This window comes from Psychroserpens sp. NJDZ02 (genome assembly GCF_004843725.1).
In the GTDB taxonomy this organism is placed as follows: domain Bacteria; phylum Bacteroidota; class Bacteroidia; order Flavobacteriales; family Flavobacteriaceae; genus Olleya.
Genome location: NZ_CP039451.1, coordinates 1,967,987 through 2,025,657, shown reverse-complemented (window position 1 = coordinate 2,025,657; position 57,671 = coordinate 1,967,987). Strand labels below are relative to the sequence as shown.

Genomic DNA, 57,671 nt, shown 5'->3' with positions numbered 1-57,671 from the left:
ATATTTATTATCAACAGTTATATCTCTTACAATTCCTTGCACAGCCACTGCAACACCATCATCATAAATTAAGCTAGAGTTAATATGTACTAGCTTTTTCTGGTTAGCTACCGTTGTTATATTGACATGAAAATCCGTAGAAGTCCCTTGTTTTTTCATGCCTTCAAACCATGATTGCACTTTATCTTGCTCCGTTATATCTAACATTTCAAGCAGATTAAAATCCACATTAACATCTTTAAAACCCAAAAGTTTTACAGCTGAATCATTCATTTTAAGAATATTCCCCCATAAATCTGTAATTACGTACGCATCAACAATGTTTTCAAAAACGCCTTGTAGTTGTGAGTCGGCATTTGTCAAAGAGGTTTCTAACTGTGTATTGGTTGCTTCTAATTTTTGATTTGCTTCATAAAGCTCTCTTGATTTATCTTCAAGAATTTTTTCTGCAGCCTTACGGGCTGTCCTCTCTCTTAGTAGCGCTCGTTGTAGTACCTCTATTTGATTTTGACTCATTAGTTTTTATGAATAACAAATCTAACTTCCGTTCCGTCTTCTTTTATTTTTTGCAATTCTATTGTAGCTGTTGCATTAAAATGCTCAAACGTCTTGTTCATTAACCCTAAACCAAAATGATGCATAGCCCTACTTGACTTATAAATAACGGTTAAATCGTTTTCGGATTTTTCCTCAACTACAAACGTAGGTAATTCTGCATCTGGATAAATTTTTCTGACCTCAACGTGTATATGGTTTTCAATGGATGAAATCATCTCAATTGGATCTTTATATGTTGCCAATAATCCAGGATAACTTTTTTCTATCACACTAAAAAAATGCTCGGCATAAACCAACAAAAGGTTATCTATAGATATACCTGTATTAGCACTTAAATGCTGAAGGAGTTGTAACATTTCAGAAAAACTATAAGTTCCTACAGCGGTATAAGCGCCTTCAGATTCTAAATCAGAGCTTAAAATAATGTTATCCACCATCTCTAATCCAAATTTTTCTTCTACTAACTCTAAAAATTCTGTAAAAACAATTCCTTTCATTCTTAAACTACAATTAACTCATTAATACTCCAATATGCTAATAATTTTTCAATTTTACTAACATAATCTTCATATTTTAATGGTTTAATAACATATCCTGCAACACCAATTTTATAACATTCTAATAAATCTTTTTGATTGTTAGACGTCGTTAGTATAATTGTAGGAATATATTTAAGAACAGGGTCCTTTTTTAGAATACCTAAAAACTCTATACCGTTAATTTTCGGCATATTTAAATCAAGTAAAATTATATCTGGTAAATTATCTTTATTTTCTAAAAGCTCTAATGCTTCTTCTCCGTTATTGGCTTCAATAATATGGTGATTTAATTGTAAAGCTGAAGTTGTTCTATTCAACTTCATTTTTTCAATCATATCATCTTCAATAAGAAGAATTTTAAGTGTTTTTGACATTCCGAGGGTGTTTTAATTTAATATATTACAAAACTAATACTAATCTCCGTTGTAAAATATAAATTTCGCTTATACCTGTTTTAGTAATGCTGAATAACCTTTAAGTGTCGACGAATGGAAATTGAGTATTTTAACTTTTATAATATGTTATCGATTTTATAGCGTTATTCCTCGCATGGCGCTTAACCTTATCTAACTCTAATAAAAAATTTAATGGATATTCATTTAAATCTTTTTTATTTAAATGAACTTCTAAAAAAGAAATAAACTCAAGTTGTTTTAAACTGGAATGCAACAATTTACAACTATTTAATTTTAAGTCTGATTTTAAGCTAGCTACATTAAGACAAGGACTAGCTTCGTGTTTTTGATTAAACACTTTTAATAGTGTTTGAACTTGAGGGATTATCATATTTTGAGGTATTTATTCTTCAAAAATAATTTTATCCCTAATCTATAGAAGTACTATTCTTTAATTACACAGTTACTAACGCTTAATCACTGTTTAGTATCGACTAACAACCTTTTACAGCTTTAAATCTAAGCGCATTTTTTTAGTCATTCCTTTTACAACCATATCATAAGAATGGTCAATTAACTCAGAAATAAGTTTTGGTGATAGCCCGTTTTTATAAATATACAACGTGTTCCAATGTTTTTTACTCATATGCCAACCAGGCTCGATACTCTCATGTGCTTCACGAAGTTTTATAGCATACTCAGGATCACATTTTAAGTTTATAGATGCTAACCCATTATCCCATTTCTCTAAAGGTACTAAAGCAAACATTTTACCTGAAATTTTAAACACTAACGTATTAGCATCAAAAGGAAAATCTTCTGTCGCTCTTGGTTTATTTAAACAGTAACCTCTAAGTTGTTCTATATCCATTATAAAACAAGATAAGATTTATTTTTGCTCAATTGATTTGGATTTAAAAGACGTTTTTTTTAGCCCTTTGTTAGCTCCTTTACTCTCCAAATTGATTAAAACTGGAATATCTAAACTAATTAAGGTCTCGTTGATGTATTGTAAAAACTTATTCATAATCTGGAGTTTAAATTATTGAAAATTAATGTATTAAAACAAAAATAGGTCTCAATAAAGATAAGTATAAAAAAGATCACAAACAGATTAAAAGCAAAAATTATCGACAAATTACTGTTATTTTAATTTCAACTTTTCATTAGATTTTAGTATCAAGGCACTATAATCTAATTTCCAGCCTATGGTTTCCACAATATTTTCTACCAGAAGCAAAGACTCCAACGCCTCCTTTCGGGCTACATTATACAAACCGCTTTCAGGCACCTTATCTCTAATGTGCTGTTTAGCTTCTTCGCTTAAATTAGTCAAATCGGTAGCTTCAAACCTATTAAAGTAGCCATCTTTTTTATCGTAATAATTAATATTAGTCTCTATGGATAAAATTTCTGGTTGAGGAAAATGACTAATAGTAACTATCTTCTTTTTATGATTAGATGTTAATTCTATTTTATCAAAATCGTATCCAACATAAGCCTTTGCGTTAATAACAACTAATGCTTTTTTCTTACTTGATACAAGTTTTAAAAACCGTTCTTTAACATCTTCATAATGGTATATCTCAGCAAAATCACCCTCTACAGTAATAAACTTGCATACCTTTTTTATCTTGTCTAATAATATAACGGATTGCGCAGTCACTTTCTTTTTAGATTGTAAGTGATTGTATAACGTATAAATACCTAACCCAACGATACCGCCTATAATTAATGTAAAAAATGTTTCCATCTATTTTTCTATTTTGTATAAAATGGGCTTACTTGGTGTTGCATCGTTTTCAATTGGCGCAATTTGAAGGTTTAAAATATACTTCCCATCATCAATTTTATTAGCAACATAAATAAACTCTGTAATAGTAGCCTCTTTTCTAATAACACCATCCACATCCCAAAAAGCCTTATGTGCTGCAAGCCTACCTTCATCTTTCTCTTTATCTACACTTGGCAAATCGATCAATAAATGTTTTACGCCAATTTTTCTAATAAAAACAGCGGCTTCTTCGGTTAAATAAGGCCAATTAGTATTAGAATATTGTCTAGATTTTTTTGCTTTAGTATTTGGCATTGTTCTAATAATCAATGCTTGTGGTTTACGCTGCTTTAAAAGATATTGCAATTGAGCTTTTGAGATCACTTGATCCTCACCAACTTGCTCTGGCGCCACAGAAACAACTTCTGCTAAAAAGAAAAACTGTTTTAAACATTTGTTGACACTATAAAACTGCTCTGTAATATGTCCAACACACTCTGTATGTGTCCCATGAGCATGTGGGTTAAACTGAATATTATTAAAATTAATTGAAGCACCTTCTTTTACACTTGCTGTCCAATCGTTAAGTTTAACAGGCTCTATTGTAGGCGCATCAACATACCATGCATTTACATTACTTTTTGACGCACGAAGTGGCATAGAAATATCTAAGGGCTGTGCTAAATTTACTGTGTATTTTTTAGTGTTTATTGTTATTGTAGAAATCATTAAAGCGGAACTTGTTTCAGTTACTTTTTAAGGTTAGTTATAAGTCTAAAATAAATAATACAAATTAATTCTAAGATACTGAAATTAATTCAGCATAAATAAATCGGAAGCAATCCCGTCACTAAGAAACTTACCAGATTTAGTTGTTTTTAAGTTGTCATCCTCAATATACAACATTTGTTTATCTATATACTGATTAGCTTGTTGCAACAAGTATTCCAAAAAGGGTTTCCCAAACTGTTTTTCTATTTTATTTAGAGACACTCCCCAAATAGTACGCAATCCCGTCATAACAAACTCATTATACTTGTCATTTAAGGTTAGAGTTTCAATCTCCAAAGGTTGTTCATTTTGGGTAATCTTATTAATGTAAATCGAATTGTTTTTTACATTCCACGCGCGTTCTTCTCCATTAAAACTATGCGCAGAAGGACCAATTCCCAAATAGGGTTTACCTAACCAATACGCACTATTATTTTTACTGTAAAAGCCTTTTTTACCAAAATTAGACAGCTCGTAATGGTCAAAACCCGCTAGATTAAGCGCTTCTATTAAAATATGAAATTGGTCATGCGCCAAATCGTCATCCACATTGTCAATAACTCCCTTTGCTATAAAACTAGCTAACGCTGTTTTAGGCTCGACCGTTAAAGCATAACTAGAAATATGTGGCACTCCAAAACTTAGTGCTGTTTGGATATTTTCTAACCATTCTGCATTTGTACTATTTGGAATCCCATAGATTAAATCTAAACTTATATTATCAAAATATTGTGTCGCAAACTGTAAACAACGTTTAGCTTCCTCTGCATTATGCGCACGATTCATGAGTTTTAAATCCTTTTCATGAAAGGACTGCACACCAATACTAAGCCTATTAATCCCTGTCTTTTTTAAGTCTTCAAATTTTGACTGATACAAGGATTGCACTTCAACTGCGCTCAGTGCGACATCAGCATCTATAATTAAGTCGTCAGGATTAGCCTCTAAAGTAATTTCAGGGTTATCTATGACTTTATAGTTTAAATAGACACTATCAATCAAATATTGCAATTCGTCTGCAGACAACACACTTGGTGTTCCTCCTCCAAAATAGATCGTCTCTACTGTTGTATTTTTAAACTCGTCTTTACGTAATTCCATTTCTTTCGCTAAAGCGAAAATAAGCTGATCTTTCTTTTTCATTGATGTCGAAAAATGAAAATCGCAATAATGACATGCTTGCTTGCAAAATGGTATATGTATGTATATTCCTGACATTTTTAATTATCGGTTATCCTTAAGTGATTACTTTTAAAATAGTTCTCTGACCAAACAGAAATGACAGAATTACTTTTTAACTCGTTTTTCATTCTGTTTAACAAAACTTGCCCAACCAGAATAACTCTTTCCTATCTCTACACGACCTTGATTATAAAAATGACACACAGCTGCTCCAAGTCCATCCATTGAATCTAGATTTTTTGGTAAGGTTTTAATTCCTAACATGCTTTGCAACATTTTTGCAACCTGTTCTTTACTCGCGTTTCCGCTTCCTGTAATGGCCATTTTAATTTTTTTGGGTGCATACTCAGTAATCGGAACTTCTCGCGACAACCCAGCCGCCATAGCCACACCTTGTGCCCGACCTAACTTAAGCATACTTTGTACATTTTTCCCAAAGAAGGGCGCTTCAATAGCAATCTCATCTGGATGATATGTTTCAATCAACTCAATGGTACGTTCAAAAATAAGTTTCAGTTTTAGATAATGATCATCATATTTTTTTAAGTCTAATTCATTCAACTGCAATAAACTCATTTTTTTATTGACCACCTTTATCAAACCAAACCCCATAATCGTTGTCCCCGGATCGATTCCTAATATAATTTGCTCTTTGCTCATTTAATTACAAGTATAACAACCACTTAACGACACTGACACACCTACAGTTACAGTTAACATATTTCCATTAAACGACCCGAAACCTTCTCTAATTGGATCAAAATCTTTTCCAAACCCATAAATATAGGACGCATCAAAAAAAGCCGAAACTGATCGACTAAGCCCATAATGAAATTCTAATCCCGCCATTCCGTTTAAAAACGAGGTTTTATTATTACCGTAATCTCCTAAAGGTTTAATCATAGAATAGCCTGGACCAGCATGAAAAACAACACCTGTATCAATTGGTAAAAAGCTAAAAAATCTAGTCCCATCGTATACGAACTGTAAATTAATACGGGTATAATTAGTTTTAAATTCTGGTGTATCATCTGCATTTGCAAAACGATTATAACCAAAATCTAATTTAGCACCCAATTGTGGTGTAAACATACGTTGAAGCCCTAAATTAATTGTCGGAAAGTTAATAGTACTGGCTTCAAAGGGAGCAACCACCCCTCCTTGCGACGGACTATTAATACCCAAAGAAACTAAGGCTTTCCATTTACTTGTTTCTAATTGTGCGCTAGCTGTACTTACTGCTAAAACAGTCATTAGAATAATACAATAGTGTTTGATAGTAGATAACATTGTGTAATAATTTAGTTTAATTTGCAAACGTCTAAATTGGCGCCTATATTATGCACAAAAGCTTGCCTGACAAAACTAAACAATTCTTTTTTGTACTTATTAAATTAAGTATAGTTGTTGGCGCTTTTTATTTTATTTATCACAAACTGCTTAATAACGATGGTTTAAATTTTAATGACTTTTGGCAATTTTTAAACGATAGCAATCTACTATCTATAAAAAATGTATTGATTTTAATTGGTCTATCTATATTCAACTGGTTTTTTGAAATCACAAAATGGCGCTATTTAGTTTCCAAAATTAAAACCCTTTCCTTTTCAGAAGCCCTAGCACAAAGTTTAGGATCACTAACAGCGTCCTTGTTTACACCAAATCGTATTGGCGAATATGGCGCTAAAGCTATTTACTACTCAAAACCATACAGAAAACGCATTTTATTTGTAAATCTAATTAGCAACATAATGCAAATGGGTATTACTGTAATATTGGGAAGTATAGGTTTTCTTTTCTATTACAACTCCTATAATATCAATATCAACTATATTAATATTTCAAGGACCGTTCTTATAATTATAATTCTTTTAGTCCTTTCCATCTTTGTTTTAAAGCAAACCAAACATAAAACCAAAGGCCTTTGTATAAAAAAAACACGTCCTTTTATAGCTGATTTAGGCCTTAATTATTTAATAATAGGTCTATCCCTATCATTATTGCGTTATGCTATTTTCTCGTTTCAGTTTTACTTTATCTTATCCCTTTTTAACGTACCATTGCATTATTGGGACGCGATGACTATCATAACAACATTATACTTTTTAGCTTCTATAATTCCAACCATTTCAATTCTTGATATTGTAATTAAAGGGAGTATCGCCATATATCTTTTTGGCTTGGCAGGCATTACAGAACTACCTGTTTTAAGCTGCGTGCTTTTGATGTGGTTGTTAAATTTTGCACTCCCTAGTATAATTGGAAGTTATTTTGTATTAAATTTTAATTTACCAAAAAACTAAAACTAATGGTTATTACTTTTGTTATCATTATTATACTGTATCTTTTTTTAATAGGAACTTTTATTCTTGGGTTTGACAAAGTAAAACCCTTTAGATTGCAAGATGTCACACCCAAAACTACATTTACAGTTATTATTCCATTTAGAAATGAAGCCGAAAATTTACCGCAATTATTGACCTCACTTTTAAAATTGAATTATCCTGAGCGTTTATTTGAGGTTATTTTAGTCGATGACGACTCTGAAGATGATTCAGTCGAAATAATAAAAAGGCTATTATCTAAAAACAAAACTAATACAGTTGACATCAAAATCATAACTAATCAAAGACATACCATTTCACCAAAAAAAGATGCCATTACTACTGCTATAAAGCAAGCCAAAAACCAATGGATCATTACTACAGATGCCGATTGTGTAGTACCAAATTATTGGTTAGACACTTTTGATAATTGTATCGAGACTACCAAGTCAGAAATGATTGCTGGACCTGTAGATTACGAAGAAAACTCTAGTCTTTTAAACGCTTTTCAAACGTTAGACTTTTTAAGCTTAATGGGCGCAACCATTAGTGCTTTTGGAATCAACAAACCTTTTTTATGTAATGGCGCAAATTTAGCTTACAAAAAAGACTTATTTACAACTTTAAAAGGCTTTGAAGGCAACACGAATATTGCTAGTGGCGACGATATTTTCTTAATGGAAAAAGCTCTGAAACACGATAAAAAAGCAGTTACATATTTAAAAAGCGAACATGCTATTGTAATTACTAAACCACAAAAAACACTAAAAACATTACTATCTCAACGCATACGCTGGGCTAGTAAAACTAGCAACTATAACAACACTTTTGCCAAACTTGTTGGAGTCTTAGTTTTAGTCGCAAACGCAAGTATTGTTATAGGATTTGTTTTAGTAATCTTTAAACTATTTGCACTTAAACCTTTTGCCTATCTATTTTTTATAAAAATTGCTGTTGACTTTTTATTACTTTATAAAACTAGTCAATTTTTCGACAAAGAAAGCACACTAAAACATTATACTTGGAGTTGTTTTATCTATCCTTTTTTCAGTGTTTATGTTGCATTTATCTCAATGTTTTCAATGTATAAATGGAAAGGCAGGTCCTTTAAGAAATAGTACAGTTTCTAAAAAAAATCTTACTTTAGCACTAAACCTACTTACTACGTTATGAAAAAACTACTTTTATTTTTAGCACTAACTATAACGACACTTAGTTTTGCCCAAACAACCTATACTGTAAACAATGAAACTTTAGTGCTTAACACTGAGGTTGAAGGAGATTTTGATTTACTTTGGAATACTTTTGATGGTAAATTCCGTTACTTTATTAAAAATAAAGAGGAACAGTTAACCGAATTAACCAACACAAAAGGAAGTAATAACAAGTATGACAACATGTATCAAACTACGCTAGAAACCCTTTGCAATACGGATGCCTCTAAAGTCAAACTAACTTTATATAGTTTAAAAAACTTTATCAACAAGTCTAACGCTGCAAGCGATCCTAATTACACGTTTAATAATAGTCAACCGAAATTAAAAACTAGGCTCGGCATTTTTGGAGGTCTAACAAACCATCCTTTTATAACGAATCCTAACAACAAAACAGTCCCACTATTTGGCGCAGAATTAGAGTTATTTCAAGACAACTTAATACCTAAACATGCTGGTTTTTTAAACATAAGAACAACAGGAGATACAGATGATTTTAATTATAGCGCGACCCAAATAGCCTTAGGATATCGCTTTAGATTTATCAATACCTCCAAATTTAATATTTATGCGCAAACAAAATTCGCAACCTTCACAGCCTCAAAAACAGCATATATTATTGAAGACAGTGTTGATCCAGGCACTTTTTACAAAGAAGAAAAATCATCAACCAGTTTTGATATCCCTTTAACTTTTGGTATTGGAGCCGATTTTAAAATTGGTAATGGCTTTATTACTTTTGTGTATGATAATTTATTTGCAGCGCTTCAAGACACAGCAGATAATTTCCCGTTAGATTTTGCTTTGGGCTATAAATTTAATTTATAAAACGATTGACTTCAATTGATAAACTTATTATTTAAAGATTTTTAGTTGGATTACTTTTACGCCAGATTAAGCTTTAAAGTTTAAATTGAAAACGTTTGTTATTCAGATTTAAATAACAATCAACATTAGTTAACCTTTAATATAATAGGTAATTTAAATTGCGTTTTAACTTGCTGACCTCGCTTTACTGCCGGAAATATTTTGGGTAAAGTATTCAAACTTTCGGTTATTGAAGCTTCTAAACTAGGAATCTCATGTGTCGTTATACTATCAATTTCTATAGCTTTAATTTGAAGTTCACCTTTTTCAGAAATCAAAAAAGACAACATAATAGTATCATTAACATCTTGGTTAACAATAATAGTTTCGGCTTGAAGCCTTTCCGAAATATGATTAGTTAGCGTTGTTTCAAAACAGTTTTTAATATCTTGCTTAACCTGTAGGTCATCGCAAACTAAAAAGCTAGGATAATTATCAACTTCGCTCCAATTAAATGTTTTTAGCTCTTCTTCAAAAATAGCTTCCGAGCTTGTTTTTTTCACGTCCAAGTACTGGCAAGACGCCATTACTAAAAAGAGTGAAAAAACAGCTATTTGTTTCATAAAATAAGTAATATAGCGGAAAAATACAACTTTTTTAGGTGACTAAAACTTGAATCTATTAATTCCTCTTAACTACAAACAAATTAGAATAGGTTGAATCGTCTTTCGTGATTTTTAAAACATAGACACCGTCCTCTAATTTATCAACGTTAATATTTTCATTTAAATCACCTTTAACAAAACGCTTGTTATATTGCTTTACTAAAACACCATTAGTCATATAAACAGCAAAATTATAATCGCCTTGAATCACTTCCTTAAATGCAATATTTAATGCACTAACTGCAGGATTTGGATATAAACTTATATTTTCTTTAGATAAAGAAGATATTGCTTCATCACAACATACAACCTCTTGTATTACTTTGCTTGTTTTAGCACCTAAAGTAATTGTTTTTAAAAGTGTTTTTCCACTTCTTAAAATAGTAAACCGAACTGTATCAAAAGGCTGATATGCTTTTACAGCATTCATTGCATCACCCCGGCGATTGACCTCTAAATCATCAATTGCCACTACAAGATCATAAGGCTGTAATTTATTGTCTGCTGCTGCAGTACCTTCAATTACTTTTAAAATAACAACCCCTTTGTCTGAATCACTCTCTTTATTACATGGACTTCCAAATTGTACACCTAAAAAAGCTGTTTCGTAAACAATCTTATCTATTGTACACGTGTTTTTGCAATCTTGGTTTATTTGCGCTTGTAACATTGTTGTAAAACATAATAACACAAAAACTAAAGGTAGAAATCTTTTCATACGAGCCTATTTTTTAATTAGAATTATCAAGATATAGTAATTTTAAAACAAATTTATAAAACCCATTAAAAAACTTTCATTTACAGACGAAATTTACTCTTTTTTAGACAAAGCGATCTATTTTTACATAAAACTCAAACTATTCGGCTTTATTTTGAAAGGCTTGACTTTTTAATTCAGAAAGCTTTACATTTAAAATTGGTATGTATTTACTATCAGGAAATCGCTTACTAAACGACTCTATCTCCTCTACTTTCGGCTCCAAATTATTATAAAACACCAACTTAGTATAAACCCTATAAAAATGAGGTACTTCAGAATCTGGATTTTCTTTTATTGCTTTAGTAAAAGCTTGAATAGCATCAGCATGTTTTTCTTGTAAATTATACAAAACGCCTAATTTTATATACGCTTCATCTAATGGGTTTTCTTGTAATTTAATAGATTCTGATATATGCTGTTCAGCTAACAGATAATTGTTATTTCCTTGATAGTTTAAACCTAATTGATAGTGGTTATAAGCATCTTTAGGGTCTTGCTCTAATGCCTTTTCTAAATACAGAATAGCTTTACTATAATTATAAACCTTACCGTAAGCTTGTCCTAGTTTTTGATAAACAAACTTTGTGGTTTCTCCTAACGCTACTAGCTTTAAAAACTGAGCTATCGCTTTATGATAATCTTCTTTCAGATAAAAACTTTGCCCACCAAGTGCTATTAATTTTTTATTGTTAGGATATGTTTTCAAACCCGTTTCGACATAATACGTAACTTTATCAAAGGACCTATTTTTTAAATTATATTTAGCTAACTCATATATCACTTTTTGGTTTGAGTCATCTAACTCAAAAACCTTAAGAAAATAATCTTGAGCACTTATGTACTGCTCTAAAGCGTTAGACACTACACCTAAATAATATTGATAATTAGGATTATCAGCATCTGTAATAGCCAACTCTAATAGCAGCACTTCAGCCTCTTGCAACTTACTGGGTTGTATTAGTAATTTACACAGTTCAAATTTTAATAGCGCATTGCTCCGATTACTGTTTAATGCTTTATTATAGTATGTTATTGCTTGATCATAATTTCCTAAAAACACATATGATTTTGCGATTTGCTGTGAATACGGTAACGCGTCTTCAAGCTGGTTATAATAACTAATAGCCTTAGCATAACTACCATAGTTGTATAAGCTATCTGCCACAGCCAAAACATTGGTTTGAGCCTTAGCATTAAAAAACAATAACAATAAACCTATAACAATAAACAGCCGCTTCATTTAATTAATTTTAAAAATAATTGGCAAAGCATAAGTAACGTTTACCGTTTTACCTTCGTGCATAGCTGGAGTAATTTTTGGCAAACTATTAATTACACGTATAGCTTCTGTTTCTAAATCAGGATGAGGCGCACGCGCTTTAACGTCATAAACCAAGCCATCCTTATCAATTCTGAACATGGCATTAATACGTTTTACGCCTTTCTCTAAGTCTAAGTCCTTGCCTAATTTTGTATTAAAATTAGTCGCAATATGTCTTGTTACTTGGTCTGAAAAACATTGTTTCTGTTCAGATTTATCCGTTATTGATAGGCAAGCTTCAAACATAGGAGACTGATCTAGTTTTGAAAAAGGCACGTCTAGTTCTGCGCTCCTCTTATCTTCTACATCAACATCTTCTATAATTGTCATAATTGGTTGTAAAACTTGATTATTATCTAAAATTTCTGATTCGGTATCCTGATTGGAACAAGAAGAATACACTAACATCCCCAAAACCATCGGGATTATTAATAAATACTTAATTAAATGCGTCTGATTTGATTTTGATTTTTGCAACATAATGATTCGTTTTTTGATTAATGATTGTTTGAAAAATGGATTGATAAAAGCACAGTTTTTGACACTAAAAACCTGCTGTAATAACTGTTGGTAATATTCTGTTTCACCAATTTTTACCGCATTGTGATCGGCAATATATTCATGTAGATTACTTATTCTGTTTTGATATAGATAGACTAATGGGTTACACCAAAAACCTATTTTTAAGATTTCAAACCAAAGTAAATCCAAGGTATGTTTATCATTAGCATGACTACGTTCATGCGCTAAAACATGTTGTATTTGGTCTACAGAAAGCGCCTCGCCTAAACACACGTAATTAAAAAAAGTAAAAGCAGAATCGGAATTTTTTAGATGAACAATGGTAAGGTCATCTTCTTTTGTTTTAGGATTAACCGCTATTATCCTAACTATTTTTATTAGCTTGATTAGAAAGAAGACTAGCATTACAACCGAAACCAAAATATATAAATTTGTAATAGTCATTACTGAAGTCGACCAAAACCCTTTAAAACTTTTAACTTTGGAAATTGCTTGACCTGTATTACCCACAAAAACTTCTGGCAAGGCAACTATGTAATTGGATGGAATAATATTATTAAATCCCTCTATTTTTACAAATGGTATAGCAAAAGACAATACAGACGTGACTAATAAATAAGCTCTGTTGTAGTTAAAAAATGTATCCTTTTTTAGAAACAGATCATAAACCATTAAAAATAGTAGTTGAAATAGCATCGTTTGAAAAACGTAGTACATCATAGCTTTTCTTTTTTATTGATTTCGTTTAAAACAGACTCCAACTCGTTTAAACTAATGTCATTTTTTTTGACAAAAAAGGATACCATACTTTTAAATGACCCCTGAAAATAATTATCCACAAGCTTATTAATAGACTGATTACTGTAATCTTGTTTTTTTAATAACGGAAAATACACATGCCCTTTTCCCTGCTTTTCATAATCCACAAAGCCTTTGGATTCTAAAATCCTTACAATGGTAGAGACTGTATTGTACGCTGGTTTTGGTTCAGGAAATTCTTCAATAATTTGCTTTACATTAGCTTTTTCTAACTGCCACAAAACTTGCATGATATCTTCTTCGGCTTTGGTAAGTGCTTTCATTTTTTATAACTAATTATTTAGTTGAACACTACAAATATAACTAATTATTTAGTTTAAACTAGTTTCTTAGTTTAAAATAGTACGCAACACTATTAGTCGAACCTTATATAAAAACAAACAGAGGTGTTTAATTTATATTCTTAGAGCTCATGTTTATGATTTTAGATTCAGTTACAGGTATATTATCTATTCCACCATACCTACCCTTAAGTCAGCTTGAATTTCGGCACTTATATATGACGGACGCTCTATCAAGGGGCAATTAAGTTATTAATTTTTTAAAAAAAATGTTTTGTATTACTTTGCACTATCATGAACTCTAATTGCAACAGAAGTATTTATAATAGGCCAGATTGAGACTCCATCGATTGGAGAAAATCTAATAATACTAATATAGATAAAAATTTAAGGGTCGTATTTAGTTTTTACTTAGAGCTAAGAACAGGTATCTTATTATGATCTATAGTCGCTATTACTACTTTCATAGAATCTTTAACCTACATTATTAAATACACAAAGCAGCATCGAGGGATGCTGCTTTGCTGTGTGTAAATGTAAGACTACTAATCAAACAAAGTTTGAGGGAATAAAAATTAACTTATATAAAGTTATACCACAAATATATAAAATACTACACTGTACTATTACGGTAAAAACCTCAGTCTAATTGTGGTTTTTACCACACGTTTAAGCGATACACTAACACTTAACGGTTTTTTTTTATAAAAGAAAATTTAAGTTTTAACATTTAACCTTAAATATAACCTTTCTCTTTAGCTAAATCAATCAAAGTAGCATCTTTACCGTCGTCTACAGCAAACAGTTCTTTAAGGTTTTTTTTACGCTTCTCTATTGCACTTAAGGTTATACCAAGGTGCCCCACTAAATCTTTTGTTCTAACACCTAAAGATAAAAAATATAGCATTTTATGATTTAAGTCATCCACTTCTATTGGATTAAAAATACTTCTTTTTATAATCTTGTTTATTGTACCTGTATAAAACGGCGGGTTATTTTGAATAACATCAAAAGCACTAGCCAATTCACTAGATGTCAAATCACTCTTTATCAAGAAGCCTTCCGGGTTAATCGTTTTAATTACACTATGTATCCTGTACACTTCATTAAACATGGTTAAAATTACCACTTTAGATTTTGGCTGCGATTGCTTAACATACTTAGCCAAATCCTCTCCAGATTTGTAAATACCATCTTTTGACTTCGGAATACTAATATCAAAAAAATAAATATCGTACGGTTTACCAATGTTTTTTGATTTTTGGATAGCATCTAAAGCAGAATCACAATCTGTAGCAATATCTATTTCTAAGGTCTGGTTTTCTTTTTTAGAAGCTAATAATGTATGCTGGTAACCTTCAATGATCATAGGGTGATCGTCTACCATTAATATTTTTAAAATCGTATTATCCATAGGTTAATTCTCTAATGCTGGCACTTTAATTATTATTTTGGTTCCTTTATTTATTATACTATCAATAATTAATTCCCCTTTAATTTCCTGTATTCTAGTCTCTATATTTTTCAATCCTATTCCTTTCTTCGCTTTTTGCAAATCAAAACCCTCTCCATTATCCACAACAGTCAGGATTAGAACATTATTTTTTAATTGAAATGAAATGTCAACCAATGTCGCTTTTGCATGCTTATAAGTATTTTGCATTGTTTCCTGCAAAATGCGATAAACATGTATTTTAGTTTTATTATTTAAGTTATCCCATTTAATATCCTCTTGAATGTACAACTTATAAGCAATCCCATAAGCTGTCATTTGAGCTTCTACCAAAGTTTTAATAATATTTAAATAACCTTCTTTTTGAATAAAATCTGAATTTAACTCATGTGACACCTTTCTTATTTCTTCCTCAATATTTTTAAGTTCTGTAATATAAACACTTCGTTGTTTAATAGCTTCTGTTGTTGAACTTAAATTTAAACCATCTAAACTTAAACGTACTCCAAAAAGCTTACCTAATATCCCGTCATGAATATCTTGCGAAATTCTATTTTTCTCAAGCCCCCTAGCCTCGTCAATTTTATCTTGCTGAGACAGCATAAGTGTGTAAATTTCTTCATTAGCTTCTTGTTGCTGCCTTTCTAACTGCAGTTCTTTATTTTTCTCCCTCTGAGATTTAATTATATACAGAAAAAATAAGACTATTAATAGACCAATAGAGGTTATAATTAACCAAAGTCGCTGCCTAGACATCTGTTCGTTCTCTTCTATTATTTCTGCAGTCTCTAACTCTATTCTGGCAAATTTATTCCTTATCGAACGCTCTGCTAAGATCAAACTATCATTAAGCTTTATGTGTTCCGTTAAATAATATCTAGAGGAATCCACATCAATACTCGCTTTTGTTACTAGTGTTTGAAGAATAACCTCATTTACATTCGCTTTTTTAGCAATTTTATATGACAAATTATTATAATACCTAGCAGAATCTTTTTTACCGATTGTGTTTAAATACTCCGCAAAATAAGCCCCTGAAGACATCATTGTTAATTGATCATTTAATTTTTTAGCAATTCTAATCGATTCCATAAACAACGGATTGATATCAGGATCAATCGGATTAATTAGGTATTTTGAATAAGCTAAATTGGCGGTGATAACAGAATACGATGAAGAGTCGTTACTCTTCAATCTTTCATCCTTAAGAATATCGGTAAATTTATCTTTAGCGTCAACATACAATCCTTTTCGTCTGTAAGTAGAAGCTATGTTACTTTTTGAGTATAATAAATTATAGTAGCCGTCTTTCATTTCTGATGCATTAACAATAGCAAGGTCGTGATACTCTAAAGCCTTATCATATAACTGTAACTGACCAGATATAGTTGCAATCAAATTATTAATAGACCAAAGCGTATGCAAATTATTGTCATTAGCTGGAAGAAGTTCTATTATCTTTTTTGCTTTTATAGCATTTATTTCTGCTCCAACAAAGTCTCTTTCAGATTCCTGAATGTTAGCCATATTTAGCAATAACTCTCCTTCTTTTTCATAATTATTAAGACTGCTAAAAATCTTTACAGCATTATAATAATAATGATAAGCACTATCTAATTGCACTTCTTCATCACTAATATAACCAAGAATATAATTAGCATCTGCCATAGCAGCAGAATCTTTTAGTCTTTTTGCTAAAATTAAATTTTCTTTATTAATAGATTTTAATGGTACGAAGTCATCCTCTAATAGATATAAGTATGACAATTTCTTATTACTATACAGTATTGTCGAATCTATATTATATTTTTTGGATAGTAAAACAGCATGTTTAGCATTAACAATCCTAATATCAATATCAAAATTATTATCATTAGATAAATTTCTATATTTCAATATAGAATCCAACTTGGAATTACTAATTTTCACCTGCCCATGAGCTAGAGAAAACGTGAAAAAGAATAAAAAAAGTCTAAACAAAACCCTATAAGTATTTAGTGACTCAAAATTATAATAAATAAACTACTAATAAGTAATAAAAACATATCAAATGAAAAAGCTTTCAATCTAAACTAAAAGCTTTTTCATAAGTACATTGAATAATTATACTATCCGTTAGTCGGCTTCTTCTTTCCTTTAATTTCTGTTAACACTAACAATTTAACTTCTGGAGTTTTCACTTCTTTATTGGTATTACCTTTATTTGGTATCGTTTTATTTAAAGCACTTACTCCTGTTAATAATACGATTGAACAAATGGCTACTAATGTAATTTTTAAGGTTTTCATAATATAGATTATTTATAGTTAATTATAGATTTATAATCGAAACTTAGTGAGAGCAAATTTAAGATAATAATACTAGAATGCTACAAAACAAACACTTACACTAAAAACTATCCAATAAACAATTAATTAGCTGTAGTATAAAGATAAAATTATAGGAAATTTTTAAAGCCCGATGGCACTTTCATTTCGAAAAGGAAATATACCAAATTACTCGGCATAAAGCAAATAAGACAGACCAAGTGTCTGTAAACAAAAAAGCATCCCAATTTTCTAAAAGAAAAAAGGAAAGCTTTCCATCGGTTCAAGCTATTAACTAGCCTTCTACCAGTTTGATGGACTACTACATCCATCAAAACAACACAACTAAATTTTATTGCGAAAAAAAGCTCCGATAAATCGGAGCTTTTAGCAATTTTTGCGGTCTGGACGGGATTCGAACCCGCGACCTTCGCCGTGACAGGGCGACATTCTAACCAGCTGAACTACCAGACCGTTGCGTTATTGCGAGTGCAAAGATAGTCTTCTTTATGGATGTACCAAACTTTTTTACACTTTTTTTTTATTTTTTTTAAATAAATTTTTCTCGAGCCACCATATAGCCCGTTAAAACAGCATCAAACGGCTGGTTAACATCTGCAGCAACATACTTGATCTTATACTGTAAACATTTCATTTTCAATTCTTCAAAATAATTAAACACTGCTTTTTCGTAATTTTCCTTGACCTGCTCCGCATATAAGTTGACAAAATCACCAGTTTCAATATCAATAAATCTTTTTGGCTTATTATTAAAATTAAAGTTCATTTCTTTCGCTTTATCATAAACATGAAACAAAACAACCTCATGTTTATTATGTTTTAAATGTCTTAATGCTTCAAATAATTTAACCTCATCTGTGGTCGTTTGAAACATATCGGTAAAAACAAAGATTAAAGAGCGCCTGTGAATCTTTTCTGCAATCTCGTGTAAATAGGCATAAGTTTCCGTTTGCTTGCTTACAGGCTTTGATTTGACTGCCTGTTCCAATTTATGGATCAACATCTGGTGGTGACGTTCACTTCCTTTTTCAGGCGCATAAAAATCATACTGATCACTATATATACTTAATCCTACTGCATCGCGTTGCTTTTTTAATATATGCATTAAGGAGGCAGAGGCTAAAGCCGAAAAAGCAACCTTATTTAAACTATCAATAGAAAAACTATCTTGTTGCGGATAGTGCATTGAGCTGCTGTTATCTAAAATAATATGACAACGCAAATTAGTTTCGTCATCATAACGCTTAGTATACAGCTTATCTGTTTTAGCAAACAGTTTCCAATCTATATGACGTGTACTTTCGCCTTGATTGTAAATTTTATGCTCTGCAAATTCTGCAGAGAAGCCATGAAACGGACTTTTATGCATACCGGATATAAAACCCTCAACCACTTGCTTAGCTAAGTGTTCGAGGTTTTTAAATCCGCCTGCTTTATTAAGTTCGTCTTGTAACTTCATTATTCCGCTATACCGTCAACAATACCATAAGCTAAACTTTCATCTGCACCCATCCAATGGTCACGATTAAAATCTTTCATTACTTTCTCATACGTTTGACCACAATTATCCGCTAAGATATGCGCACTTAACTCTTTAGTTTTCACAATTTCTTGAGCCGTAATCTCAATATCACTAGCCTGCCCACGTGCACCTCCACTTGGCTGGTGAATCATAACTCTTGCATGCGGTTGGATAAAACGTTTCCCTTTAGCTCCAACAGATAACAAAATAGACCCCATAGACGCAGCCAAACCTGTACAAACTGTAGACACATCACTTTTCAAACCTTTAATACAGTCATACATTGCAAATCCCGACGTCACATATCCACCTGGACTATTAATATACAATGTAATATCCTTAGTCTCTAAGCTATCTAGATACAGTAAGCGATCTATAACATGCTTTGCTGTTTTATCATCAACTGCTCCCCAAAGAAACACTTTACGTTCTTCTAACAATTTTGCATCAATAGCATCTTGTACTTTTATTGTTTTACTCATTTTCTGTTTTTTTTATTCGTTTAAACTTTATGTGTTTTCAAAATTACATCTAAAATACAGAACTTTCCATTAAATAGATGCGCCCATTTTATTCTAAAAAGCCATTTTGTAAATTTACCTTTAAAATAATTATTTCTAGTGTTGTCTAAAAATAAAAAAGGTTTGCCATTACAGCAAACCTTTTATCAATACTTTAATAAAATTGACCTATAATAAAGCGTCTAACGCTTCAGAATAAGCTGTTTTTGGTGCTACACCTACTTGACGTCCTACTACTTCACCATTTTGAAATACTAAAACCGTTGGGATGTTACGTACACCATATTTTGCTGCAAATTCTTGATTTGCGTCTACATCTACTTTACCTACGATAGCCTTACCTTCATACTCAGTACTTAACTCGTCAATGATTGGTCCAACCATACGACAAGGTCCACACCAAGCTGCCCAAAAGTCAACGACTACTGGCTTATCGCTTTTTAATACTGTTTCTTCGAAGTTTGCATCTGTGATTTCTAATGCCATAATATTATGTTTTTAATTGTGTTTTACTACGTGTTAATATGCAATATTAGTCAAAAATTATGCGAAAGCTTACAACCTAACAATTTGTTTTACCTATTGTAGCATTGGTTTGCTTTATCCCTTTTACAGGGAACAAACGCCAGAGACCTACTATTTTCAATATATTACAAAACAAAGTAAGTTGTTAGCGACTCGATTTTATTGATTAATCAAATAATGAATCTGTTGCTCCTGCAATTCATTCAGCAACTCATTGGTCACTTGTATTTTTTGCTTTCGACTAATCATGGTTAATTTAATTTTATCTCTATTATCGTACACCAAAAAGTTAAGCGCATGATTACCAGGATGCATTGCTATCAACTCCTTTAGATATCTAATTTTTTCAGCTTCAAGCTCTTTAATATTTAATTGAATCGAGATTTTTCTAACATTTTTCTCCATGACATCGTGCAATAACTGAAAGCTATTAAATTGCAATCTTGGATCACTCTTTTTACCGGTATCACGATTTACCCAACCTTCTCTAACAAAAGCCTTAACGTGTACAAATGTGTTTTGTAATAAAAATGGACGGTGTTTTAGATACTCTTCACCAAAAACCCTAAATTCAAACGTATCTGTATAATCTTCAATGGTAAACATTGCCCAACCTTTACCTTGCTTACTCACACGATGTTGCACATCTGTAACAACACCTCCAAAAGTAATTTCTTTATTAACATGAGCGCTTAAGTCATTAAAATCTGAAATGGTTCCATTACAAAACGATTTCATCTCTGTTCTAAAATCATCTAAAGGATGTCCTGAAATATAAACTCCAACCACCTCACGTTCTCGAGATAGTTTTTCCATGGTTCCCCAAGTTTCACATTCAGGAATCACAGGTTCTTCAATCTGCACATCACTATCACCACCAAACATACTGACTTGTGCCGAGTTTTCATTTTCTTGATGCTTTGCACCATATTTAATAGCCTTTTCTAAAAAGGTTAATTCGCTTCCATCTTTAAAAAAGTATTGCGCACGATGTGTATCACCCAACTCATCAAAACCACCTGCTAATGCTAAATTTTCAAATGCCTTTTTGTTAGCGGCACGTAAATCAATACGTTTTGACAAATCAAATATCGAAGTATATGGCCCATCTTCATCTCTATTATTAACAATAGTCATTACAGCGCCATGCCCAACTCCTTTTATGGCTCCCATACCAAAACGCACCGCATTGTCCTTGTTTACAGAAAACTTATAATAAGATTCATTTACATCTGGTCCAAGTACCGGTAGTTTCATGCGCTTACACTCGTCCATAAAAAAGGTCACCTGTTTAATGTCATTCATGTTATTGGACAATACCGCAGCCATATATTCGGCTGGATAATGCGCCTTTAGATACGCCGTTTGATAAGCAATCCACGCATAACACGTCGAGTGCGATTTGTTAAAGGCGTAACTAGCAAAGGCTTCCCAATCCTTCCAAATTTTCTCAAGCTTTTTAGCATCATGCCCTTTAGCACTGGCTTGCTCGATAAATTTTGGTTTCATTTTATCCAAAACCGCAATTTGCTTTTTACCCATCGCCTTACGCAGTACATCGGCTTCACCCTTTGTAAAATCTGCTAAAGACTGTGACAGTAGCATTACCTGCTCTTGGTATACTGTAATTCCGTAGGTTTCCTTTAAGTACTCTTCCATTGCTGGTAAATCGTACTCAATATCCTCGTCACCATGCTTTCTACGTACAAAACTTGGTATGTATTCCATTGGACCAGGTCTGTACAGTGCATTCATGGCAATTAAATCGTCAAAAACAGTAGGTTTAAGATCTTTTAAATGCTTCTGCATTCCAGGAGATTCATATTGAAATACACCAACTGTTTCTCCACGTTGAAACAACTCGTAAGTCTTTTCATCATCCAGAGGAAAACTATCTGGATCTAATAATATATCATGTTTAGCTTTAACTAATTTTACAGTGTCTTTAATAAGCGTTAGCGTTTTCAGACCCAAGAAATCCATCTTTAACAGTCCTGCATCCTCCACCACAGAGTTATCAAACTGTGTGACATACAAATCTGAATCTTTTGCCAAAGCCACTGGTACGAACTTAGTAATATCATCTGGCGTAATAATTACACCACAGGCATGTATCCCTGTGTTTCGAACAGAACCTTCTAATGATCGTGCAATATTTACGGTTTCGGCAGACAAATCATTTCCATCCGAAATATTTAAAAGCTCGTTAATTTTCTCTAAATCTTCAGCTCTAAACTTTTGCCCTAATTCTTTTTCGGTTAAACCGAAAATCTTACCCAACTTAGACATTGTAGGAATCAGTTTTGCAATCCTATCTGCATCAAACAAAGGTAAATCTAATACACGTGCCGTATCTCTAATCGAAGATTTTGCAGCCATAGTACCGTAGGTAATAATCTGCGCCACTTGACTACTTCCATACTTTTCGATAACGTAATCCATAACACGAGATCGGCCTTCGTCATCAAAATCAATATCAATATCGGGCATACTTACACGATCCGGATTCAGGAAACGCTCAAAAAGTAAGTTATACAATAAGGGATCAATATTGGTAATCCATAAACAATAGGCAACTACAGATCCTGCTGCCGATCCACGCCCTGGACCTACAGAAACGTCCATTTTTCTAGCTTCGCGTATAAAATCCTCTACAATCAAGAAATATCCAGGATACCCCGTTTTCTCAATAACGCTTAGCTCAAAATCCAATCGTTCAATAACAACATCGGACAACTCTTCTCCATATCGTTTTTTAGCACCCACATAAGTTAAATGCCTTAAAAGGGCATTCTCCCCACGTTTTCCTCCATCAACTTTATCCTCTTCACTTGCAAACTGTTCCGGAATATCAAACGCAGGCAATAATACATCCCTAGCCAATTGATACCCTTCAATCTTATCAACCACTTCTTGGATATTCGAAATGGATTCAGGCACATCCTTAAACAAACTTTTCATCTGATCTCCAGATTTAAAGTAGTATTCTTGGTTAGGCAATCCATAACGATACCCTCTACCACGACCAATTGGTGTGGCTTGTTTTTCACCTTCTTTTACACACAATAAAATATCATGCGCATTGGCATCACTCTGCTTAGCATAATAGGTATTGTTAGACGCTATTAACTTAACATCATGTTGTCTTGCTAATTTTATTAAAACAGGGTTAACACGGTTTTCATCTTCCTGATCGTGTCGCATCAGTTCTACATACAAATCATCACCAAATGTTTCTTTCCACCAAATTAACGCTTCTTCTGCCTGATTTTCTCCAACATTTAAAATCTTACTTGGAACCTCTCCATACAAGTTTCCTGTTAAACAAATCAAGTCTTCTTTATACTCCTCAATAAGTTTTTTATCTATCCTTGGTATATAATAAAACCCATTAACATAAGCATGAGACGATAATTTTGCAAGGTTGTGATATCCATTTTTGTTTTTTGCAATTAAAACAATTTGATACCCGTTGTCTTTTCTGGTTTTGTCCGTGTGATCCTCACAAACAAAAAACTCACAACCAATAATTGGCTTTATTTCTTTTGCAGTTGTTGTGGTTCCAGCAGCTGCGGCTTCTTCAATTTTAGCTTTTGCAGCTTTATTATGTTTATTAGCAGCATTTACAAAGTGGAATGCCCCCATCATATTAGCATGATCTGTTAACGCCACAGCAGGCATACCATGCCCTGCAGCAACTGTAATCAAATCAGCAACACTCATTGTTGACTGTAATACAGAAAACTGAGAGTGGTTATGTAAATGCACAAAGTCTACCGTTTGTAGATCCTTGATATTTTCTTTAATCTCCGCAGTACTAATCTCGTTAGTATCTTGCTTTTGTAATTTTTCTTGGATTTTAGCACTTTCCCGTTTTAGGTTAATATGCTTTAATCCTATTAACTGAATCGTTTGAGGATTCTCTTTATTAAATTGCTCAAAGTATTCTGGAGCAACATCTAACTGTTCTTTTGTATATTTTTTTAAACGTATTAATTCTAAAAAACAACGTGTTGTTGCCTCCACATCGGCAGTAGCGTTGTGCGCCTCTCCAAAAGGTTTATCAAACAAAAACTGGTGCAACTCGGTTAACGTTGGTAATTTAAAACGCCCATAACGTCCACCAGGTAATTCACATAAAGCAGCAGTCTGCTCCGTACACGTATCTAAAACCGGTAATTCTTGCAATGGATTCTCTACATTTCCACGCACAAACTCGGCACCCATAATATTCAAGTCAAATTTCACATTCTGACCCACCACAAATTTAGCTTTACCTAATGCCGTATTAAACTTTTCTAAAACGTCTGCTAAAGGGACTCCTTGCTGCTGTGCTAATTCTGTAGAAATACCATGGATTTTCTCTGCATCATACGGAATATTAAATCCGTCCGGTTGCACTAAATAATCCTCATGCTCCACACAATTACCCATCTCGTCATGCAATTGCCAAGCAATTTGGATACATCTAGGCCAATTATCGGTATCAGTAATAGGTGCATCCCAACGTTTAGGTAATCCGGTGGTTTCGGTATCAAATATTAAATACATGTCAATGTTCTTAGAGGGTTTTGCTCAAAAATACGAGCCTATAAAAGTACGTAGAATTAATTTTTATTTAAAGTGAAATCACAAACAGTTGTAAACAAAAAAAGCCAGTGCGTAAACACTGGCTTTTTAGAGTCTCTAATACACGATATTAGGACACTAATTCTTCATGTACTTTTTCTGTATTAATGGCTGCTTGAATAGCATGTCTATGCTTTGCAATTAAATTATCAATAGTTGGTGGTAAATTATTTTCTTTCAACAATGTATCGTATTCTTCCAAACTTGCTTCCTCTCCTTTTATAGCTTCTTCTAAAATGGCTTCTTCATTATTTGAAGAAAATACTGATTTTAAGCTCATCCAATTTCTGTGCATTGTTCCCTTAAAACTACCTGAGTCCTCCGGAATTTGTCCATATTGCAAGATTTCTGTTCTTAACTCTTTAGCAAACTGACTGCGTTCAGACGCACGCCTTTTGAAAAATAATTTTAATTCGTTGCTTTCTACATTATCAATAGCATTAAGATACCCTTTTTCAGCATCATAATTTTTCACTAATAATTCATTTAACTTTTTTGAAATTTCTTCTCTGTAATTCATTTTATCTCTATCATTTTAAATTCCAATAACCTTCTTTATAGATGTGTATTGTTTCTCATCTTCCCTTTCAATATACAACAAACAACAGCCGTCACCATAGGTTTTAACAGGGTTTATGATAGCCTTAAGAGTATTTAACAAAAAAAAGCCAACACAAATGTGCTGGCTTTTTTTTGTTAAAAATATATTTAGGTTTTGTTTAGTTAGTGCAATCTCCCAACCCGTCAATTAAGTCTTGTATAGAACCATCTGTATCTCCACACACTTGCTTATTAACCTGAAGTGCTGTTTTATAAGCATTACAAAAATCGGTGTATTGTACTCCTGTCGGATCCACACTATTTAAATTAACTTTAGTTGTAACAACCACCGCTGTGGCATTTTGACAAGCTACATTAACCTCCGTATCATTATTATTAACCACTGCAATATTTGTAATAGGCACATTATGAAAATGGCCTCTATTAAAATTCTCCGTTTCTAATCCTTCAGTATCGTAAGCTGTAAAAGTAAATGTTCCAGAAACTGTTCTCTCTATTAGATTGTACTCAGCTAACACAATACTTCCTTCCGATGGGTATATTTGCACTTCTGGATTGGGAATATTATTAGTACTATAAACCTTACCCGATGCTCCTTCAAAAACCACTGAAGACACCGTGTTCCCCAATAAATAAGTTTTTTCTAAAGTGTTATCTGTTTTAAGGCTTACAGTTTCAGCACCTCTAACTCCCGTTATTGTAAGATCTCCAGACGTATCCACATTTGCTCTAAAACTACTAGCTTCCCACAATTGTGAATTATGATAACCAATAAAGGCAGGCGTATTAAATACCAAATCATCTGTACAGGAACACAGACCCAATGCAAGGACTAGCAGGTATGTTATTTTTTTCATTCGTTAATTAGTTAGTTACAACATCAAAAATATAATAATTTAATTTATAACGTAGATTTCCTTTAAAAACTTGAAAATTAAAAAATTATACTATCTTTGCAGACTTATTAATAATAGAGGTCGCGAACCTCGCAAATTAATTACATATGCCAGTAAAAATTAGATTACAAAGACACGGTAAAAAAGGAAAACCTTATTACTGGATCGTAGCAGCTGATGCTAGAGCAAAAAGAGATGGTAAATACCTAGAAAAATTAGGTGCTTACAATCCAAACACAAACCCTGCAACTATCGAATTAGATGTTGATGGAGCAGTACAATGGTTACAGAATGGTGCACAACCAACTGATACAGCAAAAGCTATTTTGTCTTACAAAGGAGCAATGCTTAAAAACCATTTAGCAGGAGGAGTAAGAAAAGGTGCTTTAACAGAAGAGCAAGCTGAAGCAAAGTTTACAGCTTGGTTAGAAGAAAAAGCAACTAAAGTAGATGCTAAAAAAGATGGTTTATCTAAAGCGGAAGCTGATGCTAAAGCCAAAGCTTTTGAAGCAGAAAAAGCAGCTAATGAAGCTAGAATTGCAGCTAACGCTCCAGTTGTAGAAGAGGCTCCTGCTGAAGAAGCAAAAGCTTCTAACGAAGAAGAAGAATAAAAATTATTTTTTATACTTTTAAACTCCGATAATTTTTATCGGAGTTTTTTATGCAAAAAACTTTTCTTATGGATATTAAAGATTGTTTCTTTTTAGGTAAAATTGTTAAAAAATATAGCTTTAAAGGCGAATTGCTTATTAAGTTAGACACGGACGAACCTGGCTTATACGAAAACCTTGATTCGATGTTAGTGGATTTAAGAGGATCACTTGTTCCTTTTTTCGTAGAAAGTTCTCAATTACATAAATCAGAATTACTTCGTGTAAAATTTGAAGATGTAGAGACCGAAGCAGATGCAGATAGCTTAATAAAAAGCAAAATTTATTTACCCTTAGCGGCACTTCCGGAATTAGAGGATGATAAATTTTACTTTCATGAAATTATCGGCTTTACTGTGGAAGATAAAAACTTTGGAACGGTTGGAATTATAAAAGCTGTAAACGACAGTACTGCTCAATCTTTATTCGAAATTGATCGCGATGGTATAGAAATTTTAATTCCGATGAATGATCAGTTTATTTCTAAAGTCGACAAACCTAATAAGACTATTTTTGTTGAAACCCCAGAAGGTCTAATCGATTTATATCTAGAAGAATAACCCGCATCATGCTGAATTCACATCAGTATTTCAGCCAAAATAATGAGATCCTGAAACTAGTTCAGGATGACGTAATGGTAGTAAACTATATTTATTGGTGTTCTTGAAGCAATAATTGACTTATAACTAGAATAATAACCCACGTCATGCTGATTTTATTTCAGCATCACAGCCCGAAATAATTAAATCCTGCAATACATTCAGGAGGACATAATATGAGTAAGCCTTTTCAATTTAAAGAATTTACCGTCCAACAAGACCAATGCGCCATGAAAATTGGCACAGATAGTGTTTTGCTTGGTGCTTGGACCCCGTTAGACACCAATCCTTTTGCTGTTTTAGATATTGGCGCAGGAACAGGCGTCTTGTCTTTAATGCTAGCACAACGAAGTAACGCAGGAGTTATTGATGCTTTAGAAATTGACGAACAGGCTTACGAGCAATGTGTGGATAATTTTGAAACCTCCCCTTGGGCAGACCGTTTATTTTGTTATCATGCGGATTTAGCAGAATTTGTAGAAGAAATTGAAGATAAATACGAACTTATTATTTCTAATCCTCCTTTTTATTCTGAAGACTATAAAACCAACAATGACCAACGAGATCTAGCACGTTTTACGGACGCCCTTCCCTTTGATCATTTAGTAGATAGTGTTTCCAAACTACTCTCTAAAGATGGCATATTTTCTGTTGTTATTCCTTTTAAAGAGGAAGTTAACTTTATAAATTTAGCTTCAGAAGTTAAGTTATTCCCTAATAAGATCTTGCATGTTAAAGGATCTGACACTTCGGAAATCAAGAGAAGTTTACTCGCATTTTCTTTCCGCGAAAGCGATATAAAAATAGATACTTTGATTATTGAAACTGCACGACACCAATACACGGACGATTACATTAACTTGACCAAAGATTTTTATCTTAAAATGTAGTTGATTTATATGTTTATAAGCCTTTCGACTGGGCTTCGGATGACATTGTAATACACTTTTTTCAGATCAAGATGAGTTCTTGAAACAAGTTCAGGATGGCGCAGCGTGGGTGATATTATATGTACTAATTTACTATTGTCTTTTCTTTTTGATGATGGGTAAGGTAACACACAACATATCCCAAAAAATTTAATCTCAAAATATAGTTTGATTTAGTACTTATAAATCCTTCGACTGCGCTCAGGATGACATTGCTTTTCCTAGGAATTTAGAATTATAATAAAATTATTTTATGATTTATCATGAGGTCCTGAAATGAATTCAGGATGACGCAGCTTGTGTAAATTTGCTTGCAGCCATTGTGTTTGGTGTTTCGAGAGAGACCCTTCGACTGCGCTCAGGATGACATTTTTGGAACTATTAGACTTTGTTCTAAAATGCTAAATATGTTATTATTTACGCGTAAACAAAAGGATTCGTAAAAAAATACCTTAATTTTTAATATAATATTGTGTTCTGCAAACGATTTCGTTATTTTTGTTAGGAACAATAAGCTACATTAACGGTTTATTTATAACACAGACTAAAATGAAACCAGATTTATTTGAAGCTCCAGATTACTATAATCTTGACGAACTTTTAACTGAAGAACATAAATTAGTACGTGATGCTGCTCGTGAATGGGTAAAGCGTGACGTCTCTCCGATAATAGAAGAATATGCTCAAAAAGCTGAATTCCCAAAACAAATCGTAAAAGGATTAGCAGATATTGGTGCTTTTGGACCTTATATTCCTGTGGAATATGGCGGTGCTGGATTAGACCAAATTGGTTACGGATTAATCATGCAAGAAATAGAGCGTGGAGATTCTGGAGTACGTAGTACAGCATCTGTACAATCCTCTTTAGTGATGTATCCTATCTGGAAATATGGTAACGAAGCACAACGTCAAAAATACTTACCAAAGTTAGCTAGTGGCGAATGGATTGGTAGTTTTGGTTTGACTGAGCCAGACCACGGAAGTAATCCAAGCGGAATGACCACTAACTTTAAAGATATGGGTGACCATTATCTTTTAAATGGTGCGAAAATGTGGATCTCAAATTCGCCTTTTTGTAATATTGCTGTCGTTTGGGCAAAAAATGAAGAAGGTCGTATTCACGGTTTAATTGTAGAGCGTGGCATGGAAGGGTTTACAACACCAGAAACACATAACAAATGGTCACTTCGTGCCTCTGCAACAGGCGAGCTTATTTTTGATAATGTTAAAGTCCCAAAAGAAAACTTATTACCTAACAAATCTGGATTAGGCGCACCATTAGGTTGCTTAGATTCGGCACGTTTTGGTATTGCTTGGGGTGCAATTGGAGCAGCAATGGATTGTTATGATACCGCTTTAAGATACTGTAAAGAACGCATCCAATTTGGTAAGCCAATCGGACAGTTTCAATTACAACAAAAGAAACTAGCTGAAATGATTACCGAAATTACTAAAGCTCAATTATTAGCTTGGAGACTTGGTGTGATGCGTGAAAACGGAACAGCAACCTCTGCGCAAATTTCTATGGCGAAACGTAATAATGTAGATATGGCGTTAACTATTGCTCGTGATGCTAGACAAATGTTAGGCGGAATGGGAATTAGTGGCGAATACAGCATTATGAGACATATGATGAATTTAGAAAGTGTTGTTACTTATGAAGGGACACATGACATCCACTTACTAATTACAGGATTAGATGTTACAGGCTTAAACGCTTTTAAATAGTACTGATAATTAAAATATTATAAAAATGCACGTCTATTTGATGTGCATTTTTTTTGTGTTATTTTTACTTATATGTTTTCAGGAAAAAAGAAATTAGATCGCGCCTACCAACAAGCTAAAGTTTTAGACTTTGATGACACGTCTAAATTTATACTATTTAGCGATTGCCATCGTGGTGATAATAGTTTTGCAGATGATTTTTCTAATAACAGAAACATCTATTACCACGCTCTAAAACACTACTATGTTAAGGATTTTGATTATGCCGAACTTGGCGATGGTGATGAGCTTTGGGAAAACATATCGTTTAATGCCATATTAAATGCTCATAAAAACGTGTATATGCTTATGAAACAGTTTCATCAAAGACAGCGTTTGCATATGATTTGGGGGAACCATGATATGGTTTATAGAAATCCTGAATATGTTAAGAAAAATCTATCTTCTTTTTTTGATCCTAAAGTAGGTAAAGATGTCGAGCTTTTTAAAGACCTGTCTTATAACGAAGCGATTGTTTTAAAACATAAAGATACCAAACAAGAAGTATTTTTAACGCATGGTCATCAAGCCGATTGGTGGAATTACACTTTCTGGAAATGGAGCAGATTTATGGTCCGTGTGCTTTGGAAACCTTTAAATGTTATGGGTATTGCCGATCCAACAAGTCCTGCTAAAAATTACACCGAACTCATAAAAGTAGAACGTCGTACTAAAAAATGGATTACCGCAAACAATAACCTCATTACTATTGTTGGCCATACCCATAGACCACGTTTCCCAGAACCTGGCGATGTGGCCTTTTTTAATGATGGTAGTTGTGTTCACCCACGATGTATTACTGGTATTGAGATTGAAAATGGTGCTATCTCACTAATTAAGTGGCAAATTGCAACTAAAGAGGATGGTACTTTGCAAATTGTACGTGTGCTTTTGGAAGGTCCACGACGTTTGGTAGATTATAGGAGTTAGATTTTTGGTCTCTATTTTTTATGTTTATAACTACGGTTTTGAATGCTAGTTTTAGATTGTATATTATCTTTTCTATAGTATTTAAAACTGCTTCGCGTTTTTAGCAAACTCTCCGATTTTTTTCTCAAAAAAATCACCTCTCTTTTACTAAAGAGAGGAGCTACATCGCATCGTGATTTGTATGGTGATTTACTTTTTTTTGCTTGATATATAGGTTTAGCTTGATTGTGATGGTTATAGTGTTTTGAAATAGTAATTTTGAATAGCCGTTTTTATGCTAGTCTTAGATTTTTCGCTGCACTATTAATGACATCAGAACTACAGCAACAAAAACCCTTAAATAACAGAATAATCACCTAGCAAATATTCCTCATTTTTGTTAAAGGGAAGTGGTTTCGGTAATACCGAAAGCGGAGGGTTTGCATAAAACGCGAAGCAGTTTTTATAGGATTGAGAGTATGCGAGAAAACAGATTGATTCACTATGTTCGCAATAACGAGTTACTTTGAATTATATCAGAACTACAGCAACAAATACTCTTGAATAACAGAATAATCACCTAGCAAATACTCCTCACTTTAGTTAAAGGGCGGTGGTTTTTGTGCAACTAAAAGCGGAGGGTTTGCATAAAACGTGAAGCAGTTTTTATAGGAATAAGAGTTTGCGAGAAAACAGATTGCTTCACTGTGTTCGCAATGACGAGTTACTTTGAATTACATCAGAACTACAGCAACAAAAACTCCTGAATAACAGAATAATCACCTAACAAAAATTCCTCACTTTAGTTAAGGGGAAGTGGTTTTGGCGCAACCAAAAGCGGAGGGTTTGCATAAAACGCGAAGCAGTTTTTAACTGACTAGAAGTTTAAATCCCTACGCTATACTTATAATAAAACCCTACTTACACAGCAATTTTATAATTTAAGATTCTGGCGCCAACTCCACTTCCAAACCTTCCATTTCTGGTGTCATTTGAATTTGACATCCCAATCTTGAATTGTCTTTTACATCAAATGCTTCGCTAAGCATAGCTTCTTCATCATCTTGCATTTCCGGAAGCATTGTATCACTTAACACATAACATTGACAACTAGCACACATTGCCATACCGCCACAGATTCCGATAGTCCCTTCTGGAGCAAGCTCGTAACTACGCACGACTTCCATTAAATTCATAGCCATGTCTGTTGGTGCTAAAATCTCGTGTGTGACACCGTCTCTGTCTGTTATTTTTATGTTTATATCTTGTTCCATTATTTAGCTTTTTACTGAGGCTATTGTTACTTTTCTTTAATTATTTGTTGTGTAATTGCGCTATCTTTTTAGGATAACGTTACTCAACTTTTTTACTTGTGTGATCCTGAAACAAGTTCAGGATGACGTTTGATTGTTACTATTGTATTTATATCAATTTACTTGTGTGATCCTGAAAAAAGTTCAGGATGACGTAGTGTTACAATTGTGTTTTATTACTTTACGACCCTTCGACTGTCCTCAGGGTGATATTTGATTTTTGCTAATATTATATTACCAACCACATATCAAATTTAATGCCTTTTTTGATATAAAAAAAAACCTCATTGATTTTAAAATCCATGAGGTCCAAGTCTTTATATTTTCGATTTTAAAAATCTTAGCATTACTTTAATCAATTGCTTTTACAACTGCTTTTGGTGCTTCTTTACGTGTTCCGTCAAATCCATCGACACCACTTACGGTTGTATATTTTAATACGTAGCGTTTTCCTGGGTTAATTATTTGATAGGCTGACTGACACATTAATGTCGCTTCATGAAATCCACAAAGGATTAATTTTAATTTCCCTGGATACGTATTAACATCTCCAATAGCGTAAATACCTGGTATGTTAGTTTGATAGTCTAAGGCATTATTAACTTTAATAGCATTTTTTTCTATCTCTAATCCCCAATCTGCTATTGGTCCTAATTTTGGAGATAAACCAAATAGTGGAACAAAATGATCGCATGGTTTTGTAAACGTCTCTTCTCCTTGCTTAATGACAATTGCTTCCACTTTACCATTACCCTCTACTCCAACAACCTCAGCAGGTGTAATTAGATTAATTTTACCGGCATTTTTAAGTTCTTGTACTTTTTCTACAGAATCTAAATGACCTCTAAACTCATTACGTCTGTGTATTAAAGTAACTTCTGACGCGATATCACTTAGGAAAATACTCCAGTCTAATGCCGAATCTCCTCCACCCGCAATAACTACTTTTTTATCGCGGTAAAATTCTGGCTCTTTTATAATATACTCGACACCATGATCTTCATAATCCGATAGGTTATCAATTTTAGGTTTACGAGGTTCAAAACTCCCTAGTCCACCTGCAATTGCTACTACTGGCGCTTGGTGTTGTGTGCCTTTATTTGTAGTAACTATAAACGATCCGTCGTCTTGTTTCTCTATTGTCTCTGCACGCTCTCCCAGAGTAAATCCAGGTTCAAATTGCTTGCATTGCTCCATTAATTTACGCGTTAAATCACCCGCTAAAATTTCTGGATATGCAGGAATATCATAAATAGGTTTTTTTGGATATAACTCTGAACATTGCCCCCCTTGTTGCGGTAATGCGTCTATTAAATGACATTTAAGTTTTAATAATCCTGCTTCAAACACTGCGAAAAGACCTGTTGGTCCTGCGCCTATTATTAGTATGTCTGTTTTAATCATTCTATAACTTTTTGATAATGGTCTTTAGCTTTTGGCTATTGACTTTTTAAACGTTGCTTATTACTTTGACTAAACAAAGGTACACGAAGCGTTTGTCTAATTTTATGACTTTTGTTAGCTTTTAGTCTCGCGTTAGGGATGTAATACTTCGACTACGCTCAGTACAAGCTCACTGTTTGAGCACCTCGCATAGTACTAGTAGTGAGAGCCCAACCCTTGTGGTAACGCCCAAACTATTTTTTACCCTACGTTAATGACACGCTCTATCTGCGGTGCATATTTTTTGATGGTCATTTCTACACCTGACTTTAACGTCATTTGATTGACACTACATGAGGTACACGCGCCTTCTAACTGCACTTTTACTTCGTTATTTTCTATCGATAAAAGGGTGATATCTCCACCATCACTTTGTAAAAAAGGACGAATTTCTTCTAACGCTTTTTCTACATTTAGTCTTAGCTCTTCTGTTGTCATTTATTTTTTATTAACTGCAGAACATCCTGCCATAGTGGTTATTTTGATAGCTTCGGTAGCTGGTAAATTATCGTTACGATCAACAACTTGTTGCACTACGTTTTGCGTAATTTTTTCGAACGCTTTTTCTAGAGGTGTTCCGGTTTGCATTGCTGCTGGACGACCAACATCTCCTGCCTCACGAATACTTTGTACTAATGGTAGCTCTCCTAACAATGGGACTTGTAAGTCTTCTGCTAAGTGTTTTGCACCTTCTTTACCAAAGATATAATATTTGTTATCTGGTAATTCTGCGGGTGTAAAGTAAGCCATGTTTTCTATAATTCCTAAAACGGGTACGTTAATACTGTCTTGTTGGAACATTGCCACTCCTTTTTTAGCATCTGCTAAGGCTACTGTTTGTGGTGTACTTACAATCACTGCGCCTGTGATTGGTAGTGATTGCATAATACTTAAATGGATATCTCCTGTTCCTGGAGGTAAGTCCAATAATAGGAAATCCAACTCGCCCCAAGCCGCATCAAAAATCATTTGATTTAATGCTTTGGCTGCCATTGGCCCTCTCCAAACGACTGCTTGATCTGGTTTTGTAAAAAACCCGATAGATAATATTTTAACCCCGTAGTTTTCTACAGGTTTCATTTTTGATTTACCGTCTACTGTTGTTGATAATGGACGTTCTGATGCCACATCAAACATAATTGGCATTGATGGCCCATAAATATCAGCGTCTAAAACACCTACTTTAAAGCCCATTTTTGCTAATGTAACCGCTAGGTTTGCAGTTACTGTAGATTTACCTACACCTCCTTTTCCTGAAGCTACAGCTACAATATTTTTGATACCCGGAATATGTTTTCCTTTGATAACATTAGGTGCTGACTTTTCTGGTGCGTCCACTGTAACGTTTATTTTAATTTTAGCTTTTTCGTATACGTTTTTATGGATGGCTTGTAGAATTTCTACTTCCGTCTTTTTACGTGCTTGAAGCGCTGGGTTTTTTATTGTAATGTCTACAATAACCTCGTCTGCAAAAGTGACAACGTTTGTTATTGCTCCGCTTTCGACCATATTTTGACCTTCTCCAGGAACGGTTATAGTTTCTAAGGCTTTAAGTATATCTTGCTTGTTTAATTTCATTTTTTTGCTAGAAAAAAAGAGATTAGAATGGAGAAATTAGACTGTTGTCCGACTCTCAAAACCAACTCTTGGTAATTATTAACTAATTCAGAATGATTCTAAAGTGCAAAGATACTACATAAAGCTTGAAAGATAAAGTGGTTGGTTTGTTGTTTTTTTATGGTGCGATAGTTGGAATTTATAACAACTCTGAAGGATTCCAAAAGACTGTATCCAAATTTTGTATTTGGTTATCAATAACCTCAACACCCTCACTCTCTAATAATTGCTGCATTAAATTAGTCCCATCAAAATGATGTTTTCCAGTTAGCAAGCCTTTGCGATTTACTACGCGGTGTGCGGGAACCTCTTTATTATGAGAACCATTCATGGCATACCCAACCATTCTGGCACCACGATTGGCCCCTAAATAATTAGCAATAGCACCATAACTGGTCACACGACCATATGGAATCTGCTTAGCCACTTCGTACACTTTCTCAAAAAAATTAAGCGTTTCTGGCTTCATCGAATTAAAAGTCTTTGGCAATATTTATAAAAGTAATAATTGCGATCACTCCTGTAATAGAACCAATAATATAGTTCATGTTTTTTTGCGACTTTAATTTTTCGTTTTTAATTTTCTTCAAGAAAAACACATACAAATAAAGCATTATAAATGTGCCTATAGCAGCTCCTGCCACATAAGTTGCGACATTAACATTATCCAATGTTATTAAACCCAAGCTAGCCAATGTAACACTCATATATGCCTGATAAGGAATAGGAAACACGTTTAAAGCTGATAGAAACATCCCATAAAAAAACTGACTTCGTTTGCTTTTTCTTTCGCGTTCTTTTTCTGGTTTAGCTTCTTTTTTTGCCAAAAGAAAAAAGTAAACCGTTATCAAAACAAACAAAACAAAAGCGACACGCTGTAATATTTGAACGGTCTCTGGATGCTTACTTAAATAACGCGCAAAAATAACCGCTATTAGTGTTTGCACAATCACGATGATGCAAACGCCTAAAGAAAATACTAAACCACGACTATAGCCTTCCTTTATACTGATTTTTGCAGCAGTCATGTTGAGAAGTCCCGGAGGGATTACTCCAACTAAAGCAATTAGTAGGCTTGTAAAAAAAGTAATTGTTAAATTCAATAGTTAGTTAATTTTGAATCGAATATACGTAATTGGTTTGTTTTGTTCCAAATAGATACTCTCGTAATGTGTTTGGATAGCTGTCACGTCTTCCGGACTCCCTTCTTGTCTATACACGTCATTATTAGACTGCAAAACCTCATGACCTTCACCATGCAATAGCCCTAAGGTATACCCGTGCATAAACTCGGAGTCCGTTTTAAGATTCATGATTCCATCAGGCTTTAAAATATTTTTGTAACGTTTTAAAAACGTAGAATTTGTCATTCTGTGTTTGGTACGCTTGTATTTTATTTGTGGATCCGGAAATGTTATCCAGATTTCGTCAACTTCATTTTCTGCAAAAACAGATTCTACCAACTCAATTTGAGTACGGATAAAAGCAACGTTTGGCATACCATCTTCTGTTGCAGTTTTGGCTCCTCTCCAAAAACGCGCTCCTTTAATATCTATACCTATAAAATTTTTATTCGGATATTTTTTACCCAAAGCAACACTGTACTCTCCTTTACCACAACCTAACTCTAGTACTAATGGGTTGTCGTTTTTAAAGACGTTTTTATTCCAATGTCCTTTATGCTCGTAAACCTCGTCCACTAATTGGCTTCTAGATGGCTGAAACACATTATCAAAGGTTTCATTCTCTCTAAATCTTTTTTGCTTATTCTTACTCCCCACGTTCTTAACTATTTGTTGTTTCTGGCGTAAAATTAAGGAAATATAGTTAAGTAGGTTTATGATTACCTTTGATTTTGATATTTTACTGCGTTAAGGATGGAAGTGGCATCCTTTTTTTGCTGCCATATATGGCAAAAAAAGATATAACGGACAGCCTGACCTTTTAGGTAACGCCCAAATTACTATAATGAAAAAAAGAATTCTTGTTGCGCCTTTAAATTGGGGAATTGGTCATGCCACGCGTTGCATACCGATAATTAACGCATTGCTTACCGAAGGCTTTGAACCAATTATTGCTAGCGATGGTCAAGCATTACGCTTACTTGAAAAAGAATTTGAATCCCTTACGTTTATAAAATTACCTTCTTACAATATTAAATATGCTAAATCTAAACAATGGTTTAAATGGCATATGTTGTTACAATTACCAAAAATTAAAAAGGCTATAAAAAGAGAGCGCAACGCTATTAAGCAAATAGTTGTCGATTATAATATACAAGGCATCATCTCTGATAATCGGATGGGTGTGATTTCTAAACAGGTCCCTTCCGTTTTTATTACACATCAATTAAATGTTTTAAGCGGAAATACAACTAGATTAAGCACGTACTTCCATGATCGTTATTTAAAAGCCTTTGATATGTGCTGGATTCCCGACTTTGAAAACACGCCTAATTTAAGTGGATTACTTGGTCATGATTTTAATAACAAAGGGTTAGAATTAAAATATATCGGCCCTTTAAGTCGATTAGAAAAGGTGGCTTTAAAGCCGAAATACAATATTCTGGTTTTGTTGTCAGGTCCAGAACCACAGCGCACGTTACTGGAGGAACAACTACTATCCTCTTTAATTAATTACAATGGAAAAGTGATTTTTGTTAGAGGAAAGATTGAAACAGAACAGACCGTTATGCTTGAAACACCTTTCACGATTTATAATTTTATGCAAACCGAAGAATTGCAAAATGCGATTAATAAAAGTGATCTTATTATTTCGCGTTCTGGCTATACAACCATTATGGATTTAGCCAAATTAGGTAAACAGGCCTTTTTTATACCAACGCCAGGGCAGTTTGAACAAGAGTATTTGGCGGATTATTTAGACAAAAACGGAACGATTGCCAGTTGCAGTCAATCCGATTTTACTTTAGATCAGCTCCACCGAGTCGCCAACTATTCAGGTTTTGAGAGCTTTGAAAATAAGATTGATTTTAAAGCATTATTTACGCTTTTTCAAGCGTAAAAGAAAACTCGCTTCCAATATTAATTTCGCTTTCGACATAAATTTTCTCGTCATGAGCCTCTACAATATGTTTAACAATTGCCAAACCTAAACCAGAGCCACCTTCTTTACGAGAACCACTTTTATCGACTCTATAAAAACGCTCGAATAATCTCGGGATATTTTTTTTCTCGATGCCTTCCCCATTATCCGTAACTCGTATTATTGCTTTGTTTTTAATTAACTTTTCTATACTAACTTCTGTCGTCCCTTTTTCTCTTCCATATTTAATAGAATTAACTATTAAATTTGTCAAAACCTGCTGTATACGTTCTTCATCGCCTTTTACCATTATAGGCTCTTTATAATGCATATCAAACATTAAGGTGATTTTCTTTTTAGCTGCTTTCATTTCTAACAGCTCAAAAACACTTTGTATTAATTGCACAATATCGAAGGTCGCAATATCTAATCGCAAGTCCCCAACCTCTAATTTGGTAATCATATCCAAATCTTTGACAATATATATTAGTCGTTCCACACCTTTATTAGCTCTCTCTAGATATTTGCTAGACACTTTCTCATCATGGATAGCACCATCAAGCAGTGTTTCTAAATACCCTTGTACTGTAAATAATGGCGTTTTAAGCTCGTGCGAGACATTCCCCATAAACTCTTTACGGTATTCTTCTCTGACTTTAAGCGTTTCGATCTCTAGCTTTTTATTTTTAGCATATTGATCGATCTGCTTTGTTAAAGTTGCCATGTCTGTCGTAATACTATTTTTTCTAAAACTGACAGACTCCAAAAGTGTTAAGTCTTTATATATCTTATTGATACGTTTGTATATAAATTTCTCTACCCTGTATTGTATTATCAAAAAGGATACGCTATAGGTTGCAAATGAGAATACAGCTAACTGAAATAAACTTCCGACATGATACAAATAGAAAAAAACGCCCATTAGGAGCGTTAAAAAAACAGTGATTAAAAACGAGGTTTTTAAAGCGAATTTATAAGTCTTTTTTAATTTCAATTTATTCTACAAATTTATATCCAACACCTTTGACTGTTTTAAAACTGTCGTCTCCAATTTTTTCACGTAGTTTACGGATATGCACATCTATAGTACGTCCACCAACAACAACCTCATTACCCCAAACGCGATCTAAAATATCTTCTCTTTTAAAAACTTTACCAGGCTTAGACGCTAGTAAAGACAATAATTCGAATTCTTTACGTGGTAATACAATCTCTTTTCCGTCTAAAACAATCTTATACTCTTCTCTATTAATAACCAAGTTACCGATAGTGATTAATGACCCAGCTGCTTCTTCCGTTTTTAAGCGTCTTAGTAAAGCTTTTACTTTACTAACCAAAACTTTTGGTTTTATTGGCTTGGTAATATAGTCATCTGCACCCGCATCAAATCCGGCAACTTGAGAATAGTCCTCTCCTCTTGCTGTTAAAAAAGTAATAAGCGTGGTACTTAGTTCTGGTATTTTACGAATGGCCTCACAAGCTTCGATCCCATCCATTTCCGGCATCATCACATCTAGAATAATAAGTTGTGGTTTTTCTTTTTTTGCTTTCTTAACAGCTTCTAATCCGTTTTTAGCAGTTACGACTTGATAACCCTCGTTGGTTAGATTGTAACCAACAATTTCTAAAATATCTGGCTCATCATCGACTAAAAGAATTTTAATATCTTTTTTATTCATAGACTTGAAACTTGAATTTATTTTTTAAGTTATATTAAGGTAAAGATAAAGTTATTAGTAAAACTATTTGTTCTTAAACGATTAATAACGTTAAGATAACATAGCTTTAATTTTAAAGCTATTTTAATTTGCTCAAAATCAAGCATCAATTACCATTCTGACAATCAAAGCTTTAAAAACACATTATTATAATGTAAAATTACACAATAGTCCCTAGAATAATACCAATTAGCAAAAAATCCTGTATATCTTTATTACCTAATTTAACACTATTAAACTATGAAAAAACTTTACTTTTTACTTTTTATTTTAATAGGTCTAACCTCTGTTAACCATACAATAGCACAAGGGGCAGAAACGTTTAACAATCTTACATTATCTGGAAACTCATATACAGACGGGGCTTTTACTGGTGACAACGGAGTGACATGGAATTACACACAGTGTAGAGATGAGAATGGTGATGATAACAGTTCTGGGATAGATGGCAAAGCCATTATGCTAAGACGTATTTCTGACAACAGTGCTATATCTGCACAATCAGGTGCAAATGGTGTCGGCGGACTTACCTTTAAACTTTACAAAGGATTTACAGGAGGAGGAGACAGACAAGTAGAGTTATTTGTTAACGGAACCTCTTATGGAACATCGACTCCTTTTGATGATTACACAGAACATATTTTTACTGTTACTAATATTAACGTAACAGGAGATGTTTTGATTGAAATTAGAAATAACACAGGCAAACAAGTTATAGTCGATGATGTTACCTGGTCTACTTCTGGACAGACATTATCTAATAATAACTTTGAATTCGTAACTTTTTCGCTATTCCCTAATCCAACAACTCAAGATTTTGTAACTATTAAAACCACAACAAAACAACCTACAACTGTTATTGCTTTTGACATTTTAGGTAAGCAAGTCTTAAAAACGGTTTTAAAAACTAACAGACTAGATGTATCTGAATTAAACGCAGGAGTCTATATTTTACAATTAACACAAAACGAAACTACAACAACTAAAAAATTAGTGGTTCAATAATTACTAAACCTTAACATTTTAAAGCGTTGCTAATAGCAACGCTTTTTTTTATTTTCGATACTTTTGTGTTTTACAATAGCATGACCCTAACAAACGACATATTTAACATCACTTCAGACACCCAATTTAAAGCTGTAGCTTTAGAGGTGTTCCGCTTTCAGTTTGAGAACAATAGTATTTATCGCTCATTTTGCGATTTACTGTATGTAAACCCAAGTGATGTTTCAGAATTACATCAGATTCCTTATTTACCGATTCAGTTTTTTAAATCGCATGCCGTTTTAAGTTCTAAAGACTCTATCAAAACAACCTTTAGTAGCAGTGGCACAACAGGACAGATTACGAGTAAACATCATGTCACCGACTTAAGTATTTATGAGACTAGTTTTAAAAAAGGTTTTAATCATTTTTATGGCAACATAGAAGATTACACCGTTTTAGCACTATTGCCTAATTACCTAGAACGAGAAGGCTCCTCTTTAGTATATATGGTTGATCAGTTAATTAAAGATTCTAACAAACCTAAAAGCGGGTTTTATTTAAATAATTTAGATGAATTAAAAGACACTCTTATTCAACTAGACAGTTCTGGAGAAAAAGTCTTAATGATAGGCGTTTCGTTTGCGCTTTTAGATTTAATTGAAGCTCATACATTTAACCTTAACAATACCATTATAATGGAAACTGGCGGGATGAAAGGGCGACGCAAAGAATTAATACGACAAGAATTACATACGCTTTTAAAACAAGGTTTTGGTGTCAATACAATCCATAGCGAATATGGTATGACCGAGTTACTAAGTCAAGCTTACTCTAAAGGACACGGCGTTTTTAACTGTCCGCCTTGGATGAAACTACTAACTAGAGACACAGAAGATGCCTTAACCGTTTTTGACACTCCAAAAACAGGTGGTATTAATGTTATTGATTTAGCAAACATTAATTCTTGTAGTTTTATTGCCACTCAAGATTTAGGAAAAACTTACACCAATGCAGACTTCGAAATTATTGGTCGCTTTGACAATAGCGACATTAGAGGTTGTAATTTAATGGTCTTGTAAGTTTTGCGAAAAAGACACGACCAACTAACTATGAAAAAGAGGAATTAGGTTTTAGTTGGTTAACTAATTTCAAAAAAAAAGCCTGCTTAAATTTAAGCAGGCTTTTTTTGTTTAAGATTATAATTAAATCGCTTTAATTATAAACGTGCTTTTCTTACCTCTATTAATAACGATATACCTATCATTAATTAAATCCTCGGTAGTTATTGTATAAGCATCTGTTACTTTATCTTTATTAACAGAAACTGAATTTTCTTTTAATGCACGACGCGCTTCTCCGTTACTTCCTAAAAAGTTAGTCTCGGCAGACAATGCAGCAATCATATCTAAACCAGCTTCAATTTTATCCATGGACACTTCTGCCTGCGGTACACCTTCAAAAACGTCTAAAAATAAACGCTCATCAAGTTCTCTAATTTCATTTTTAAAATCTTTACTAAATAGTATACCTGATGCCTTTATAGCATTATCTAATACATCCTTAGAATGCACAAAAGTAGTCACTTCTTCTGCTAATCTTTTTTGTAATGCTCTAAACCCAGGATTTTCTTTATGCTCTGCTACTAAAGCGTCAATGGTCTCTTTGTCTAAAAAAGTAAAGATCTTGATATACTTTTCTGCATCTTCATCAGAACTGTTTAACCAAAATTGGTAAAACTTATAAACACTAGTTTTGTCAATATCTAACCAAACATTACCACCTTCACTTTTACCAAATTTACTACCGTCAGCTTTTGTAATTAACGGACAAGTCATAGCATAAGCCTTGGCTTTATCGTCACCTACATTCATACGTCTTACTAACTCGGTACCTGTCGTAATGTTTCCCCATTGGTCACTTCCACCCAATTGCAATTTGCAATTCATGGTTTTGTGTAAATGGTAAAAATCATACCCTTGGATTAATTGGTAAGTAAACTCGGTAAAACTCATTCCGACATTACCTTCTTCTCCAGACAAACGTTTTTTAACGCTATCCTTGGCCATCATATAGTTTACTGTAATACGTTTACCAACGTCACGTGCAAAGTCAATAAATGAAAAAGTTTTCATCCAATCATAGTTATTTACTAAAACTGGTGCGTTTTTAGCGGTAGAGTTAAAATCTAAAAACCGTGATAATACACTTTTAATTCCTGCTACGTTATGGTTTAAAGTTGCTTCGTCTAACAAGTTACGTTCGTCACTTTTTCCTGACGGATCACCAATCATACCCGTCGCTCCTCCAATTAAAGCTACTGGTTTATGTCCTGCTTTTTCTAAATGTACTAATATTATAATTGGCACTAAACTACCAATATGTAATGAGTCTGAAGTTGGATCAAAACCAATATAGGCCGAAGTCATCTCTTTATCAAGTTGCTCTTCAGTTCCGGGCATGATATCGTGTACCATCCCTCTCCATCTTAATTCTTCTACAAATGCATTAGCCATTTTAGTGTGATTTTATTATTGAATTGGCAAAGATAAAAATCGTGTTATAAACTACATACAATATCTAATATTTATTACCTTCGGGATATGATTTTAGTTACAGGAGGAACTGGTATGGTTGGTGCACATTTATTATTTCATTTATTAAATGAAAAGCAATCTGTGCGCGCTATTTATAGAACTGAAAAAAAGTTTGAAACCGTTAAGCGTATTTTTAGTTATTATAGTGAAACTCCACAACAACTATTTGATCAAATTGACTGGGTTGCTGCCGACTTAAATGATATCCCATCATTAACTGAAGCTTTTATTGACATTGACTACGTTTATCATTGTGCCGCATTTGTATCTTTTGAACCCAATAAATTTGAATTACTACGCAAGACAAACATTGAAGGCACAGCAAACATTGTAAACTTTTGTATTGCCCAAAACGTAAAAAAACTATGCTATGTAAGCTCAATAGCTGCCCTAGGCACACCTGCAATTAAAACCAACTTAATTACCGAAGATACAGAATGGAATACCGAGTTTGATAATAGCGTTTATGCTATTACTAAATATGGTGCTGAGTTGGAAGTTTGGCGCGGGACACAAGAAGGTCTAGATGCTGTAATTGTAAATCCAGGTATTATTATTGGTCCTGGTATTTGGAATTATGGTAGCGGATCATTAATTACTATGGTTAATAAAGGCTTACCTTTTTATACCACAGGAAGCACAGGATATGTTGACGTAAAAGATGTGGTTAATTGCATGGTACAATTACTAAAAAGCGACCTTAAAAACGAACGCTATATATTAATCTCTGAAAACTTAACTTTTAAAGATTTTATAGATAAAACCGCTAAATATCTTGGCGTTACACCGCCTAAAAAGAAAGCTTCTAAATTTATATTAGCCATTGGATGGCGTTTGGATTGGCTTAAACATAAGATAACAGGAAAACGTCGTCAATTATCTAAACAAACAGCACAATCGGCATTATCGACAAGTCAATTTAGTAATGCTAAAATAAGTACTACTCTACAATATACTTTTAAAAATATAGATAAAAGCTTAAACGATACTGTGATCTGCTTTAAAAAATAATTACGCTATTTTTTAATAGGCCCTTTTAATTTGTTTTTTGAAAGTTTTAATTTTTCTTTCTTTTGTTTTTCTTTGCTCTTTTCTTCCTCTGCTTTATAAAAGGCTCTCAAATCCTCTAATTTAGTCTTCACTTTAACATACATCTCATTATATTTTTCAATATCATAAGCATAGTAGTCATTACTACTAACAAATTGAGCACTATCAATTTTGTGTTTATTATAAATAAAACTATCGGGCATGATCCCTCTATTCTCCAATTCTCTTTTATTAATCCCTTTAGCTGAAGACATAATAGTTAAGTCTACTAGCACATCAACCATTTTATCCTCACTTAATAAATCATCTGGCTTGTCTGGCTTTTGAACACCATAACAGGACACAAATAATAACACTAATAATATATAAATAAGAGGATTCTGTTTCAAAATAGTTATCTATTAAAAGTTAATCGCTTAGCGTATTTAGTATCATAAAACTTAAAATTCTTATAAGCTAAACCACCATTTACAAAGGTGTGTGTAATTCTGGACTTAAACGTTGTTCCTTCAAAAGGAGACCATCCACATTTGTATAAAATATTATCTTTATTAACCGTCCATGGGTTATTTACATCCACAACTACTAAATCAGCATAATACCCTTCCTTAATATAACCACGCTTTTCTACTTCAAATAATATCGCAGGATTATGACAAAACTTTTCTACTATTTTCTCTATAGAAATGTCTCCATTATGATACATTTCTAATAAAGCAGGTAATGCATGCTGTACTAAAGGACCACCAGAAGGTGCAGATGTATATACATTTGATTTTTCTTCAAAAGTATGAGGCGCATGATCTGTAGCGATAACATCTATCTTATCATCTAATAATGCTTTAAGCAATTTAGCTCTGTCTTTTTCCGTTTTAACTGCCGGGTTCCACTTAATAAGCGTACCTTTTTCGTCATAGTCTTTATCACTAAACCATAAGTGATGAACACAAACTTCTGCAGTAATCTTTTTATCTTTTAAAGGTGTTTTATTATCAAACAACTCGGTTTCCTTACCTGTAGATAAATGAAACACGTGTAAACGCGCCCCTGTTTTCTTAGCTAGTTCTATAGCTTTAGAAGATGAGATATAACACGCCTCTTCACTTCTAATTATAGGGTGAAAATTAATAGGAATATCATCTCCATAACGTTCTTTATAAATATCAAGATTTTTCTTAATCGTTGCTTCATCCTCACAATGCACCGAAATTAATAAATCTGTACTTTTAAATATCTTTTCTAAAACCTCTGGATTATCGACTAGCATATTACCGGTAGAGGATCCTAAAAATAGTTTTAAACCAGCAACGTCTTTTTTATCGACTTTTAAAATTTCGTCTAAATTATCGTTAGTACCACCAAACATAAACGAATAATTAGCCCATGCTTTTTTAGAAGCAATCTCAAATTTATCGTTTAATTTCTCTATTGTTGTCGTTTGCGGGTTAGTATTTGGCATCTCAATAAAAGAAGTAATGCCTCCTGCAATAGCAGCTCTAGATTCGGTTTCAATATTAGCTTTATGTGTTAATCCAGGCTCTCTAAAATGCACTTGATCATCAATAGCACCAGGAATAACATATTTTCCCTCGGCATCAAAGACATTTACATCCGCAGATTTTGCGCTTATAGAAGGACCTATTTTAGTAATAAACTCGCCTTCAATTAAAATGTCCCCATTAAAAACGGTGCCTTCATTAACAATTTTAGCATTTTTAATAAGTGTTTTCTTGTTATGCATCTTCTACTTGGATTTGAATAAACTTTTAAACTTCATACTAATAACTCCAAAAATAGCTTCGGATATTATACTAGAACTTAATTTGGACTCCCCTTTTGTTCTGTCGGTAAAAACAACTGGTACTTCCACTATTTTAAATTTTTTAAGGTGGGCGTTAAATTTCATTTCGATTTGAAATGCATACCCCACAAATTTTATTTTATCTAGATTAAGCTGTTCTAACACCTGCCTTTTATAACATATAAAACCAGCTGTAGCGTCCTTAACCCGCATACCTGTTATGACTCTAACATACATAGACGCACCATAAGACAAAATAACACGACCTATTGGCCAATTTACGACATTTACGCCTTTTACATAGCGTGACCCAATAGATATATCTGCATTATCTGTATGACAAGCCTCATATAAACGCATCAAATCCTGTGGGTTATGGGAAAAATCGGCATCCATTTCAAAAACATATTGATACGTTTTTTGCAAACACCATTTAAACCCATGGATGTAAGCCGTACCAAGACCAGCTTTCTCTTTTCTTACCTCTAAAAACAAACGGTTAGGAAATTCTTTTTGCAACGCTTCCACTTTTTTAGCGGTTAGGTCTGGAGAATTATCGTCTACCACTAAAACATCAAATGCCTTTGGGAGCGCAAAAACGGCTCTTACAATAGCTTCTATATTTTCAATTTCGTTGTATGTTGGTATAATAACAACAGCGTCCTGCATCAATACTTTTTAAAATTTAGGCAAATGTACATTTTTATAAAATTACTTAATTATAAAAATTACTTAATTATTAATCGTTTTCCTGTTTAAAAATAATAATTTTGAGCCATGCTTAGAGATATTAATAATCTAGATATTTTAACACTAACTATAATGGGGTGCTTGTTTTTAGTAGCCCTATCTAAATTATTGTTCCCCAAACGTTTTAACGAATTTGCCTCTTTACTTTTTAATTCTAGATATTCTAACTACTATATTAAAGAACAACGTTTTTTTGATATTTTTGAAGGTCTTCTTTTTATAAATTTCAGTTTAAACCTAGGGATCATACTTTATCTCTTTTTAAGTAACAATAGTTTACAAGAAATCACACAACTAGACCTATTTATATATGCTTTTTTAATTGGCATATTTATTATCTTAAAAGTTTTATTAGAGCGTTTGTTATCTAGTCTTTTAGATATAGAACCATTAATAGACCGCTACCTATTTCAAAAGATAAGTATTAGAAATTTTATAGGTTTATTATTATTACCCATAAATACCTTTTTGATTTACACTATAAAACCCAACCAAGCCCTTCTGTTAGCAGTAGCTGTCTTATTTATTTTAATTAGCATTTATAGTGTCTTTTTATTCCTAAAAAGCAATCTTAATACCTTTAGAAAGAGCTTGTTTTATTTTATTTTGTATCTTTGCACTCTTGAAATTGCACCTTACGTTGTTTTATATAAAATTATCACAACAAAACAGGTCTAAATTAAATTATACAACGTATGAAAGTGAAAACCATTTTAGTCTCACAACCAGAACCTAAAATTGAAAATTCGCCTTATTTTGACCTCTCAGAAAAGCAGAAAGTTAAAATTGATTTTAGACCTTTTATTCATGTTGAAGGTGTCCCATCCAAAGACATTAGACAACAAAAAGTAGACTTAAACAATTACACTGCTATTATTTTAACCAGCAGAAATGCGGTAGATCACTTTTTTAGAGTGGCTGAAGAAATGCGCTTTAAAGTACCAGACTCAATGAAGTATTTTTGTCAGTCTGAAGCAGTTGCCTATTATTTACAAAAATATGTAGTCTACAGAAAACGTAAAATTTATGTTGGTAAACGTAATTTTGCAGACTTATCGCCTTTAATTAAAAAATATAAAGACGAAAAATTTTTACTACCTACCACCGATAAGCTTAAACCTGAAGTTCCAGAAATATTAAACGGTTTAAATATCAGTTGGAAAGAAGCTGTGTTTTACAAAACGGTAATTAGTGACTTATCCGATTTAGAAAATGTAACTTATGATATTCTAGTATTCTTTAGCCCAAGTGGTATTGATTCTTTATTTCATAATTTTCCAGAATTCAAACAAAATGATACTAAAATCGCCGTATTTGGTAACACAACTATAAAAGCGGTAGAAGAAAAAGGGTTACGTGTAGACATCTCTGCACCAACACCAGAAACACCATCGATGACTATGGCACTTCAAAAATATATTGACAAAGCAAATAAAGGAAAATAAACTTTAACCTTTTATACAAATCAAAAGCGCTAATTGAAAAATTTCAATTAGCGCTTTTAATTTATTTAATAAATTTCTAGCGTATAGATAAATTAAAAAAACATTAGAAATCAAGTTACTATCCAGTTTCAACATCTCCAACAAGAAGAATAGCAAAACCTTTAGACCACTATTATGGTGACTAAAACCATAATTTACGCGTATCACTATTAAAAACGATATACAAATCAAAAGCGCCAATTGAAAATTTTCAATTGGCGCTTTTTTAATTAACACTTTATTTATTACTATTCAGCGTAACGTTGTGGTCCACCACGTCTTATTTCTTCACTTGCATAAGATTCAAACTGTTCAAAGTTTACTCTAAACGCATTAGCTAGTTTAAAAGCTGTTTTATAATACTCTTTACTATCACTCCAAGTTGACCTTGGACTTAATACCTCATCCGGTACTCCTGGACAACTTCTAGGTTGTGCCACACCAAATACAGAGTGGATATGGTAATCTTTATAATTGTACAGTCCTAAATCTCCATTAAGCACTGCACTAATCATAGCTCTAGTGTATTTTAATTTAATTCTGCTTCCTACACCGTAGGATCCTCCGGTCCAACCGGTATTAATCAACCAAACATTTACGTTAGCATCCTTCATTTTCTTGCTTAACATCTCAGCATATTTTGTTGGATGTAAAGGCATAAAAGGCGCTCCGAAACAAGCAGAAAAACTTGGTACAGGCTCAGTAATACCAGCTTCCGTACCAGCGACCTTTGCAGTGTAACCAGATATAAAATGAAATGCTGCTTGTGCCGGTGTTAATTTAGAGATTGGAGGCAATACTCCAAAAGCATCAGCAGTTAAAAAGAAAATGTTTTTAGGATTTTCTCCTGTAGATGGTACTCTAATATTTTCAATATGGTTAATTGGATAACTTACACGTGTATTTTGTGTAATAGACGTATCTTCAAAATCGACTTCCCCTTTATCATTCATGATAACATTTTCTAGGATAGCCCCTTTCCTGATTGCTCCAAAAATCTCTGGCTCTTGCTCTCCTGATAAGTTAATTACTTTTGCGTAACATCCACCTTCAAAATTAAAAACAGTATTATCTGCAGTCCAACCATGCTCATCATCTCCAATTAAACTTCTGTCAGGATCTGTAGATAATGTTGTTTTTCCTGTTCCTGATAATCCAAAGAAAATAGCTGTATCCCCATCCTTACCTACATTGGCACTACAATGCATTGGCAATGTGTTTTTATATACAGGTAAGATAAAGTTAAGCGCAGAAAAGATTCCTTTTTTAATTTCACCAGTATAACCAGTTCCACCAATTAAAGCAATTTTTCTAGTAAAATCTAGAATTGCAAAATTATGTTGACGTGTTCCATCAACTGCAGGATCTGCCATAAATCCTGGGGCATTAACAATAGTCCATTCTGGAGCAAAGTCTTTTAATTCTTCTTCCGTTGGCCTTAAAAACATGTTATAAGCAAACATATTACTCCATGGATACTCATTAATAACACGAATGTTTAATTTATAATCTTCATCTGCACAAGCATAACTGTCTCTAACAAAAACTTCTTTATTAGATAAGTAGTCTGTTACTTTATCGTAAAGTTTTTGAAACTTATCAGAATCAAAAGGGATATTAATATCTCCCCACCAAACTTTATCCTCAGTAACACTATCTTTTACAATAAAACGATCCTTTGGAGAACGTCCTGTAAACTCGCCAGTATTTACCGCAATAGCTCCTGAAGATGCTACTTTACCTTGTCCTTTTTCTAAGACACTAGATTGCAACTCCTCTGGTGACAATTGGTATTTTACTTGGGCATTTTTGATTCCGTATTGTTCCAACGAAATCGTTTTCGTAAATTGGGTATGGTTTACCATAATTTGTATATATTGTGTATGTGTTGTTTGAAATGCAAAGTTAAAATTAATAACAGATAAACGTCAAATAATAACTAATTATTATGTTTTTGCTTTAAAACACTTGTAAACATAACAATCCAAGACACTATTAAAAATAAGCCTCCAATAGGTGTTACGATTGCTATAGACTTAAAATTAAACCCAGACAAATCATTTGTGGCTAACCCATAAATGGAGCCAGAAAAAAGAATAATTCCTATCAATACGAAGTAAAACATAAACCTCTTACCCTTCTGACTAACAAAGTTTTGACTTCCAACAATCAAAAGTAAAAAAGCATGATACATTTGATATTTCACTCCTGTTTCGTAACTTATAATAGACTCTGGCGATATCAAATCCTTCAAGCCATGTGCGCCAAACGCGCCTAAAATAACACTTAACAATCCAAGGATAGTTCCTAACATTAATAAACTCTTATTCATAATAAATTATATAATTCGTAATTAACCCCGTATAAATTTTCTACATTCGTAATTCAAAAATACTCAACAAATCTCATTATGCGAAAGATTTTAGTCATAGGTTCAGGAAAATCCACTTCTTATTTAATTAAATATTTACTAGATAAGTCAACCACCGAAAATTTACAAATTACCGTTGGTGATTTAAACATAGAAAGTGCTAAAAAAATGATTGGTACTCATGCCAACGCTTCAGCAATTACTTTAGATGTTTTTGATGCCAATTCTAGAGAATCAGCAGTTAAAAACGCCGATATCGTTATCTCTATGTTACCGGCACGTTTCCACATAGAAGTTGCAAAAGATTGTGTTACTTTTGGAAAAAGCATGGTGACTGCGTCTTACGTCAGTGACGAGATGCAAGCTCTTGACCAAGCTGCAAAAGATAAAGGCTTAATCTTTATGAATGAGATTGGTGTCGACCCAGGAATTGACCACATGAGTGCCATGCAAGTTATAGACAGGATCCGAGATAAAGGTGGGAAAATTATCCTTTTCGAATCCTTTACAGGTGGTTTAGTTGCTCCAGAAAGCGATAACAACTTATGGAACTACAAATTTACTTGGAATCCAAGAAACGTAGTGCTAGCAGGACAAGGTGGGGCAGCCAAATTTCTTCAAGAAAACACGTACAAATACATCCCTTACAACCGTTTATTTAGACGTACCGAATTTTTAGATGTCGAAAATTATGGCCGTTTTGAAGCCTACGCTAATCGCGATTCTTTAAAATACCAAAGTGTATACGACCTAAACAATGTTAAAACCTTATACAGAGGGACTATACGTCGTGTAGGTTTCTCTAGAGCGTGGCAAGTTTTTGTAGCCTTAGGGATGACCGATGACAGCTACACAATCGATGACAGTCAAAACATGAGTTATCGTGATTTTGTAAATGCTTTTTTACCATACAGTCCAACAGACTCTGTAGAGCTTAAATTTAGACATGCTTTAAAAATAGATCAAGATGATATTATTTGGGACAAGTTTTTAGAACTAGACCTTTTTAGTAAAACAAAAATGGTCGAACTTAATAAAGCAACACCAGCTCAAATCTTACAAAAAATACTACTGGACAGTTGGACCTTAGACGCCAATGACAAAGACATGATCGTAATGTACCATAAGTTTGGATACGAATTAGATGGTAAACAACATCAAATTGACGCCACAATGGTTACTCTAGGAGAAGATCAAACGTATACTGCTATGGCCAAAACCGTCGGACTACCTGTAGCAATTGCTACTTTGGCTATATTAAACGGTAAAATTAAAACGCCTGGCGTACAAATACCAATTACAAAAGAAGTCTACACACCAATATTAAAAGAACTAGAAGACTACGGGATCACCTTTAAAGAAACCCAAGTTCCTTATTTAGGCTACAATCCTTTAAACGTTTAATATTTGGGCGTTACCACACAAGTCTTACAAGGTCCAAAAACCTTGTAAGACTTATTTAGGTCAGGCTGTCCGTTATATCTTTTTTGCTTTTAATGGCAAAAAAGGATGCCACTACCATCCTTAACGCATCTGCGAAGAAGACAACGTAAAAAACAATGTTTTAATTTCAATTTCAAATAGTTTGCCTATTTTTATGTTTTAAACTATAACTAGAACAACTTTGAAAACTACAAACAACAACGTTACTATAGATGGTATTGACAAAAAAATACTTCGTGCGTTAATGCAAGATGCCCGTACGCCCGTTTTAGAGATTGCACGACAAGTCGGTATCTCTGGCGCTGCGATACACCAACGTTTACGTAAGCTAGAAAAATCAAAACTTATTGCTGGTTCTAAATTTGTTATCAACCCAAAAGTATTAGGCTATACAACTATGGCATTTGTGGGGATTTATTTAGATAAAGCCATGAGTAATCCAGAAGCTGTAAAACACTTAAAAAAAATACCTGAAGTACTAGAATGTCATTACACTACAGGAAACTGGAGTATTTTAATCAAAATACTTTGTAAAGATAACGAGCATTTAATGCACTTACTTAACAACGATATACAATCCATAGCAGGTGTTTCCAGAACAGAAACCTTTATATCTTTGGACCAACAGATTGAGCGTCAGATTAAAATATAGCAGATACACTTATCATATAAGTATTCTACAATAATTTATCATTGTTTTCCCTTGTGTAAAAATCTCTCAATCCGAATAAAAAAGGGCTATATTTAAAACGATAAAAGCGGGAATTCTTGACAGAATTCCCGCTTTTTATATAAAGAGTATTTTGAACTTACTTTTTTATAATTAATTTTTTAGAAGCTATATTTGAACGATCTGTAGCTTTAACAAGATACATACCTTCACTTAAATCTCCAACATATAAAGTCGTTACTATATTAGCTTTTATTTTAAATGCTTTTACGGTCTGACCTAATAAATTAACAATTTCAAAGTTCCCGCTAATAGCAGACTTAATACTCACATTTTCGCTACTAGGATTTGGATACATAGAAAACTTAACTTCATTTTCAAACGCATCGACACCTAATGTAGATATTGTAACACAAACGGATTCCACAACACAACCTCCAGAAGTTACAACCACTTTATAATCACCATTTGCTAAAGGCGTAAAATCTTGCGCGGTCTCTCCTGCTAATAAAGTACTTGGACATTCATACCACTGATATGTTGCTCCAACTTCATTGGCTGTTAACACAACACCGACCTGAGAGATTGTATCATCTACACTTATCACTTCTACATCGTCACTAGCAGAGTTTGTGCAGCCATTTGCATTTGTCAAAGTATAAGTAATAGTATGTGTTCCAACACCAGCTCCTGCTGGGTCAAAAGCATACGTCGTTCCGTTACCATCATCGGTAACGCCTGCTCCAGAATACACACCACCTGTAGCGGTTCCTCCACCTAAACCAGCTTGCACGCCAGCATCAACACATAAATCCATAGGCGCTGTAAAGGTTACTGTTGGTAATGCGAACACTTCTACGTCATCACTAGCAGCAGTGGTACAACCATTAGCATTTGCAAAGGTATAAGTAATAGTATGTGTTCCAACACCAGCTCCTGCTGGGTCAAAAGCATACGTCGTTCCGTTACCACCATCGGTAACTCCTGCTCCAGAATATACACCACCTGTAGCGGTTCCACCACCTAAACCAGCTTGTACACCAGCATCAACACATAAATCCATAGGCGCCGTAAAGGTTACTGTTGGTAATGCGAATACTTCTACGTCATCGCTAGCAGCATTGGTACAACCATTAGCAGTTGTAAAGGTATAAGTAATAGTATGTGTTCCAACACCAGCTCCTGCTGGGTCAAAAGCATACGTCGTTCCGTTACCATCATCGGTAACTCCTGCTCCAGAATACACACCACCTGTAGCGGTTCCTCCACCTAAACCAGCTTGCACACCAGCATCAACACATAAATCTGAAGGCGCTGTAAAGGTTACTGTTGGCAATGCGAATACCTCTACATCGTCACTAGCAGAGTTTGTGCAGCCATTTGCATTTGTAAAAGTATAAGTAATAGTATGTGTTCCAACACCAGCTCCTGCAGGATCAAAAGCATACGTCATTCCGTCACCATCATCCGTAACTCCTGTTCCAGAATACACACCACCGGTAGCGGTTCCGCCACCTAAACCAGCCTGCACACCAGCGTCTACACATAAATCTGCAGGTGCAGTATATGTTGCTGTATCACTAATAATGTTAAACACTGTTCTGTTACTTTCGCCACATCCTGTTGTACTTGTGATATAATAATCGCCATTAGAAACCAAATCCACTCCATCTAAAGCTGTTCCACCTACAGCACCACTATACATTTGTAAATCACTTAATTGAGTGACATATGTTAAATCTGACAATAAATCGGCAACCGAAGTGTCGCCACATAAATTAATTCCCAATTGTATTTCCATAGTAGCACCAGAAAGACAACCTGTAGTGGTCCATCCATTTAATGGTGGCGTCACACCTGCTGGCACGTTTGTATTTTCAAAACCATTATTACCAAGGTCTCCAACTAAATGTAACACCCATTTAGTACCGTCAAATGAAATACCAAACGAACCATTTATATAACTGTTCTTTCCATTAAGCATTCCAGTAGAATTATAGAATCCATCATCTGGAGGATTTAAACATGGATTTACTGGAAATTTCACAGTTATTATATCAATTATTGGGTCAACTGGTGTTTGAAACACTTCAACTGCATCATTAGCAAAATTGCTACAACCATTGGCATTAGTAATTGTATAAGTAATTGTATGAGTTCCAACACCTGCTACTAAAGGATCAAATGAATAGGTCATTCCGTTACTATCATCTGTAACTCCTGATCCTGAGTACACGCCTCCTGAAGCTGTTCCACTTCCTAAACCGGATTGGACTCCTTCATCTACACATAAATCCATAGGTGCTGTAAAGGTTACTGTTGGTAATGCGAACACTTCTACGTCATCACTAGCAGCAGTGGTACAACCATTAGCATTTGCAAAGGTGTAAGTAATAGTATGTGTTCCAACACCAGCTCCTGCTGGGTCAAAAGCATACGTCATTCCGTTACCATCATCGGTAACGCCTACTCCAGAATACACACCACCTGTAGCGGTTCCACCACCTAAACCAGCTTGTACACCAGCATCAACACATAAATCTGAAGGCGCTGTAAAGGTTACTGTTGGTAATGCGAATACCTCTACGTCATCACTAGCAGCATTGGTACAGCCATTAGCATTTGTAAATGTGTAAGTGATGGTATGTGTTCCAACACCAGCTCCTGCTGGATCAAAAGCATAGGTCGTTCCGTTACCATCATCAGTAACGCCTGCTCCAGAATACAAACCACCTGTAGCGGTTCCACCACCTAAACCAGCTTGTACGCCAGCATCAACACATAAATCCATAGGCGCTGTAAAGGTTACTGTTGGTAATGCGAATACTTCTACGTCATCACTAGCAGCAGTGGTACAACCATTAGCACTTGCAAAGGTGTAAGTAATAGTATGTGTTCCAACACCAGCTCCTGCTGGGTCAAAAGCATACGTCGTTCCGTTACCATCATCAGTAACTCCTGATCCTGAGTACACGCCTCCTGAAGCTGTTCCACTTCCTAAACCAGCTTGCACACCAGCATCTACACATAAATCTGCAGGTGCAGTAAAGGTTACTGCTGTTACAGCATTAACAGTTACACTTTCATTTGAACTAGTTGGACAACTTCCTGCAGTTGTATACGTAACAGTATAGGTATTAGGTGTTGAAGCAGATACATCAATTACTCCTGTACCAGCATTTATACTAAGACCAGTTGTAGCACTAAATGTTCCACCAGTTACACCTGTAATATTTGGTGTTGGATCACTAGCATCAGTACAATACGATGCTGCGCTGTAGTTAAAGCTTGAGTCATCCAAAGCATTAATAGTAACATTAGCTGTTTCTGTACCATCACATAAACCAGGCGAATTATACTGAACAGTATAATTATTAGGTATTGAAGCTGACACATCAATAGTACCCGTATTTGCATTTATAGACAACCCTCCTGCAGATGAAAAAGTACCTCCTACAACTCCTGTAACAGTAGGTGTTGGATCTACACTATCCACACAGTAACTCGGTGCTCCATAACTAAAAGAAGCATCTTCTCTAGCTGTTGTATTTATAGTAACGGTTCCGCAGACCCCAGGTGTAACACAACCACCCTCACCTCGAATATAATAGGTTGTACTTAGTGGCATAGGGGTTACACTAACGGATGACCCAGTTGTTGTCGCCACTAAAGTCCCTCCACATGAGCCTGTATAAACAGACCATTGCGTTGCATCATTTTTATTTCCGCTAATCGAAATAGTAGCAGCATCTCCATCACATATTATTGCAGGTGCCGATGTCGCTGTTGGTATATCTGGCGCTGTACATACTGGAGCCAGATCCCAAGTAAAAGCATCCAAAGCTAAGTAATCTGCATTACTTGTTGAAGCTACTACTATTTCATCAACAGCAATGTTTGAATTATCTCCCCCCCCTTCAGTTGCAAAGTCAATTAACGTAAAGCCATTGTTAGGAGCAAAAGACGAACCATCAACAATACCTGAATTTTTTACAATAGTATATACTGTTGCACCGTCTACCTTTCCGGTAAATGTTAATGTTGTTGCACTCGCAGGACCAGATATACTTCTGTTGGAAACAAATAAATAAAGACTTTTAATAGTAATATCTGCTCCGTTTGTAGTTGTAATAGTAAATGACGTACCATCATTTTCCACTACGGT

At 33.8% G+C, this 57,671-nt stretch carries 57 protein-coding genes and 1 tRNA gene (2 of these 58 running past the window's edge); 16 read left to right on the top strand and 42 right to left on the bottom strand.

The genetic code is table 11. From position 1 onward, the window contains the following. From E9099_RS08825 to E9099_RS08780, 11 genes are all read right to left on the bottom strand, one after another. Window positions 1-516, bottom strand: the 5' end (the start) of a protein-coding gene (locus tag E9099_RS08825; protein ID WP_136583287.1) for a PAS domain-containing sensor histidine kinase. It extends 1,077 nt beyond the left edge of the window; the window shows 516 of its 1,593 coding nt (coding positions 1-516); its start codon is at window positions 514-516; its stop codon lies off the left edge, out of view. Continuing rightward, on the bottom strand, window positions 516-1,055 hold the full coding sequence (locus E9099_RS08820) for a heme NO-binding domain-containing protein (RefSeq protein ID WP_136583286.1): 540 nt from the start codon (window positions 1,053-1,055) through the stop codon (window positions 516-518). The genes E9099_RS08825 and E9099_RS08820 overlap by 1 nt, the downstream gene beginning before the upstream one ends. 2 nt (window positions 1,056-1,057) lie before the next feature. Next, window positions 1,058-1,471 carry a response regulator gene (locus tag E9099_RS08815; protein ID WP_101015444.1) on the bottom strand — a complete coding sequence of 138 codons (414 nt, stop codon included), beginning with the start codon at window positions 1,469-1,471 and terminating at the stop codon, window positions 1,058-1,060. 130 nt (window positions 1,472-1,601) lie between these two features. Beyond that, window positions 1,602-1,883 (bottom strand): hypothetical protein, encoded by a 282-nt coding sequence (locus tag E9099_RS19380; RefSeq protein WP_136583285.1) that lies wholly within the window; start codon window positions 1,881-1,883, stop codon window positions 1,602-1,604. A gap of 114 nt (window positions 1,884-1,997) precedes the next feature. Further along, window positions 1,998-2,363, bottom strand: a complete 366-nt coding sequence (locus E9099_RS08805; protein ID WP_136583284.1) for an MmcQ/YjbR family DNA-binding protein — start codon at window positions 2,361-2,363, stop codon at window positions 1,998-2,000. Between the two features lie 18 nt (window positions 2,364-2,381). Further along, entirely contained in the window at window positions 2,382-2,519 is a 138-nt protein-coding gene (locus E9099_RS19185; RefSeq protein WP_168800731.1) for a hypothetical protein, read from the bottom strand. A 117-nt stretch (window positions 2,520-2,636) separates the two neighbouring features. After that, window positions 2,637-3,245 (bottom strand): DUF4230 domain-containing protein, encoded by a 609-nt coding sequence (locus tag E9099_RS08800; RefSeq protein ID WP_136583283.1) that lies wholly within the window; start codon window positions 3,243-3,245, stop codon window positions 2,637-2,639. After that, window positions 3,246-3,995, bottom strand: a complete 750-nt coding sequence (locus tag E9099_RS08795) for a cyclase family protein (protein ID WP_136583282.1) — start codon at window positions 3,993-3,995, stop codon at window positions 3,246-3,248. An 84-nt stretch (window positions 3,996-4,079) separates the two neighbouring features. Further along, window positions 4,080-5,255, bottom strand: coding sequence for a radical SAM family heme chaperone HemW (gene hemW / locus E9099_RS08790; RefSeq protein WP_136583281.1), 1,176 nt, complete (start codon window positions 5,253-5,255; stop codon window positions 4,080-4,082). Between the two features lie 69 nt (window positions 5,256-5,324). Beyond that, entirely contained in the window at window positions 5,325-5,879 is a 555-nt protein-coding gene (ruvC, locus tag E9099_RS08785) for a crossover junction endodeoxyribonuclease RuvC (RefSeq protein WP_136583280.1), read from the bottom strand. Then, the gene (locus E9099_RS08780) at window positions 5,880-6,509 is read right to left on the bottom strand and encodes an outer membrane beta-barrel protein (RefSeq protein WP_136583279.1); all 630 of its coding nucleotides are present in this window, start codon (window positions 6,507-6,509) and stop codon (window positions 5,880-5,882) included. Between the two features lie 50 nt (window positions 6,510-6,559). On the opposite strand from E9099_RS08780, the gene E9099_RS08775 reads away from it, so the two are divergent. Genes E9099_RS08775 through E9099_RS08765 form a run of 3 tightly spaced genes read left to right on the top strand, consistent with a single transcriptional unit; the run spans window position 6,560 to window position 9,585 of the window. Continuing rightward, window positions 6,560-7,522, top strand: coding sequence for a lysylphosphatidylglycerol synthase domain-containing protein (locus E9099_RS08775; protein ID WP_136583278.1), 963 nt, complete (start codon window positions 6,560-6,562; stop codon window positions 7,520-7,522). Window positions 7,523-7,527: 5 nt separating this feature from the next. Next, entirely contained in the window at window positions 7,528-8,661 is a 1,134-nt protein-coding gene (locus tag E9099_RS08770) for a glycosyltransferase (protein ID WP_136583277.1), read from the top strand. Window positions 8,662-8,712: 51 nt separating this feature from the next. Continuing rightward, complete coding sequence (locus tag E9099_RS08765; protein WP_136583276.1) at window positions 8,713-9,585, top strand: hypothetical protein; 873 nt, start codon at window positions 8,713-8,715, stop codon at window positions 9,583-9,585. Between the two features lie 125 nt (window positions 9,586-9,710). On the opposite strand, the gene E9099_RS08760 is transcribed toward E9099_RS08765, so the two are convergent. From E9099_RS08760 to E9099_RS08690, 15 genes are all read right to left on the bottom strand, one after another. Further along, window positions 9,711-10,187 (bottom strand): hypothetical protein, encoded by a 477-nt coding sequence (locus E9099_RS08760; RefSeq protein ID WP_136583275.1) that lies wholly within the window; start codon window positions 10,185-10,187, stop codon window positions 9,711-9,713. A gap of 58 nt (window positions 10,188-10,245) precedes the next feature. Beyond that, complete coding sequence (locus E9099_RS08755; RefSeq protein ID WP_136583274.1) at window positions 10,246-10,947, bottom strand: PDZ domain-containing protein; 702 nt, start codon at window positions 10,945-10,947, stop codon at window positions 10,246-10,248. 139 nt (window positions 10,948-11,086) lie between these two features. After that, window positions 11,087-12,229 (bottom strand): tetratricopeptide repeat protein, encoded by a 1,143-nt coding sequence (locus E9099_RS08750; protein WP_136583273.1) that lies wholly within the window; start codon window positions 12,227-12,229, stop codon window positions 11,087-11,089. Next, window positions 12,230-13,552 carry a M56 family metallopeptidase gene (locus E9099_RS08745; RefSeq protein WP_136583272.1) on the bottom strand — a complete coding sequence of 441 codons (1,323 nt, stop codon included), beginning with the start codon at window positions 13,550-13,552 and terminating at the stop codon, window positions 12,230-12,232. Next, complete coding sequence (locus E9099_RS08740) at window positions 13,549-13,914, bottom strand: BlaI/MecI/CopY family transcriptional regulator (RefSeq protein ID WP_136583271.1); 366 nt, start codon at window positions 13,912-13,914, stop codon at window positions 13,549-13,551. The genes E9099_RS08745 and E9099_RS08740 overlap by 4 nt, the downstream gene beginning before the upstream one ends. Window positions 13,915-14,668: 754 nt before the next feature. Continuing rightward, on the bottom strand, window positions 14,669-15,346 hold the full coding sequence (locus E9099_RS08735) for a response regulator (RefSeq protein WP_136583270.1): 678 nt from the start codon (window positions 15,344-15,346) through the stop codon (window positions 14,669-14,671). Between the two features lie 3 nt (window positions 15,347-15,349). Next, on the bottom strand, window positions 15,350-17,281 hold the full coding sequence (locus tag E9099_RS08730; protein ID WP_240788979.1) for a sensor histidine kinase: 1,932 nt from the start codon (window positions 17,279-17,281) through the stop codon (window positions 15,350-15,352). Window positions 17,282-17,493: 212 nt separating this feature from the next. Further along, window positions 17,494-17,673: a hypothetical protein gene (locus E9099_RS08725; RefSeq protein ID WP_136583268.1), complete on the bottom strand. Its 180-nt coding sequence runs from the start codon at window positions 17,671-17,673 to the stop codon at window positions 17,494-17,496. Window positions 17,674-18,091: 418 nt separating this feature from the next. Then, window positions 18,092-18,165: transfer RNA gene (locus E9099_RS08720), tRNA-Asp, on the bottom strand. A 76-nt stretch (window positions 18,166-18,241) separates the two neighbouring features. Continuing rightward, window positions 18,242-19,171 carry a DUF58 domain-containing protein gene (locus E9099_RS08715; protein ID WP_136583267.1) on the bottom strand — a complete coding sequence of 310 codons (930 nt, stop codon included), beginning with the start codon at window positions 19,169-19,171 and terminating at the stop codon, window positions 18,242-18,244. Then, on the bottom strand, window positions 19,171-19,716 hold the full coding sequence (locus E9099_RS08710) for a ClpP family protease (RefSeq protein ID WP_101015468.1): 546 nt from the start codon (window positions 19,714-19,716) through the stop codon (window positions 19,171-19,173). Before E9099_RS08710 ends, E9099_RS08715 begins: the two co-directional genes overlap by 1 nt. 207 nt (window positions 19,717-19,923) lie before the next feature. Continuing rightward, complete coding sequence (gene trxA / locus E9099_RS08705; RefSeq protein ID WP_101015469.1) at window positions 19,924-20,241, bottom strand: thioredoxin; 318 nt, start codon at window positions 20,239-20,241, stop codon at window positions 19,924-19,926. Between the two features lie 198 nt (window positions 20,242-20,439). Next, window positions 20,440-24,831: a DNA polymerase III subunit alpha gene (dnaE, locus tag E9099_RS08700; protein ID WP_136583266.1), complete on the bottom strand. Its 4,392-nt coding sequence runs from the start codon at window positions 24,829-24,831 to the stop codon at window positions 20,440-20,442. Between the two features lie 148 nt (window positions 24,832-24,979). Continuing rightward, window positions 24,980-25,429, bottom strand: a complete 450-nt coding sequence (locus tag E9099_RS08695; protein ID WP_136583265.1) for a ferritin-like domain-containing protein — start codon at window positions 25,427-25,429, stop codon at window positions 24,980-24,982. 199 nt (window positions 25,430-25,628) lie between these two features. Next, window positions 25,629-26,327: a DUF6252 family protein gene (locus tag E9099_RS08690; protein WP_136583264.1), complete on the bottom strand. Its 699-nt coding sequence runs from the start codon at window positions 26,325-26,327 to the stop codon at window positions 25,629-25,631. A gap of 146 nt (window positions 26,328-26,473) precedes the next feature. Here E9099_RS08690 and E9099_RS08685 point away from each other — a divergent pair, with 146 nt between their 5' ends. The 5 genes from E9099_RS08685 to E9099_RS08665 all read left to right on the top strand — a co-directional run bounded on the left by E9099_RS08685 (window position 26,474) and on the right by E9099_RS08665 (window position 31,241). Continuing rightward, window positions 26,474-26,977 (top strand): 30S ribosomal protein S16, encoded by a 504-nt coding sequence (locus E9099_RS08685; protein WP_136583263.1) that lies wholly within the window; start codon window positions 26,474-26,476, stop codon window positions 26,975-26,977. Window positions 26,978-27,045: 68 nt separating this feature from the next. Beyond that, window positions 27,046-27,576: a ribosome maturation factor RimM gene (gene rimM / locus E9099_RS08680; protein WP_101020793.1), complete on the top strand. Its 531-nt coding sequence runs from the start codon at window positions 27,046-27,048 to the stop codon at window positions 27,574-27,576. A gap of 215 nt (window positions 27,577-27,791) precedes the next feature. Then, complete coding sequence (locus E9099_RS08675; protein WP_136583262.1) at window positions 27,792-28,505, top strand: tRNA1(Val) (adenine(37)-N6)-methyltransferase; 714 nt, start codon at window positions 27,792-27,794, stop codon at window positions 28,503-28,505. Between the two features lie 588 nt (window positions 28,506-29,093). Further along, window positions 29,094-30,272 (top strand): acyl-CoA dehydrogenase family protein, encoded by a 1,179-nt coding sequence (locus tag E9099_RS08670; protein WP_136583261.1) that lies wholly within the window; start codon window positions 29,094-29,096, stop codon window positions 30,270-30,272. A gap of 72 nt (window positions 30,273-30,344) precedes the next feature. Next, window positions 30,345-31,241: a metallophosphoesterase gene (locus E9099_RS08665; RefSeq protein ID WP_136583260.1), complete on the top strand. Its 897-nt coding sequence runs from the start codon at window positions 30,345-30,347 to the stop codon at window positions 31,239-31,241. 920 nt (window positions 31,242-32,161) lie between these two features. On the opposite strand, the gene E9099_RS08660 is transcribed toward E9099_RS08665, so the two are convergent. The 7 genes from E9099_RS08660 to trmB all read right to left on the bottom strand — a co-directional run bounded on the left by E9099_RS08660 (window position 32,162) and on the right by trmB (window position 37,374). Next, the gene (locus E9099_RS08660; protein WP_136583259.1) at window positions 32,162-32,494 is read right to left on the bottom strand and encodes a 2Fe-2S iron-sulfur cluster-binding protein; all 333 of its coding nucleotides are present in this window, start codon (window positions 32,492-32,494) and stop codon (window positions 32,162-32,164) included. A gap of 390 nt (window positions 32,495-32,884) precedes the next feature. After that, a complete protein-coding gene (locus E9099_RS08655) occupies window positions 32,885-33,937 on the bottom strand; it encodes an NAD(P)/FAD-dependent oxidoreductase (RefSeq protein ID WP_136583258.1) in 1,053 nt (350 codons plus the stop codon). Between the two features lie 240 nt (window positions 33,938-34,177). Then, window positions 34,178-34,414 (bottom strand): NifU family protein, encoded by a 237-nt coding sequence (locus E9099_RS08650; protein WP_136583257.1) that lies wholly within the window; start codon window positions 34,412-34,414, stop codon window positions 34,178-34,180. Beyond that, window positions 34,415-35,554, bottom strand: a complete 1,140-nt coding sequence (locus E9099_RS08645) for an Mrp/NBP35 family ATP-binding protein (RefSeq protein WP_101015480.1) — start codon at window positions 35,552-35,554, stop codon at window positions 34,415-34,417. 178 nt (window positions 35,555-35,732) lie between these two features. Next, a complete protein-coding gene (locus E9099_RS08640) occupies window positions 35,733-36,062 on the bottom strand; it encodes an MGMT family protein (protein ID WP_136583256.1) in 330 nt (109 codons plus the stop codon). Window positions 36,063-36,066: 4 nt separating this feature from the next. Continuing rightward, window positions 36,067-36,696, bottom strand: a complete 630-nt coding sequence (locus tag E9099_RS08635; RefSeq protein WP_136583255.1) for a LysE family translocator — start codon at window positions 36,694-36,696, stop codon at window positions 36,067-36,069. A gap of 3 nt (window positions 36,697-36,699) precedes the next feature. Then, window positions 36,700-37,374, bottom strand: a complete 675-nt coding sequence (trmB, locus tag E9099_RS08630; RefSeq protein WP_136583254.1) for a tRNA (guanosine(46)-N7)-methyltransferase TrmB — start codon at window positions 37,372-37,374, stop codon at window positions 36,700-36,702. A 187-nt stretch (window positions 37,375-37,561) separates the two neighbouring features. Here trmB and E9099_RS08625 point away from each other — a divergent pair, with 187 nt between their 5' ends. Continuing rightward, a complete protein-coding gene (locus E9099_RS08625) occupies window positions 37,562-38,617 on the top strand; it encodes a UDP-N-acetylglucosamine--N-acetylmuramyl-(pentapeptide) pyrophosphoryl-undecaprenol N-acetylglucosamine transferase (protein WP_136583253.1) in 1,056 nt (351 codons plus the stop codon). Here the strand turns inward: E9099_RS08625 and E9099_RS08620 are convergent. Together E9099_RS08620 and E9099_RS08615 are read right to left on the bottom strand one after the other, a co-directional pair. Next, window positions 38,598-39,560, bottom strand: a complete 963-nt coding sequence (locus tag E9099_RS08620; RefSeq protein WP_136583252.1) for a sensor histidine kinase — start codon at window positions 39,558-39,560, stop codon at window positions 38,598-38,600. The genes E9099_RS08625 and E9099_RS08620 overlap by 20 nt on opposite strands. 73 nt (window positions 39,561-39,633) lie before the next feature. Then, window positions 39,634-40,317, bottom strand: coding sequence for a response regulator transcription factor (locus E9099_RS08615; RefSeq protein ID WP_136583251.1), 684 nt, complete (start codon window positions 40,315-40,317; stop codon window positions 39,634-39,636). A gap of 279 nt (window positions 40,318-40,596) precedes the next feature. Between E9099_RS08615 and E9099_RS08610 the strand changes: the two genes are divergently transcribed. Then, window positions 40,597-41,361, top strand: coding sequence for a T9SS type A sorting domain-containing protein (locus E9099_RS08610; RefSeq protein WP_136583250.1), 765 nt, complete (start codon window positions 40,597-40,599; stop codon window positions 41,359-41,361). An 80-nt stretch (window positions 41,362-41,441) separates the two neighbouring features. After that, on the top strand, window positions 41,442-42,422 hold the full coding sequence (locus E9099_RS08605; protein WP_136583249.1) for an acyl transferase: 981 nt from the start codon (window positions 41,442-41,444) through the stop codon (window positions 42,420-42,422). A 123-nt stretch (window positions 42,423-42,545) separates the two neighbouring features. On the opposite strand, the gene tyrS is transcribed toward E9099_RS08605, so the two are convergent. Further along, on the bottom strand, window positions 42,546-43,856 hold the full coding sequence (gene tyrS / locus E9099_RS08600) for a tyrosine--tRNA ligase (protein WP_136583248.1): 1,311 nt from the start codon (window positions 43,854-43,856) through the stop codon (window positions 42,546-42,548). Between the two features lie 87 nt (window positions 43,857-43,943). On the opposite strand from tyrS, the gene E9099_RS08595 reads away from it, so the two are divergent. Then, on the top strand, window positions 43,944-44,948 hold the full coding sequence (locus E9099_RS08595; protein ID WP_136583247.1) for an NAD-dependent epimerase/dehydratase family protein: 1,005 nt from the start codon (window positions 43,944-43,946) through the stop codon (window positions 44,946-44,948). Window positions 44,949-44,953: 5 nt separating this feature from the next. Here the strand turns inward: E9099_RS08595 and E9099_RS08590 are convergent, their stop codons facing one another. From E9099_RS08590 to E9099_RS08580, 3 genes are read right to left on the bottom strand one after another with little or no spacing between them, the layout of a single operon-like run. After that, window positions 44,954-45,376, bottom strand: coding sequence for a DUF4296 domain-containing protein (locus E9099_RS08590; protein WP_136583246.1), 423 nt, complete (start codon window positions 45,374-45,376; stop codon window positions 44,954-44,956). Between the two features lie 5 nt (window positions 45,377-45,381). Further along, complete coding sequence (locus tag E9099_RS08585; protein ID WP_136583245.1) at window positions 45,382-46,728, bottom strand: dihydroorotase; 1,347 nt, start codon at window positions 46,726-46,728, stop codon at window positions 45,382-45,384. A gap of 3 nt (window positions 46,729-46,731) precedes the next feature. Further along, on the bottom strand, window positions 46,732-47,457 hold the full coding sequence (locus E9099_RS08580) for a polyprenol monophosphomannose synthase (protein WP_136583244.1): 726 nt from the start codon (window positions 47,455-47,457) through the stop codon (window positions 46,732-46,734). A 108-nt stretch (window positions 47,458-47,565) separates the two neighbouring features. Between E9099_RS08580 and E9099_RS08575 the strand changes: the two genes are divergently transcribed. Beyond that, window positions 47,566-48,216 carry a DUF4271 domain-containing protein gene (locus tag E9099_RS08575; RefSeq protein WP_136583243.1) on the top strand — a complete coding sequence of 217 codons (651 nt, stop codon included), beginning with the start codon at window positions 47,566-47,568 and terminating at the stop codon, window positions 48,214-48,216. A 17-nt stretch (window positions 48,217-48,233) separates the two neighbouring features. Then, window positions 48,234-48,983: a uroporphyrinogen-III synthase gene (locus E9099_RS08570; RefSeq protein WP_136583242.1), complete on the top strand. Its 750-nt coding sequence runs from the start codon at window positions 48,234-48,236 to the stop codon at window positions 48,981-48,983. A gap of 287 nt (window positions 48,984-49,270) precedes the next feature. Here the strand turns inward: E9099_RS08570 and pckA are convergent, their stop codons facing one another. Further along, entirely contained in the window at window positions 49,271-50,887 is a 1,617-nt protein-coding gene (pckA, locus tag E9099_RS08565) for a phosphoenolpyruvate carboxykinase (ATP) (protein WP_136583241.1), read from the bottom strand. 74 nt (window positions 50,888-50,961) lie between these two features. Beyond that, window positions 50,962-51,354 (bottom strand): DUF423 domain-containing protein, encoded by a 393-nt coding sequence (locus E9099_RS08560; protein WP_136583240.1) that lies wholly within the window; start codon window positions 51,352-51,354, stop codon window positions 50,962-50,964. Between the two features lie 78 nt (window positions 51,355-51,432). On the opposite strand from E9099_RS08560, the gene E9099_RS08555 reads away from it, so the two are divergent. After that, window positions 51,433-52,797: a saccharopine dehydrogenase family protein gene (locus E9099_RS08555; protein ID WP_136583239.1), complete on the top strand. Its 1,365-nt coding sequence runs from the start codon at window positions 51,433-51,435 to the stop codon at window positions 52,795-52,797. A 220-nt stretch (window positions 52,798-53,017) separates the two neighbouring features. Further along, window positions 53,018-53,488, top strand: a complete 471-nt coding sequence (locus E9099_RS08550; RefSeq protein WP_136583238.1) for an Lrp/AsnC family transcriptional regulator — start codon at window positions 53,018-53,020, stop codon at window positions 53,486-53,488. 157 nt (window positions 53,489-53,645) lie between these two features. Here the strand turns inward: E9099_RS08550 and E9099_RS08545 are convergent, their stop codons facing one another. Continuing rightward, window positions 53,646-57,671: the 3' portion of a T9SS type A sorting domain-containing protein gene (locus E9099_RS08545; RefSeq protein ID WP_136583237.1), read on the bottom strand. 279 nt of this gene lie beyond the right edge of the window; the window shows 4,026 of its 4,305 coding nt (coding positions 280-4,305); the start codon falls outside the window, past its right edge — the gene reads right to left on this strand; it ends in the stop codon at window positions 53,646-53,648.

Bases quoted from the DNA above. Each gene is read 5' to 3' on its own strand.
- E9099_RS08820 (WP_136583286.1), bottom strand. From the start codon at position 1,055: ATGAAAGGAATTGTTTTTACAGAATTTTTAGAGTTAGTAGAAGAAAAA.
- E9099_RS08815 (WP_101015444.1), bottom strand. From the start codon at position 1,471: ATGTCAAAAACACTTAAAATTCTTCTTATTGAAGATGATATGATTGAA.
- E9099_RS19380 (WP_136583285.1), bottom strand. From the start codon at position 1,883: ATGATAATCCCTCAAGTTCAAACACTATTAAAAGTGTTTAATCAAAAA.
- E9099_RS08805 (WP_136583284.1), bottom strand. From the start codon at position 2,363: ATGGATATAGAACAACTTAGAGGTTACTGTTTAAATAAACCAAGAGCG.
- E9099_RS19185 (WP_168800731.1), bottom strand. From the start codon at position 2,519: ATGAATAAGTTTTTACAATACATCAACGAGACCTTAATTAGTTTAGAT.
- E9099_RS08800 (WP_136583283.1), bottom strand. From the start codon at position 3,245: ATGGAAACATTTTTTACATTAATTATAGGCGGTATCGTTGGGTTAGGT.
- E9099_RS08795 (WP_136583282.1), bottom strand. From the start codon at position 3,995: ATGATTTCTACAATAACAATAAACACTAAAAAATACACAGTAAATTTA.
- hemW (WP_136583281.1), bottom strand. From the start codon at position 5,255: ATGTCAGGAATATACATACATATACCATTTTGCAAGCAAGCATGTCAT.
- ruvC (WP_136583280.1), bottom strand. From the start codon at position 5,879: ATGAGCAAAGAGCAAATTATATTAGGAATCGATCCGGGGACAACGATT.
- E9099_RS08780 (WP_136583279.1), bottom strand. From the start codon at position 6,509: ATGTTATCTACTATCAAACACTATTGTATTATTCTAATGACTGTTTTA.
- E9099_RS08775 (WP_136583278.1), top strand. From the start codon at position 6,560: ATGCACAAAAGCTTGCCTGACAAAACTAAACAATTCTTTTTTGTACTT.
- E9099_RS08770 (WP_136583277.1), top strand. From the start codon at position 7,528: ATGGTTATTACTTTTGTTATCATTATTATACTGTATCTTTTTTTAATA.
- E9099_RS08765 (WP_136583276.1), top strand. From the start codon at position 8,713: ATGAAAAAACTACTTTTATTTTTAGCACTAACTATAACGACACTTAGT.
- E9099_RS08760 (WP_136583275.1), bottom strand. From the start codon at position 10,187: ATGAAACAAATAGCTGTTTTTTCACTCTTTTTAGTAATGGCGTCTTGC.
- E9099_RS08755 (WP_136583274.1), bottom strand. From the start codon at position 10,947: ATGAAAAGATTTCTACCTTTAGTTTTTGTGTTATTATGTTTTACAACA.
- E9099_RS08750 (WP_136583273.1), bottom strand. From the start codon at position 12,229: ATGAAGCGGCTGTTTATTGTTATAGGTTTATTGTTATTGTTTTTTAAT.
- E9099_RS08745 (WP_136583272.1), bottom strand. From the start codon at position 13,552: ATGATGTACTACGTTTTTCAAACGATGCTATTTCAACTACTATTTTTA.
- E9099_RS08740 (WP_136583271.1), bottom strand. From the start codon at position 13,914: ATGAAAGCACTTACCAAAGCCGAAGAAGATATCATGCAAGTTTTGTGG.
- E9099_RS08735 (WP_136583270.1), bottom strand. From the start codon at position 15,346: ATGGATAATACGATTTTAAAAATATTAATGGTAGACGATCACCCTATG.
- E9099_RS08725 (WP_136583268.1), bottom strand. From the start codon at position 17,673: ATGAAAACCTTAAAAATTACATTAGTAGCCATTTGTTCAATCGTATTA.
- E9099_RS08715 (WP_136583267.1), bottom strand. From the start codon at position 19,171: ATGAAGTTACAAGACGAACTTAATAAAGCAGGCGGATTTAAAAACCTC.
- E9099_RS08710 (WP_101015468.1), bottom strand. From the start codon at position 19,716: ATGAGTAAAACAATAAAAGTACAAGATGCTATTGATGCAAAATTGTTA.
- trxA (WP_101015469.1), bottom strand. From the start codon at position 20,241: ATGGCATTAGAAATCACAGATGCAAACTTCGAAGAAACAGTATTAAAA.
- dnaE (WP_136583266.1), bottom strand. From the start codon at position 24,831: ATGTATTTAATATTTGATACCGAAACCACCGGATTACCTAAACGTTGG.
- E9099_RS08695 (WP_136583265.1), bottom strand. From the start codon at position 25,429: ATGAATTACAGAGAAGAAATTTCAAAAAAGTTAAATGAATTATTAGTG.
- E9099_RS08690 (WP_136583264.1), bottom strand. From the start codon at position 26,327: ATGAAAAAAATAACATACCTGCTAGTCCTTGCATTGGGTCTGTGTTCC.
- E9099_RS08685 (WP_136583263.1), top strand. From the start codon at position 26,474: ATGCCAGTAAAAATTAGATTACAAAGACACGGTAAAAAAGGAAAACCT.
- rimM (WP_101020793.1), top strand. From the start codon at position 27,046: ATGGATATTAAAGATTGTTTCTTTTTAGGTAAAATTGTTAAAAAATAT.
- E9099_RS08675 (WP_136583262.1), top strand. From the start codon at position 27,792: ATGAGTAAGCCTTTTCAATTTAAAGAATTTACCGTCCAACAAGACCAA.
- E9099_RS08670 (WP_136583261.1), top strand. From the start codon at position 29,094: ATGAAACCAGATTTATTTGAAGCTCCAGATTACTATAATCTTGACGAA.
- E9099_RS08665 (WP_136583260.1), top strand. From the start codon at position 30,345: ATGTTTTCAGGAAAAAAGAAATTAGATCGCGCCTACCAACAAGCTAAA.
- E9099_RS08660 (WP_136583259.1), bottom strand. From the start codon at position 32,494: ATGGAACAAGATATAAACATAAAAATAACAGACAGAGACGGTGTCACA.
- E9099_RS08655 (WP_136583258.1), bottom strand. From the start codon at position 33,937: ATGATTAAAACAGACATACTAATAATAGGCGCAGGACCAACAGGTCTT.
- E9099_RS08650 (WP_136583257.1), bottom strand. From the start codon at position 34,414: ATGACAACAGAAGAGCTAAGACTAAATGTAGAAAAAGCGTTAGAAGAA.
- E9099_RS08645 (WP_101015480.1), bottom strand. From the start codon at position 35,554: ATGAAATTAAACAAGCAAGATATACTTAAAGCCTTAGAAACTATAACC.
- E9099_RS08640 (WP_136583256.1), bottom strand. From the start codon at position 36,062: ATGAAGCCAGAAACGCTTAATTTTTTTGAGAAAGTGTACGAAGTGGCT.
- E9099_RS08625 (WP_136583253.1), top strand. From the start codon at position 37,562: ATGAAAAAAAGAATTCTTGTTGCGCCTTTAAATTGGGGAATTGGTCAT.
- E9099_RS08620 (WP_136583252.1), bottom strand. From the start codon at position 39,560: ATGGGCGTTTTTTTCTATTTGTATCATGTCGGAAGTTTATTTCAGTTA.
- E9099_RS08615 (WP_136583251.1), bottom strand. From the start codon at position 40,317: ATGAATAAAAAAGATATTAAAATTCTTTTAGTCGATGATGAGCCAGAT.
- E9099_RS08610 (WP_136583250.1), top strand. From the start codon at position 40,597: ATGAAAAAACTTTACTTTTTACTTTTTATTTTAATAGGTCTAACCTCT.
- E9099_RS08605 (WP_136583249.1), top strand. From the start codon at position 41,442: ATGACCCTAACAAACGACATATTTAACATCACTTCAGACACCCAATTT.
- tyrS (WP_136583248.1), bottom strand. From the start codon at position 43,856: ATGGCTAATGCATTTGTAGAAGAATTAAGATGGAGAGGGATGGTACAC.
- E9099_RS08595 (WP_136583247.1), top strand. From the start codon at position 43,944: ATGATTTTAGTTACAGGAGGAACTGGTATGGTTGGTGCACATTTATTA.
- E9099_RS08585 (WP_136583245.1), bottom strand. From the start codon at position 46,728: ATGCATAACAAGAAAACACTTATTAAAAATGCTAAAATTGTTAATGAA.
- E9099_RS08580 (WP_136583244.1), bottom strand. From the start codon at position 47,457: ATGCAGGACGCTGTTGTTATTATACCAACATACAACGAAATTGAAAAT.
- E9099_RS08575 (WP_136583243.1), top strand. From the start codon at position 47,566: ATGCTTAGAGATATTAATAATCTAGATATTTTAACACTAACTATAATG.
- E9099_RS08570 (WP_136583242.1), top strand. From the start codon at position 48,234: ATGAAAGTGAAAACCATTTTAGTCTCACAACCAGAACCTAAAATTGAA.
- pckA (WP_136583241.1), bottom strand. From the start codon at position 50,887: ATGGTAAACCATACCCAATTTACGAAAACGATTTCGTTGGAACAATAC.
- E9099_RS08560 (WP_136583240.1), bottom strand. From the start codon at position 51,354: ATGAATAAGAGTTTATTAATGTTAGGAACTATCCTTGGATTGTTAAGT.
- E9099_RS08555 (WP_136583239.1), top strand. From the start codon at position 51,433: ATGCGAAAGATTTTAGTCATAGGTTCAGGAAAATCCACTTCTTATTTA.